Annotated in this window: 55 protein-coding genes and 1 pseudogene (2 of these 56 cut by a window edge); 33 read left to right on the top strand and 23 right to left on the bottom strand. The window is 31.3% G+C overall.

Annotated features, from left to right (window positions below; genetic code table 11):
* Positions 1 to 320 carry the start of a M13 family metallopeptidase gene (locus PBN93_RS07705; RefSeq protein WP_271081841.1) on the bottom strand. The gene continues 1,765 nt to the left of window position 1, outside the view, so 320 of the gene's 2,085 nt are visible here — the first part of the coding sequence; the start codon lies at positions 318 to 320; its stop codon lies off the left edge, out of view.
* A 239-nt stretch (positions 321 to 559) separates the two neighbouring features.
* Here PBN93_RS07705 and PBN93_RS07700 point away from each other — a divergent pair, with 239 nt between their 5' ends.
* The 3 genes from PBN93_RS07700 (at position 560) to PBN93_RS07690 (ending at position 1,856) form a co-directional block, all read left to right on the top strand.
* Positions 560 to 1,003, top strand: a complete 444-nt coding sequence (locus tag PBN93_RS07700) for a molybdenum cofactor biosynthesis protein MoaE (protein WP_271081840.1) — start codon at positions 560 to 562, stop codon at positions 1,001 to 1,003.
* Between the two features lie 2 nt (positions 1,004 to 1,005).
* Positions 1,006 to 1,434: a cyclic pyranopterin monophosphate synthase MoaC gene (gene moaC / locus PBN93_RS07695; protein ID WP_271081839.1), complete on the top strand. Its 429-nt coding sequence runs from the start codon at positions 1,006 to 1,008 to the stop codon at positions 1,432 to 1,434.
* A 119-nt stretch (positions 1,435 to 1,553) separates the two neighbouring features.
* A complete protein-coding gene (locus tag PBN93_RS07690; RefSeq protein WP_077401063.1) occupies positions 1,554 to 1,856 on the top strand; it encodes a hypothetical protein in 303 nt (100 codons plus the stop codon).
* 1 nt (position 1,857) lies between these two features.
* On the opposite strand, the gene PBN93_RS07685 is transcribed toward PBN93_RS07690, so the two are convergent.
* The gene (locus tag PBN93_RS07685; RefSeq protein ID WP_271081838.1) at positions 1,858 to 2,799 is read right to left on the bottom strand and encodes an NAD-dependent epimerase/dehydratase family protein; all 942 of its coding nucleotides are present in this window, start codon (positions 2,797 to 2,799) and stop codon (positions 1,858 to 1,860) included.
* 152 nt (positions 2,800 to 2,951) lie between these two features.
* Here PBN93_RS07685 and PBN93_RS07680 point away from each other — a divergent pair, with 152 nt between their 5' ends.
* A complete protein-coding gene (locus tag PBN93_RS07680) occupies positions 2,952 to 3,455 on the top strand; it encodes a hypothetical protein (protein WP_271081837.1) in 504 nt (167 codons plus the stop codon).
* Positions 3,448 to 3,936, top strand: coding sequence for a nuclear transport factor 2 family protein (locus PBN93_RS07675; RefSeq protein WP_077401055.1), 489 nt, complete (start codon positions 3,448 to 3,450; stop codon positions 3,934 to 3,936). Before PBN93_RS07680 ends, PBN93_RS07675 begins: the two co-directional genes overlap by 8 nt.
* A 71-nt stretch (positions 3,937 to 4,007) precedes the next feature.
* Here PBN93_RS07675 and PBN93_RS07670 read toward each other — a convergent pair whose 3' ends face one another.
* Positions 4,008 to 4,706 (bottom strand): hypothetical protein, encoded by a 699-nt coding sequence (locus PBN93_RS07670; protein ID WP_077401052.1) that lies wholly within the window; start codon positions 4,704 to 4,706, stop codon positions 4,008 to 4,010.
* Positions 4,707 to 5,093: 387 nt separating this feature from the next.
* Positions 5,094 to 6,305, bottom strand: a complete 1,212-nt coding sequence (gene hflX / locus PBN93_RS07665) for a GTPase HflX (protein ID WP_077401049.1) — start codon at positions 6,303 to 6,305, stop codon at positions 5,094 to 5,096.
* A gap of 119 nt (positions 6,306 to 6,424) precedes the next feature.
* On the opposite strand from hflX, the gene PBN93_RS07660 reads away from it, so the two are divergent.
* Entirely contained in the window at positions 6,425 to 7,360 is a 936-nt protein-coding gene (locus tag PBN93_RS07660; RefSeq protein ID WP_077401046.1) for an endonuclease/exonuclease/phosphatase family protein, read from the top strand.
* Positions 7,361 to 7,368: 8 nt separating this feature from the next.
* Here the strand turns inward: PBN93_RS07660 and PBN93_RS07655 are convergent.
* Positions 7,369 to 8,081: pseudogene (locus PBN93_RS07655) on the bottom strand (3'-5' exonuclease).
* Positions 8,082 to 8,205: 124 nt separating this feature from the next.
* On the opposite strand from PBN93_RS07655, the gene PBN93_RS07650 reads away from it, so the two are divergent.
* Complete coding sequence (locus PBN93_RS07650) at positions 8,206 to 8,958, top strand: hypothetical protein (protein ID WP_271081836.1); 753 nt, start codon at positions 8,206 to 8,208, stop codon at positions 8,956 to 8,958.
* Positions 8,959 to 9,020: 62 nt separating this feature from the next.
* Here PBN93_RS07650 and PBN93_RS07645 read toward each other — a convergent pair whose 3' ends face one another.
* The 8 genes from PBN93_RS07645 to hemB all read right to left on the bottom strand — a co-directional run bounded on the left by PBN93_RS07645 (position 9,021) and on the right by hemB (position 16,524).
* The gene (locus PBN93_RS07645; protein WP_077402210.1) at positions 9,021 to 9,491 is read right to left on the bottom strand and encodes a methylated-DNA--[protein]-cysteine S-methyltransferase; all 471 of its coding nucleotides are present in this window, start codon (positions 9,489 to 9,491) and stop codon (positions 9,021 to 9,023) included.
* A complete protein-coding gene (locus PBN93_RS07640) occupies positions 9,491 to 10,654 on the bottom strand; it encodes a CNNM domain-containing protein (RefSeq protein ID WP_077401036.1) in 1,164 nt (387 codons plus the stop codon). Before PBN93_RS07640 ends, PBN93_RS07645 begins: the two co-directional genes overlap by 1 nt.
* 116 nt (positions 10,655 to 10,770) lie before the next feature.
* The gene (locus PBN93_RS07635; protein ID WP_077401033.1) at positions 10,771 to 11,040 is read right to left on the bottom strand and encodes a hypothetical protein; all 270 of its coding nucleotides are present in this window, start codon (positions 11,038 to 11,040) and stop codon (positions 10,771 to 10,773) included.
* Between the two features lie 100 nt (positions 11,041 to 11,140).
* Positions 11,141 to 12,019 (bottom strand): AraC family transcriptional regulator, encoded by an 879-nt coding sequence (locus PBN93_RS07630; protein WP_077401030.1) that lies wholly within the window; start codon positions 12,017 to 12,019, stop codon positions 11,141 to 11,143.
* Between the two features lie 85 nt (positions 12,020 to 12,104).
* Positions 12,105 to 13,016 (bottom strand): sialate O-acetylesterase, encoded by a 912-nt coding sequence (locus PBN93_RS07625; protein WP_077401027.1) that lies wholly within the window; start codon positions 13,014 to 13,016, stop codon positions 12,105 to 12,107.
* A gap of 173 nt (positions 13,017 to 13,189) precedes the next feature.
* On the bottom strand, positions 13,190 to 14,497 hold the full coding sequence (locus tag PBN93_RS07620) for a short-chain dehydrogenase (RefSeq protein WP_077401024.1): 1,308 nt from the start codon (positions 14,495 to 14,497) through the stop codon (positions 13,190 to 13,192).
* 79 nt (positions 14,498 to 14,576) lie between these two features.
* Complete coding sequence (locus tag PBN93_RS07615) at positions 14,577 to 15,326, bottom strand: hypothetical protein (RefSeq protein WP_271081835.1); 750 nt, start codon at positions 15,324 to 15,326, stop codon at positions 14,577 to 14,579.
* Between the two features lie 208 nt (positions 15,327 to 15,534).
* On the bottom strand, positions 15,535 to 16,524 hold the full coding sequence (gene hemB / locus PBN93_RS07610; protein ID WP_077401019.1) for a porphobilinogen synthase: 990 nt from the start codon (positions 16,522 to 16,524) through the stop codon (positions 15,535 to 15,537).
* 72 nt (positions 16,525 to 16,596) lie between these two features.
* On the opposite strand from hemB, the gene PBN93_RS07605 reads away from it, so the two are divergent.
* The 4 genes from PBN93_RS07605 to PBN93_RS07590 all read left to right on the top strand — a co-directional run bounded on the left by PBN93_RS07605 (position 16,597) and on the right by PBN93_RS07590 (position 24,577).
* Positions 16,597 to 19,242 (top strand): DEAD/DEAH box helicase family protein, encoded by a 2,646-nt coding sequence (locus tag PBN93_RS07605; RefSeq protein WP_271081834.1) that lies wholly within the window; start codon positions 16,597 to 16,599, stop codon positions 19,240 to 19,242.
* 105 nt (positions 19,243 to 19,347) lie between these two features.
* Complete coding sequence (locus PBN93_RS07600) at positions 19,348 to 20,229, top strand: ABC transporter ATP-binding protein (protein ID WP_271081833.1); 882 nt, start codon at positions 19,348 to 19,350, stop codon at positions 20,227 to 20,229.
* 2 nt (positions 20,230 to 20,231) lie between these two features.
* Positions 20,232 to 23,837 (top strand): M1 family aminopeptidase, encoded by a 3,606-nt coding sequence (locus PBN93_RS07595; RefSeq protein ID WP_271081832.1) that lies wholly within the window; start codon positions 20,232 to 20,234, stop codon positions 23,835 to 23,837.
* Positions 23,838 to 23,998: 161 nt separating this feature from the next.
* Entirely contained in the window at positions 23,999 to 24,577 is a 579-nt protein-coding gene (locus tag PBN93_RS07590; RefSeq protein ID WP_077401007.1) for a fasciclin domain-containing protein, read from the top strand.
* A gap of 98 nt (positions 24,578 to 24,675) precedes the next feature.
* Here PBN93_RS07590 and hemF read toward each other — a convergent pair whose 3' ends face one another.
* From hemF to hemA, 7 genes are all read right to left on the bottom strand, one after another.
* A complete protein-coding gene (gene hemF, locus PBN93_RS07585; RefSeq protein WP_271081831.1) occupies positions 24,676 to 25,578 on the bottom strand; it encodes an oxygen-dependent coproporphyrinogen oxidase in 903 nt (300 codons plus the stop codon).
* A 1-nt stretch (position 25,579) separates the two neighbouring features.
* Positions 25,580 to 25,927: a 5-carboxymethyl-2-hydroxymuconate Delta-isomerase gene (locus tag PBN93_RS07580; protein WP_077401001.1), complete on the bottom strand. Its 348-nt coding sequence runs from the start codon at positions 25,925 to 25,927 to the stop codon at positions 25,580 to 25,582.
* Positions 25,928 to 25,932: 5 nt separating this feature from the next.
* Complete coding sequence (locus PBN93_RS07575; RefSeq protein ID WP_077400999.1) at positions 25,933 to 26,688, bottom strand: EI24 domain-containing protein; 756 nt, start codon at positions 26,686 to 26,688, stop codon at positions 25,933 to 25,935.
* A 26-nt stretch (positions 26,689 to 26,714) separates the two neighbouring features.
* Complete coding sequence (locus PBN93_RS07570) at positions 26,715 to 27,203, bottom strand: DUF6973 domain-containing protein (RefSeq protein ID WP_077400996.1); 489 nt, start codon at positions 27,201 to 27,203, stop codon at positions 26,715 to 26,717.
* A complete protein-coding gene (gene hemE, locus PBN93_RS07565; protein WP_077400993.1) occupies positions 27,203 to 28,231 on the bottom strand; it encodes a uroporphyrinogen decarboxylase in 1,029 nt (342 codons plus the stop codon). The genes PBN93_RS07570 and hemE overlap by 1 nt, the downstream gene beginning before the upstream one ends.
* A 106-nt stretch (positions 28,232 to 28,337) precedes the next feature.
* Entirely contained in the window at positions 28,338 to 29,915 is a 1,578-nt protein-coding gene (gene hemC, locus PBN93_RS07560; RefSeq protein ID WP_271081830.1) for a hydroxymethylbilane synthase, read from the bottom strand.
* Complete coding sequence (gene hemA / locus PBN93_RS07555) at positions 29,912 to 31,171, bottom strand: glutamyl-tRNA reductase (RefSeq protein WP_077400987.1); 1,260 nt, start codon at positions 31,169 to 31,171, stop codon at positions 29,912 to 29,914. Before hemA ends, hemC begins: the two co-directional genes overlap by 4 nt.
* 206 nt (positions 31,172 to 31,377) lie before the next feature.
* On the opposite strand from hemA, the gene PBN93_RS07550 reads away from it, so the two are divergent.
* The gene (locus PBN93_RS07550; protein WP_077400984.1) at positions 31,378 to 32,268 is read left to right on the top strand and encodes a helix-turn-helix domain-containing protein; all 891 of its coding nucleotides are present in this window, start codon (positions 31,378 to 31,380) and stop codon (positions 32,266 to 32,268) included.
* Position 32,269: 1 nt separating this feature from the next.
* On the opposite strand, the gene PBN93_RS07545 is transcribed toward PBN93_RS07550, so the two are convergent.
* The gene (locus PBN93_RS07545; protein ID WP_271081829.1) at positions 32,270 to 33,115 is read right to left on the bottom strand and encodes an N-acetylmuramoyl-L-alanine amidase-like domain-containing protein; all 846 of its coding nucleotides are present in this window, start codon (positions 33,113 to 33,115) and stop codon (positions 32,270 to 32,272) included.
* A gap of 22 nt (positions 33,116 to 33,137) precedes the next feature.
* Positions 33,138 to 36,647, bottom strand: coding sequence for a TraB/GumN family protein (locus PBN93_RS07540; RefSeq protein WP_271081828.1), 3,510 nt, complete (start codon positions 36,645 to 36,647; stop codon positions 33,138 to 33,140).
* Positions 36,648 to 36,863: 216 nt separating this feature from the next.
* Here PBN93_RS07540 and hemH point away from each other — a divergent pair, with 216 nt between their 5' ends.
* From hemH to PBN93_RS07435, 21 genes are all read left to right on the top strand, one after another.
* Complete coding sequence (gene hemH, locus PBN93_RS07535) at positions 36,864 to 37,895, top strand: ferrochelatase (protein ID WP_271081827.1); 1,032 nt, start codon at positions 36,864 to 36,866, stop codon at positions 37,893 to 37,895.
* Positions 37,896 to 37,915: 20 nt separating this feature from the next.
* On the top strand, positions 37,916 to 38,467 hold the full coding sequence (locus PBN93_RS07530; protein ID WP_075694922.1) for a CopD family protein: 552 nt from the start codon (positions 37,916 to 37,918) through the stop codon (positions 38,465 to 38,467).
* 76 nt (positions 38,468 to 38,543) lie between these two features.
* The gene (locus PBN93_RS07525; RefSeq protein ID WP_271081826.1) at positions 38,544 to 41,678 is read left to right on the top strand and encodes a VPS10 domain-containing protein; all 3,135 of its coding nucleotides are present in this window, start codon (positions 38,544 to 38,546) and stop codon (positions 41,676 to 41,678) included.
* A 27-nt stretch (positions 41,679 to 41,705) separates the two neighbouring features.
* The gene (locus PBN93_RS07520) at positions 41,706 to 43,184 is read left to right on the top strand and encodes a ComEC/Rec2 family competence protein (protein WP_271081825.1); all 1,479 of its coding nucleotides are present in this window, start codon (positions 41,706 to 41,708) and stop codon (positions 43,182 to 43,184) included.
* A gap of 55 nt (positions 43,185 to 43,239) precedes the next feature.
* Complete coding sequence (locus PBN93_RS07515; protein WP_013621108.1) at positions 43,240 to 43,620, top strand: VOC family protein; 381 nt, start codon at positions 43,240 to 43,242, stop codon at positions 43,618 to 43,620.
* 235 nt (positions 43,621 to 43,855) lie between these two features.
* Positions 43,856 to 44,440, top strand: coding sequence for a hypothetical protein (locus PBN93_RS07510; protein ID WP_271081824.1), 585 nt, complete (start codon positions 43,856 to 43,858; stop codon positions 44,438 to 44,440).
* A gap of 166 nt (positions 44,441 to 44,606) precedes the next feature.
* Entirely contained in the window at positions 44,607 to 45,245 is a 639-nt protein-coding gene (locus PBN93_RS07505; RefSeq protein WP_271081823.1) for a hypothetical protein, read from the top strand.
* A 48-nt stretch (positions 45,246 to 45,293) separates the two neighbouring features.
* Positions 45,294 to 45,836, top strand: a complete 543-nt coding sequence (locus tag PBN93_RS07500; protein WP_271081822.1) for a hypothetical protein — start codon at positions 45,294 to 45,296, stop codon at positions 45,834 to 45,836.
* Positions 45,837 to 46,062: 226 nt separating this feature from the next.
* A complete protein-coding gene (locus PBN93_RS07495) occupies positions 46,063 to 46,590 on the top strand; it encodes an STM3941 family protein (protein ID WP_077400956.1) in 528 nt (175 codons plus the stop codon).
* 200 nt (positions 46,591 to 46,790) lie between these two features.
* Positions 46,791 to 47,390, top strand: a complete 600-nt coding sequence (locus tag PBN93_RS07490) for a hypothetical protein (protein ID WP_271081821.1) — start codon at positions 46,791 to 46,793, stop codon at positions 47,388 to 47,390.
* Between the two features lie 151 nt (positions 47,391 to 47,541).
* Complete coding sequence (locus PBN93_RS07485; protein ID WP_271081820.1) at positions 47,542 to 48,018, top strand: hypothetical protein; 477 nt, start codon at positions 47,542 to 47,544, stop codon at positions 48,016 to 48,018.
* A gap of 479 nt (positions 48,019 to 48,497) precedes the next feature.
* Entirely contained in the window at positions 48,498 to 49,301 is an 804-nt protein-coding gene (locus PBN93_RS07480) for a helix-turn-helix domain-containing protein (RefSeq protein WP_271081819.1), read from the top strand.
* A gap of 133 nt (positions 49,302 to 49,434) precedes the next feature.
* On the top strand, positions 49,435 to 50,496 hold the full coding sequence (locus PBN93_RS07475) for a serine hydrolase domain-containing protein (RefSeq protein WP_271081818.1): 1,062 nt from the start codon (positions 49,435 to 49,437) through the stop codon (positions 50,494 to 50,496).
* A 553-nt stretch (positions 50,497 to 51,049) separates the two neighbouring features.
* A complete protein-coding gene (locus PBN93_RS07470; protein WP_271081817.1) occupies positions 51,050 to 51,886 on the top strand; it encodes an SH3 domain-containing protein in 837 nt (278 codons plus the stop codon).
* 172 nt (positions 51,887 to 52,058) lie between these two features.
* Positions 52,059 to 52,580, top strand: coding sequence for a hypothetical protein (locus PBN93_RS07465; RefSeq protein ID WP_271081816.1), 522 nt, complete (start codon positions 52,059 to 52,061; stop codon positions 52,578 to 52,580).
* Between the two features lie 78 nt (positions 52,581 to 52,658).
* The gene (locus PBN93_RS07460; RefSeq protein ID WP_271081815.1) at positions 52,659 to 53,564 is read left to right on the top strand and encodes a hypothetical protein; all 906 of its coding nucleotides are present in this window, start codon (positions 52,659 to 52,661) and stop codon (positions 53,562 to 53,564) included.
* Between the two features lie 84 nt (positions 53,565 to 53,648).
* Positions 53,649 to 54,302, top strand: coding sequence for a hypothetical protein (locus PBN93_RS07455; protein WP_271081814.1), 654 nt, complete (start codon positions 53,649 to 53,651; stop codon positions 54,300 to 54,302).
* 143 nt (positions 54,303 to 54,445) lie between these two features.
* Complete coding sequence (locus tag PBN93_RS07450; protein ID WP_271081813.1) at positions 54,446 to 54,700, top strand: hypothetical protein; 255 nt, start codon at positions 54,446 to 54,448, stop codon at positions 54,698 to 54,700.
* A gap of 85 nt (positions 54,701 to 54,785) precedes the next feature.
* Positions 54,786 to 55,337, top strand: coding sequence for a hypothetical protein (locus tag PBN93_RS07445; protein WP_271081812.1), 552 nt, complete (start codon positions 54,786 to 54,788; stop codon positions 55,335 to 55,337).
* Positions 55,334 to 55,903: a pentapeptide repeat-containing protein gene (locus PBN93_RS07440; RefSeq protein ID WP_077400920.1), complete on the top strand. Its 570-nt coding sequence runs from the start codon at positions 55,334 to 55,336 to the stop codon at positions 55,901 to 55,903. Before PBN93_RS07445 ends, PBN93_RS07440 begins: the two co-directional genes overlap by 4 nt.
* A 65-nt stretch (positions 55,904 to 55,968) precedes the next feature.
* A complete protein-coding gene (locus tag PBN93_RS07435) occupies positions 55,969 to 56,319 on the top strand; it encodes a hypothetical protein (protein WP_077400917.1) in 351 nt (116 codons plus the stop codon).
* A gap of 75 nt (positions 56,320 to 56,394) precedes the next feature.
* Here PBN93_RS07435 and PBN93_RS07430 read toward each other — a convergent pair whose 3' ends face one another.
* Positions 56,395 to 57,671, bottom strand: partial view of a DUF3526 domain-containing protein gene (locus PBN93_RS07430; protein WP_271081811.1) — the 3' portion only. 154 nt of this gene lie beyond the right edge of the window; the window shows 1,277 of its 1,431 coding nt (coding positions 155-1,431); its start codon lies beyond the right edge, outside the window; its stop codon occupies positions 56,395 to 56,397.

Here is a 57,671-nt window from a genome sequence, read left to right as displayed (position 1 = left end):
TTACCACTTTCTTTTGCTTCTGCAATTATTTCTAAAACATCTGCATCTGTAGACTGGCGTAGTACAGAAAAACCACCCCAACTAGATCTGTCATCCGGAATTTCTGTATTTTTCATCCAACTACCATTAACGTAGTTGTAAAAATCTTGTTTAGGATCCACATTGGTATCCATATTCTCTAGTACAATGCCAGGAATTTTTACTACTTCTTTAGTTTCAGTTTCTGTTGCTGCAGTTTCTTTTTTACCATCTTTACAAGAAGTAACCGCTAAAGCACCAACCAAACCTACCATAAGTAGTGATTTGTTAGTAATTTTCATTTTTTTGTTTTTAAGAGTTAATTAGTCTTTAAATGCTAACCAAGTTTGCATCTACACAAAAATAGCAAAAAGATAAAATAAAGTTGTGTTTGATATGTTAATTACATTTTTACAACCCAAACATTAAGGTTAAATAAAAAAATTGGAAATATTTTTAGCAATACATAGCACTAAACAAGTATTAATTATCCCTAAAAAACAGTATTTTTACTGTTTACTGAAGAAACGGTATTAGGCTTATGAAGAATGAAAATATAAAAAATGTGTTTAAAAATGGTGCAATATCTAGTGCTTTTATAGCTGAAGCTATTGCCAAACACCAAAGTAAAACACAAATTGGCGCACATAATATATTTTTAGGCCAAGTAAGGCAAGATAAGATTGATGACAATACTGTAAAAGCAATAGAATACACTGCTTATGAAGAAATGGCTAATCTTAAATTTCACGAAATAAAAGAAACTACTTTTTCTAAGTTTGATATTACTTGTATGCACATTTACCACAGTAAAGGTATTGTAAACATTGGCGAAATATGTTTATTTGTGTTTGTATCTGCTCCGCACAGGCAAGTTGTTTTTGATGCACTTAATTATGTGGTAGAAGAAATTAAAGCACAAGTACCTGTTTTTGGAAAAGAAATTTTTGAAGACAGCTCTTATCAATGGAAAGTAAATAAATAACAATGGTAGATATTACACAAAAAGCAATTACGTTAAGAACTGCAATTGCACAAGCTGTTGTTAAAGTAAGTAAACAGGCTACCATAGATGCTATTAACAACAAAACTGTTCCTAAAGGAGATGTATTTGCGATGAGCAAAGCTGCGGGTTTACTTGGTGTTAAAAAAACACCAGATTTATTACCAGATTGCCACCCTTTACCAATAGAATATACAGACATTAGCTACCAAATTAATGGCTTAGAAATTACCATTATAATTACTGTAAAAACAAACTATAAAACTGGTGTAGAAGTAGAAGCTATGCACGGGGCAAGTATTGTTGCATTAAATATGTATGATATGCTAAAACCTATAGACAAGGGTATAGAAATACACCACATAAGGCTTTTAAAGAAAACTGGGGGCAAATCTGATATTACTAACGCGTAAATTATTACCTACTACAATTTACATGTAATTAACTTTATAGGTTTTGCATTTTTAATATAATAGACTAATTTTAGTAACTCGCATACTGCGTGTATTACAATTCTCTAAATATATTAGTTATGAATAATCTTAAACGGGTAATTGTAGATTTTAAAAAACTTACTCCCGAAGTCTTAAAATTATTGGTAGAGCGTTATCCGGCAGGATATGGCGATAATGATATTATTGTTTTTAAAAACGCAAAAAACGAAACCATTGAAGCTGTAGAAGTATTAACTAACGATACTAAATACCTTGTGAAAATTAGTGCCAAGTTAGAGCATACTATGGAAAATTATGACGAGGACGACTATGAGGATTTTAATGATGATGACCCCACAGCCATCCCAGACATAACTTTAAAAGCTGATGACGAAGAATAGTTTAATTTGCTAAATTCTTCAACATTGTTTCTGTGGTTTTCTCTAAGTCAAATTCTGCTTTCCAACCCCAATCTTTTTCTGCTGTAGAAGCATCAATACTTTGTGGCCAAGAATCTGCAATTTCTTGTCTAAAATCTACATTATAATCAATTATAAATTCTGGTATTTGTTTTTGTATACTAGCTGCAATTTCTGTTGGTGTAAAACTCATTGCCGCTAAGTTATATGATGAGCGCTCTTTTATATTTTCTGCTTCAGTTTCCATAATAGATACAGTAGCTCTAATAGCATCATCCATAAACATCATTGGTAGTTTTGTATTTTCAGACAAAAAGCAAGTATAAGCCTTGCTCTCTAGTGCTTTATGGTAAATTTCTACGGCATAATCTGTAGTACCACCACCTGGCTGGGTTTTCCAACTAATTAAACCTGGGTAACGTAAACTACGCACATCTACCCCATATTTATTAAAATAATAACTACACCAACGCTCACCAGATTGTTTACTAATACCGTAAACCGTACTTGGTTCCATTATAGTATTTTGTGGTGTGTTTTCCTTAGGAGTATTTGGTCCAAAAACAGCAATGCTAGATGGCCAAAATATTTTATTTATTTTTTTGTCTTTTGCTAAATTTAATACGTTAAAAAGAGATCCCATATTTAAATCCCAAGCACGCATAGGAAATTTTTCTGCAGTAGCACTTAGCATTGCAGCCATTAAATATACTTCCTCTATCTCATAATGCATCACAACATTTTCTATAGCTTTATAATCGGTTGCATCTAAAAGCTCAAAAGGCCCACTAGACATAAGATCCTCACCGCCTTCTCTAATATCACTAGCAACTACATTATCTTTACCATGTTTTTCTCTTAAAGCTAAAGTAAGCTCTGTACCTATTTGCCCACAGGCACCTATAATTAAGATAGATTTTTGCACAATAATTGGTGTTCTAAAGTTAGGCTACAAAGATATATTTATTAAATTAACTTTAGTGGTAATTACATATTTACTACTTATTTAACTAAATTTATAAATGAATTGAAAGTGAACAAACTTCTTATCTTATTCTTTTTTTATACTTTCGTCTTATGAAGAGATTTTTCCTTTTTTTAATTGTAATTTTTAGTCTAGTTTCTTGCACAAATACCAAGAAAGAAGTCGTAAAAGAAGAGCAAATTATAGATGAAATTACTTTTAACGCTAAAAAACTGCCAAAAAAGATAAAACTAGATTCAAAAGTAGTTCCGGTTTTAGAAAATTGGCAAGAGTATAAAGATTTTAATACAGCTATAGATGGTTTGTACAAAGCAGAGAATGATGAAGATTTACGTTTAACCTTAGACCAAATTATAGAGGCTCAAAAAAAGTTAGAAAAATCTGTTTATCCTGAAGAATTTAACAAACCACATATTAAAAGCAGACAAACTGTAGTTAAAACCTACACCTTAAAAACTAAGGCTGCAATAGAATATAGTTTAAATGTATTAGAGCCAGCATCTGAGCTAATTAATGCATATAATAGTTTTAGAAACCAGTTTAATATTATTGCAAACAATACATTAGACACTAATTTAATTTTAGAAAATGAATAAGATTTTTCTTTTACTATGCCTGTTAGTTGCATCATTGCAAGTAACTGCACAAAAAGCAGAAATTAATACTGTTGTAGATGCTTGGCATAAGGCTGCCGCAGATGCTAATTTTGATACTTACTTTGGCTTAATGACAAAAGACGGCATTTTTATTGGAACAGACGCAACTGAAAATTGGCAAAACAAAGATTTTAGAGCTTTTGCTAAACCGTATTTTGACAAAGGAAAGGCGTGGAGTTTTACGGCTCTAGAACGCAATATATACATAGATACATCTAAAAAAATTGCTTGGTTTGATGAGTTACTAGATACCCAAATGGAAATTTGCCGTGGTTCTGGTGTTCTTAAAAAAGTAAAAGGAAAATGGAAAATAGCGCATTATGTTTTATCTATTGCTATACCAAATGATAATGTTAGTAAGGTGGTTGAACTTAAAAAAGATAAAGACCTAGAGCTAAAAAAGCAATTAAAACAAAAATAAAAGCTATAAAAATATAAGACAATAAAAAAGGAGTGCTGTTAGCACTCCTTTTTTATTCTATAATGGTACTATTATTTTTTAGGCGCCTCTACATCTGCCTTTCTTGCCTCAATAGCTTGCTTGCTTAAACTAGCCAAGTTAAAGTTAGGCGCAATTGCTAATGCTTGATTAATTAATGCCAAAGCAACATCTGGCTTAGACTGGTCATTGTTATACTCAATTAATGCTTTTAAATGTAAAAAAGCTGCTTTAATAGGTACTTCATAAGGTTGTTGTCTTTCATAAAAAGCATATTTCATATCATCTTTAGCGTTAGCCAAACCATACTCAATATTAACTAAAGCACCTGCCTTGTCTCCTGTTTGTATTTTTAAATCTGCTAACTCATACGCTAAAAAAGTATTAGGTGTTCTTTTGTTTAAAATTTCAAACTGGGCTATAGCTCTTTTTACATCTCCTAACGCTTTTAAGGCTAAAGCTCTTACTTGTACAGCAAGGTTAGAGTCACTGTCTTTTGTATCTACACCAATTACGCGCAATGCTTGCATATTTTGGTTACTGTTTACGTATAAAAATGCCAAAGTATCTTTACGTGCCTCACTAGGCTCCAAAACATTTAGGTGCGTAATAGCGTTAATTATACCTTGCGTATCTCCTTGAGACTTCATTTGTTTGTAAAACGCTTTGTAGTGCGTTAGTAAGTCGCTCTTATTTTGTGCCCCCATACTTACCGTAAAAAGCAACACAACTGCAATAATTATCTGTTTCATTCTCATATTTTTAGTGCGTCAAAACTATAAAAATTATTCAAGTAAACACTAAAAAAACATACAAGGAAGGTTATAATACAAAAAAAGCCCTCTAAAGAGGGCTTATAGGTTAAATTTGATAATAAGATTTGGGATCTTTTTATATCATTTTTATGAAAAAGGCCAGATTTGGGAAAAAAGGCGTTTTATATCGTTTGTGTAATTTTTAAATTTTAGATTTTTTACAATCCTTATTTCTTAATTACAGTGTAAAGATATGGCGAACCTTAAAAGTCTGGCAATTTATGTTGTGAACTTGCTCTATTCTGTTGTATAAAAAATAAGCGGTTCATTTTCTTCGATAAAGTGCGCTTTTCTAGATAAATAGTAATTTATTTACGCTAACATTTAGTACTCGTCTAAATGCTCTGGGTATAAAAAGTTGTTGTAAGGAAAACGCGTTACATGTATGTCTCTAACCTCATCATAAACCCTTTTTCTAAACGTATCTAAATTTTCATTATTTAATGCAGATATAAACAAAGCCCTATCGCCTACTTTCTGCATCCACGTTTTTTTCCACTCTTCTAATGTAAAATGTATTTTGGTTTTTTCGGTTACCAAATCATCATCATCTATAGTCTCATGCGTAAACTGATCTATTTTATTAAAAACAATAATAGTTTTTTTATCATCAGCCTTAATTTCCTCTAATATTTTATGTACCGATGCAATGTGGTCCTCAAAATTAGGGTGAGATATATCTACAATATGCAATAACAAATCTGCCTCTCTAACTTCATCCAAAGTACTTTTAAAACTTTCTACAAGTTGCGTTGGTAATTTTCTAATAAACCCAACAGTATCACTTAATAAAAAAGGTAAATTTCCTAATACAACCTTACGCACAGTAGTATCTAAAGTTGCAAATAATTTGTCTTCTGCAAAAACTTCACTTTTACTTACCACGTTCATTAAGGTAGACTTGCCCACGTTTGTATACCCAACCAGGGCAACCCTAACTAAAGCACCACGGTTACCACGTTGGGTTTCCATTTGCCTATCTATTTTAGAAAGTTTCTTTTTAAGTAACGTAATACGGTCACGTACAATACGCCTATCTGTTTCTATTTCTGTTTCACCAGGACCGCGCATACCAATACCACCTTTTTGACGCTCTAAGTGTGTCCACAAACCTGTTAATCTTGGTAAAAGATACTCATACTGTGCTAACTCTACCTGAGTTCTAGAATAACTAGTTTGGGCACGTTGCGCAAAAATATCTAAGATAAGTGTTGTTCTATCTACTATTTTACATTTTAAATGGCGCTCTATATTACGCTGCTGGCCAGGTGTTAGCTCATCATCAAAAATAACAGAACCTATTTTATGCTCCTCTACGTACTGTGCAACCTCATCCATTTTACCACTACCTATATATGTTTTAGGGTTGGGCTTATCTATTTTTTGTACAAAACGCTTATAAACTTCTCCTCCGGCAGTGTAGGTTAAAAACTCTAGTTCATCTAAATATTCTTTTACCTTTTGCTCTGTTTGTGTGCTACTTATAACTCCTATAAGTACCGCTCTTTCATATTCTACGACTTTCTTCTCTAGCATATGTTTAATTTATAATGCAAATCTAATCAATACTTGCTAAGCTATTTTTGTATTTTAGCATCTAATATTAAAAAGTAAACACTTTTTTTACTACTTTAAAATAATAAAATAAGATTAATTTGGTAACAATTGCCTTTTACAATTTAGAAAATCTGTTTGATACTATTGATGACCCCACAACTTTAGATGATGACTTTACTCCTAAAGGAGAAAAAAGGTGGACAAATAATAGGTACAAAAAAAAGGTTTTTAAACTCACTAAAACCATTTCTGAAATAGGAACTCACAATACAGATGAGCCTCCTGTACTTGTTGGAATTGCAGAGGTAGAAAATGAAAATGTAGTTAAAGATCTTGTAGGTAATAGTAATTTAGAAAATATAAATTATGAGTATGTGCATTATGATTCTCCTGATGAACGCGGCATAGACACTGCACTTATTTATAACAAAGATTATTTTACGGTATTATATTCTGAGCCTATACATGTACATATTATTAATACCAATGGCGAGGTAGATAATACTAGAGACATACTTTATGTACACGGCATATTAAATGACGAAGAAGTACACGTTTTTGTAAATCATTGGCCCTCTAAAAGAGAAGGAAAAATTTCTACAGATTACAAAAGAATTGAAGCTGCCAAGGTATTAATTAGCTACATGGCTAAAATTGAAGAAAAATATCCTAACCCTAACTATATTATTATGGGCGATTTTAATGATAGTCCTAAGTCTGATAGTATAAAAACTTTAATGGATACAAATAAGTTTTACAACCCTAGTGAACATTTATTAACTTTTGAGAAAGGAAGTGCCAGCTACAAGAGAAAATGGAGCTTATTTGACCAGATTATTATTTCCCATAGTTTTTTAAATTATGAAAAAGGTACACATAGCTTTTTAGAGGCTAATATTTTTGATGAGCACTTTTTAACTGAGTTTGATGGCAAGTTTAAAGGCACACCGTTTAGAACATATGTTGGCCGTAAATACGTTGGTGGTTACAGTGATCATTTTCCTGTTTTTATACAGCTTAAGTACAATAAGTAACCACCGGTTTACACTCGTTTAATTTCATTTTCTACCAGTAACTCCTCATTGCGTAGCCTAAGAAAAACTTGAGCTATAGCAATAACATCTAACTCGCAATATTTTATAATACGGTCTATATCATTATCAACATAAAAAACATCTCTAACCATACTACCATCTATATCTTCTTTAGGAGATGGAACTCCAAGTACATTAGTCATTAATTTTAAGGATGTATAGTGTTTAAAATCGCCAAACTTCCAAAGCTCCATAGTATCTATATGTGGTACTTCCCAAGGTTTTTTGCCAAATAAATTTAGTTTTGGTGGCAGGTCTATACGGTTAATAACCATACGGCGAGCAATGTACGGAAAATCAAACTCCTTACCGTTATGAGCGCAAAGCACGTATTTAGGTGATGCAAAATGTGTAGTTAATAGGTTTTTAAATTCTTTAAGCAGTACTTCTTCTACTCCAAAAAGGTTGTTACTCTAAAATTACGTACATCTCCTTTAGTGTTAAAATATCCTACAGAAATACAAACTATTTTCCCAAATTCTGCCCAAATACCTGCCTTATCATAAAATTCTTCAGGCGTAAATTCATCTTGTCTTTTATAGGCTGTTTTTTGTGCCCAAAGTTCTTTTTTTTCATCGGTCATTTGGCTATAGTTCTCATACTCAGGCACAGTTTCTATATCTAAGAAAAGCACATGTTCCAAACTAATTTTATGAAGCATATTAATGGTTTAGAGTTTAAAAGAAAACTGAATATAAGTATAAATTACCATTTAACGAAATACAGCATACCTAGCCAATAGAATCTTACAAATACAGTTAAGTACCTAAACAATATATATACTTATGAGATTAAAATTATTACCATTAGCCTTAATTGCAATTACACTTTTTTCTTGTTCTAGTAGTGACGATAGTGATGACACCAACAATGTAGATGATGCAGAAACCTCTGAAGAACAAAACACTAACTGTAATGAAGTTAAAAATTATGTTTTTGTAGAAAAAGATGGACTTGTAAGCGTAGAGTTTGAGAATGCTGTGTTTACGGAGAATTGGATCCAAAAAAATGACGGTAATAATATTTCTGGCAAAGGATATATGGTTTGGGAAGGAGACCAATACTTTGGAAAACCAGGAGAAGGTTTGGCTACGTATAGCATTAAAATTAATAAACCAGGTACGTATAAATTTTTATGGAAGTCTGCTGTTAAAAAAGGTAACTCTGGATCTGAGCATAACGACACTTGGTTGCGCTTTGCAGATGCTAGCGATTTTTTTGGTGAAAAAGAAGGTAGTATAATTTACCCTAATGACACAGGAAAAACACCTAACCCAAAAGGATCTTCTAAGGATGGTTGGTTTAAAATATACAGAAGTGGTAATGATTTAGATTTTAAATGGCAAGCAAATACATCAGACAACGATAGTCATCCTGTATTTGTAAAATTTGATAAAGCTGGCACTTACACTATGGAAATATCTGCTAGGTCTTCTGGACACGCTATAGATAAATTTGTTTTATTTGATGACAGTGTAAAACAAGCTGATGCAATTGCAGATGAAACAGAATTAAGTGAAATTACTTGTAAAAACTAAATCGTTTTTATTACTTAAAAAACAAAAATCCGATTTATAATTAAATCGGATTTTTTTATACTTTAAAACAAAGTTGTTTGTGTAACCGGACTTTCATGCTCTAGCAACCATTTTTTACGATGTAAGCCTCCTGCATAGCCTGTTAAAGAGCCATCACTACCAATTACTCTGTGGCAAGGTACCATAATCCATAGCGGATTTTTACCGTTTGCTGCAGCTACAGCCCTTATGGCCTTTGGGTCTCCTAACACTTTAGACAACTGTAAATAAGAGCAAGTTTTACCAAACGGTATTTGTAATAAGGCGTTCCAAACTTTTTTTTGAAAATCTGTGCCTTCCGGATTTAACTCAACACTAAATGTTGTACGTTCTCCTCTAAAATACTCTTGTAGTTGATAAACAGCATCTTCCAGCACTTCAGGAATTACTTCCGTTATTTTGCCATTATCAAATACAGAAATTACAGAAAGTCCGTTTATATCACCTTGTAATTTAGCAATGCCTAACGGAGTCTTTATGTAAGCTGTTTCTATCATTTAATATCTTCCGGAGTATCTGTTTTTGTTTCAGAAGTATCTATTTTACCATCTTCTTCTACAATTAACCCTAACTTTTTTGCTCTATTCTCCCAGTTTTTACGGGCTAAAGATTGTAAATCTGCAATATGGTCGCTCTCATCCATAATTTCCATTCCTAGTAAGGTTTCTATAACATCTTCCATAGTTACCAAACCACTAACAGATCCGTATTCATCTACAACCAAAGCTACGTGTTCCCTTTTCTTTATAAAGGTTTCAAATAGTTGCGGAATTGGTGTATTACGTTCTGTTGCTAAAATTTCTCTTTTTATGCTAGACAGAGGAGAATCTCCGTTTTTATTAATAACTTCTTCTAATATGTTATCTTTTAAAACAAAACCAGTTATATTATCTAAAGACCCGCTATACACAGGAATTCTAGAGAAACGCATTTTTGGGTTAGCCTTATAAAACTCGCCTATAGTTGCTGTTTCTGCTGCAGATTTTAAAACCGTACGTGGCGTCATAATATGCTTCGCTAAAATTTCATCAAACTCTAATAAATTACGTATAATTTTAGACTCAGACTCCTGAAAAACGCCTTCTTCATGAGCAATGTCTGCCATAGTTGTAAAATCTTCTCTACTTAAAACGCTACCATGATGTTCTTTACTGCCTACTAGCTTAGTAAATACTTGTAGTAACCATAAAAGCCCGGTCCATTTTAAAATTAGAACCATAATATTTAAAGCTTTTGTTGTAAAGTTAGATAGCTGTTTCCAGTATGTAGCACCAATAGTTTTAGGTATAATTTCTGAGGCAACTAATATTAAAATAGTCATAATGGTTGATACTACTCCTACCATTAAATCTTCTGTAAAAGTTACACCAAAAATACTGGTTGTAGCTGTACCATACATTTCTGCATAAGCAACTTTTGCCTGTACACCCACTAAAATTGCACCAACTGTATGCGCTATAGTGTTTAAGGTTAAAATTGCAATTAAAGGCTTGTCTACATCCTTTTTTAAGTTTTCTAAACCTTCTGCATAACTTTTTCCTTCTTTCTTTTTTACATTAATAAAAGTAGGAGTTACACTAAGTAACACTGCCTCTAGTATAGAGCAGAGAAATGAAAAGAATACCGAAATAAACGCGTAAAATAATAAAAGACCCATAGTATATGATTAGATTACGAAAATAGCAAAAAGTTAGCAGTTCTGTATAAATAAAAACTACTACCAGATATTACCACCTTGCATTATAACAAATACTAAAAAAATTAAAGAATAATTTAAACCTTAAGCTTAGGCTTAACAAAATAGCGCTCTCTTTTTTTTGTTTTATATATGGTTAATGTGGCCATAACACTCCAAATTAAATTAGAAACAAATGATGGTATAGCATTATAATAATAACAGTTTATTGCTATTAATACTGCTCCAAAAAGGTTTAAGTACTTTGCATAGTTAACGTACTTATTATTTTCTATAAGTGTAATCCCATAAGCAAGGATTAAAAAGCCAGAACCTGACCAACCTAATACATCAATTAACAATTTCATTTTTACTAATTTGTTTCATTTATTGGGGTTAAATTATGAAGCAAATTTGCGCTAACAGGCGTTAGGTATTATGATACAAATACGGCTAAAAATGGTAATTTTACGCCAGTAGTATTTTTTTTCTAAATTCAGTTGGGGTAAAGCCTTGATGTTTTTTAAAATATTTTACAAAATTTGTAGGTTCTTCAAAACCAAGTGTATAACCAATTTCTTTTACGCTATCTAAAGTATGTACTAATAAACGCTTAGCTTCTAATATTACCCTAGCATCTATCATTTGCTTGGGTGTAATGTCCATTACTTTTAAAGTTGCTGCACTTAAGCGCTTTTGCGTAACATTTAACTGCTCTGTGTATTTAGCTACAGATTTTTGCCTCATAAAATTTTTATCCAGCAAGTCTCTAAATTTAATAACACAATCTAAATCTGGTCCCTTATTTATAAAAGCAATATTTTGATTTTGTCGCTCTCTTTCTGATAATAGTAATATATTTTGAAGATAATTCCTAAGTATATCAGATTGGTAATTGTCTTTAACCGTGTTTAATTCTTGTTCTATAAATTGAAAAATACTATTGTAAATATGCGTATGCTGTTTTACTTGTATGGTAGATATGGAATATAAATCATTAAAAAGCATATTGCCTCTTAAAAACTTGGTATCTTCATCTGTTTTACAAAAAAAGTTATCTGTAAACAGCAAAACCTCTCCTTCTACAGCAACATTTTCATCAAAACATTGTACACTATTTTTATCTACAAATAAAATTGAGTTTGGTTTAATATCTATAGGATTAAAATCTACCATATGTCTGGGATTTCCTTTTTTAAACCATATAATTTGATAAAAATCTGCTCTGTGAGGAACTATTAAATCATCAAAAAAATTGTTGTACAAGTCTGCAAGATTTACCAACTCAAACTCTTGGGGCAATCCTTCTTTAAAACCATGTTTTTGAATTTCTGATGATGTAGACATCTATTTACAACTTAAAAACCAAAAGTATGGTATTTTATGTTAGTATTAAAGCGTAACTAACGTTGTAATATAATGTGTTTGCTTTTTACTTATACTTAAGCTCTAGTATTTTTAGAGCGTATCTTTTTCCTAATTCTCTAACTCCTTCAGAATTAAAATGTACGCTATCTGTGCGGACTTCACAACCTTTAGAAGAAATAATATGAGCTGTTGGCACTACACTTGGCAATGTATTAACTATAGGGTTCATACTTTCACACTTACCACCTTGTTGCTCATGTACCATTTCACCAGCAAGCAAAGGTACTTCTTCTTCTTTTAAAGACAAATCTGCCAGCATATTGTTGTAAACTGTACGCACATATGTTGGCCATTTTTTATCCCCAGTATTGCTTTCACCCTGGTGTAAAAGAATGCCTTTTATAACACCTTGTTTTTGTGCCTGCTTTGCCAATTGTATTAAATGGTTATAAGGATTACCACTGTAGGCGTTAATTTTATCTGTAAACCAATCTTCCTTATATGTATTAAGATAATTACTGTAAATGTCTTTATCAAACAATCTAATATCAGATCCGCCAACGGCTACATTTACAACTCCAACAGTAATACTGTCTGGTAAATTATTAGCCATTGTTTTTCCAAAATAATCTGCAGGAGACAAACCTGCGTAACACTGACTTAAAGGAGCTACAGCCGTATACCATTCCCCTTTTTTTCTTTTAAGATTATCACAATCTAAAGACTGTAATACTTTAAAACGGCTGTTCTCCAATAAATCTTGATCTTCTATAGTTGCAGAACCTTCCATATTAGACTGTCCAAAACATATGTAAATATGAAAATTTGGATTAAAATCTATTGTATTAGACTCTGTAGTGTGTGTTGTATTTTTAGTGTTAAAAGTAGTTGAAGTAGATGATGCTGGTAAAAATACTTTATAAAAAGTAAACATAAATGCAGTTAAAGCAATGTACTTTATAAATGTAAATTTCATTGTTTCAATATTTTAAACAGCAATAACTTCAATTATTAGTCAACAACGAATGTAAAAACTTTAAGATTTAAACAATTAGTAAATTATGCGAAATATTAATACTTTCATGAAATAGTAATGCGCAACACAGGTTCTAAAACCGGTATTGCGCATTATTCTACTAAACAAATTACTTAGTCTAACAAACCTTTTGTTTGGTCCCAAAGACTTTCTCCCTGCTTTAAAAGCTCGTCTTTTGTTTTTTCCAAATTTTCGGAGCTTGTATACTTATTGTATTCTTCTGTAAAGCTTTTAAATTTTTCTAAAGTTTCAAAAATTTCTTTAGTATGTGGCACATTTTGTTCTTCCATAAGCCTTTGCCAATCTACTTTGGCTAAAATAGATAACATGTATTTTGTGGCAATTTTACTTAAAAAATACTTATCATAAAAACCGTTTAATACTTTTCCGGGCTCCCTATTTTGTACATATATTATAGATTCTGCTAAACGCTCTTTTTCATCTGCAGAAAGTAATTTACTAGCCTGCAACCTCTTTAAAGCTGCTATTGCTTTGTCATTTTTTTCTTTTTTTAGATATAAGTAAGACTCTATAGACCAAATTACCTCATTATCTAATCCTATTTTTTTTGAGTCATTTAAAAACATTTCAAAATCTTCAAGCGCACGTTCTTCATCTATATCACGATCCATCATTAACCTATCAAAACCTCTAAATAAATGATTTAAAGAATGAAAACCAATATGAGTTTGTTCGTTATTTAAGTTTCCCCACTGAAACATTGCTCTTGTAAGAGGTAGGTTTACGTCTTTATTAGCATTAAGCCAATTTATGTTTGATGATATTTCATCCTCCGACAAATAGTACAGTCCTTTTTCAAAAAACAAAAAGCCTCGGTAGTATTGCAAAAGAGCTTTAATTTCAGAATCTGGCAATAATTCTGGGTTGGTTTTAGAACACTCGTATAAAGACACCTCTTTACCAATGTCTCTACTTAAAACTACAATTGCACTTAAAACAGAGTGTTCTATATTCTGAACATAATTTTTTTGCTCTCCTGCCAACAAATTTTGTTTTGGTGTTTCTGGAGCTGCGTTTGCTCTACTAAAAACCTCTAACAAAGTAGGAAACTCATCTTCATCCGTTTCCATTATAAATTTCTCCATCTTTTTATAATCTCTATAAATAGATATATAATCTAAAACACTTAGACTTTCAGAATCTTTAGCGTCATAATTAGAAACCTTATTAAAAATTCTATCTAAGTCGGACTTAAATTTGGAGTACTCAGGACTAATATTACTTTCTGCTGCTGAAGCCCTAATTAAAATTTTAGCAAATTTATAGGTCAAAACTTTATCAGAATCTATACTTTTAACTAGTGTTTGTTTGTCTATAGCTAACAGTTCTTCATCTGTTTTATCTCCACCAAAACAACTATTAAACAGTATTACAATTAATAGTAGTAATATTTTTTTCATAAATCAATTTTAAGGTTGATACAGTAAGATGTAAAATTAAAACAAGAGTTACTCTAATTACACCCTATTTACAGGGTTATTAAAGATTACCTTCTTTTAATTTATCAGACAGCTGACTTAAACCTAACACATTACTTATTTCTCCGTTTTTAACCACAAATAAATCTTCACATAACAGCTCACAATTCTGCTTGTTTGTTAATATCATATATGCATGAATGTCCATAAATTGATTGATATGTTGGGTATCCAACAAATAAGAACATACATAAATAAGCCCTTTTCTTGGAATAGAAACCAAGAGTTCATTAGAGTTTAGCATTTTGTGTGCCTCTAACATATGTTTTCTACTCAATATTTTTTCACTCGAAAACGGGGTAATTCTGGTTGATAAAATTTCGTAATCGCTTTTTTCATCAGTAAAATCCCAATACATAAAAGGCAATTCTAAATTATCTAAATTGGCTAAACTATGTTTATCAAGCTTTTTATAATCTTCTTCTGTTTTGTTACTTGTTTTTATATGAAAAACATCTATTTCTCCGTTTGTCCCCTCTTTGTCTTTATCCATCATCACAAAAGTCTGCACCGTAGGAGCATAAATATCTTCCGATTCATAAAAAACCGAAACTAACTCATTTGCTAAGTCTAGTTCTTTTGTTTTTTTAGAAACCAAATACGGATAAACCATGCTATAATCCATTTCTAATTTATCAGTAATAACTTCTTTTACAACGGTCGTGGCTTGTGTATTAGCTGTGGGCTTTTTACGTAAATTTTTGGGTTCTGCAGGGCCAAGTCCTAAAATATTTCTCAAAAACTGTATCATATATATATTGTATTAGTACATTAAATAAGAGTATTAAACAGGACTAAACTATATATTTTTGTAGGACTATTATAATGTGTACCTATTTCCGAAAGGTTTTAACCTTTATTCGTAATAGTAAATTAAATATTTTAATGTATTACAAAAAAAGCCTACTAAAAAGTGTATTGTACTTTTTAGTAAGCTTTTAAAATTTGTATTTATAAAATTACCCTAAAATACGAATTGCATCTTTAGCAAAGTAACTGGCAATAATATTTGCACCTGCTCTTTTAATTGCTGTTAGTTGCTCCATAACAACAGCGTCATGGTTTAACCAGCCTTTTTCTGCTGCTGCTTTAACCATAGCATACTCGCCACTTACTTGGTAAACTGCCACTGGCACATCTACCTCGTTTTTAATTTCGCGTACTATATCTAAATAGCAAAGTCCTGGTTTTACCATTACAATGTCTGCCCCTTCATCAATATCCATTTCCGTTTCTCGTATAGCTTCAAAACGGTTGGCATAATCCATTTGGTATGTTTTTTTATCCTTAGGAACATTTTGCATATCTACAGGTGCAGAGTCTAAAGCATCTCTAAATGGTCCGTAAAAAGCAGAGGCATACTTTGCACTGTAGCTCATAATACCTGTGTTGTAAAAACCATCATCTTCTAAAGCTTCGCGTATGCTTAAAATACGGCCATCCATCATATCACTTGGTGCAACAAAATCTGCTCCTGCTTCTGCATGAGACACGCTCATTTCTGTAAGTACCTCAACAGACTCATCATTTAAAACCAACCCATTTTCTATAATACCATCATGGCCGTAAGAAGAATAAGGATCTAAAGCAACATCTGTCATAACCAACATATCTGGACAAACGTTTTTTACTGTTTTAACAGCGCGTTGCATTAATCCGTCTGGATTTACGGCTTCTGTACCTTTATTATCTTTTAAATTATCGGGCACTTTAGCAAAAAGTAAAACCGACTTTAAGCCCATTTTCCATAACTCCTTTACCTCATTCTCTAACAAATCTAAACTATACCTAAAATAATTTGGCATAGACGGTATTTCTTGCTTAACACCTTTACCTTCTACCACAAAAAGTGGTACTAAAAAATCGTCTGGAGAAATAATGGTTTCACGAACCAAAGAACGGATTGCCTCGTTACTACGCAATCTTCTGTTTCTAATAATTGGATACATAATTATTGTTTACTTTAGTGGTGTCAAAGTTACTTAATATCAACCAAAAATATAGAAACCAAGAGCCTTCATTTGAGTACTATTAACAACATTTTACAATTTAAGTTTACTTGGCGTACCTATCAGCAAAAATTCTTAGACAATTTTGATACGCATATTAACGACAAGCACCTACACGTTGTAGCACCACCTGGATCTGGAAAAACAATTTTAGGCATAGAAATGCTTAAAAGAGTTAACCAAACTACTTTGGTATTATCTCCTTCTTTAACCATTAGAAACCAGTGGAGAGACAGGATGCTCACCTTTTTTTTAGAAGATAAAAGTTATACAAACTACTCTTTAAACATAAAAAAACCAAAGCAAATTACCTTTACTACCTACCAGGCTTTGCACGCTTTACATAAAGATTTTAACAAGCTAGATAATTCTAAAACTCTGGTTAACTTTATAAAGACAAACAACATAAAAACTATTGTTTTAGATGAGGCTCACCATTTAAAAAATGAATGGTGGAAATGCTTGTTTGAAATAAAAAAGGCAGATGATATTACTGTAATATCATTAACCGCAACACCACCTTACGATAGCGAAGCTAAAGAGGTGAAAAAATATTTTGATTTATGCGGACCAATAGATGATGAAATTGTGGTTCCAGATTTGGTTAAAAACGAAGATTTATGTCCGCACCAGGATTATGTACATTTTTCTAAACCAGACAAAGAACAAATAAAACACATTGTTACCTACCGTGAAAACATATTAAACTTTATAAATACCCTTGTAGATGATACTGAGTTTACCAACATATTACAACAACATCCGTTTTACAAAAACACCGAAGAAGAGTTAGAAAATATTTATAATAAACCACTGTATTACTCATCTATTTTAATTTTTTTAAATGCCGCTAAAATTCTAGTTCCATTGGAAAAAACAACTGTTTTGGGCTTTAAAGATGATAAAATTGAGTTTCCAAACTTAAACTACAACTGGCTACAAGTATTATTACAAGAAATACTTGTTACAGAAAGAGAGTTGCTTTTACCTTTTGAAGAAAAATTGCACGCCATTGAAAGAGATTTACGTAAAATTGGTGCTTTTAGTAAAATGCGAGTAGATTTTGTTGGTGTTGAAGATTTGTACAGAACATTAGCCAATAGTCCCAGTAAATTAAAAAGTATAAATGCTATTATTGCTGCCGAAAGTGATAATTTAAAAGACAATTTAAGAGCTGTTATTTTAACAGATTTTATACGAAAAGAATTTTTGTATTTTGATGGCTCTAAAGTTGATGAGTTAAATAAATTAGGTGTTGTTTCTATTTTTCAATACTTACGCACGCAAGGCAAACTTAAAGAGCAACTGGGTATTTTAACTGGCTCTATTGTTATTTTACATAAAAATGCCCTTATCAATTTAAAAAAAATAGTAGGTAACACAGAGTTTACCATAAAACCATTAGAGGTTGATGAGGATTTTGTGATTATAACATCGTTTGCCAAGGGTAAAAACACTATAGTATCTGCAGTTACAGCACTTTTTGAAAACGGAACCGTAAAAATACTAATTGGTACAAAAGCTTTACTTGGAGAGGGTTGGGATGCTCCTGCAATTAACACCTTAGTGTTAGCTTCTTATGTAGGGTCCTTTGTATCGTCTAACCAAATGCGTGGCAGAGCCATTAGAACACAAGCTGGCAACAAAAATAAAACTAGCAATATTTGGCATTTGGCTTGTTTAGATCCTACAGATCCCGAAGGTGGTAAAGATTTAGAAAAACTAACCCGAAGATTTAATGCATTTATGGGTGTTGCTTTAAAAGGAGAGCCCTACATTGTTAATGGCTTAGATAGGTTAGGTTTGCCTTTGCAATACACACCAGAATTAGATATTAAAAAATTAAACAAAGAGACTTTTGCTATTGCAACCCAAAGAGATTTAATTTCTAAAAGATGGCAAAAAGCCATTGGTAAAGGAGAGGTTTTTATTAGAGAACTAAACATTTTATACCCTTACAAAGAACCATATACCAAACAAAAAAAATTACGCAGTGTAAACGCCAGTAAATTTCTTTTTTTAGAAGTACTAGTTGGTACTTTTGCCTTAATACCAGAGTTTATTTTAAAAAATGTTGGCATACTCTTAAGCAAGGGCGTAATGCAGTTTATATCGTTATTTTTTGGAGCTGTTTTTTTAGGTTTTGTACCTAAAGCATATAAAGCGCTTAAGCTCTACTTTTTGTTTGGAAATATGGAGCGTAAAACACAGAAAATAGCACAAGCAGTATTACACTCTTTAGCAGCATTACATAAAATAACAACACCATTAGACAACATAAAACTAGAAACCGACCGCTATAGCAATGGTGTTTTTGCATTTTACATAACAGGTGTAACTACTAATGAGAGCTCTGTATTTATTACTGCACTAGAAGAAATTATTGCTCCAGTAGAAAATCCAAAATACTTAATAGACAATAGTTCTTGGTTAAAAAGAAAGTGGAATTTACGTACCTATTACGTTGTACCTACCATTTTTTGTAAACGTAAAGCAGAAGCTAAAAGATTTCATTTTTATTGGGAAGAATTTGTTGGTAAATCTTCTTTAATTTACACCAGAACAAAGTACGGTAGGCAACAGCTAATTAAAGCAAGGCTAGCACATATTGTTTATCAGTTTAAAGATGCATCTAAAAAAGCAATTACTTGGAGATAATTGTTAAAACAGTAAGACATTTCTTAAAATAACTATATAAAAGTGTAACAAGTTAACAAATATAGTTACTAACCTAGCAACATCACTAAAAATAAAAAATTACATATGCTATCTATTAAAGACCTAAACAAAACGTATCCTAATGGAACAAAAGCGTTAAACAATGTAAATTTAGAAATTAGCAAAGGTATGTTTGGCCTTTTAGGACCAAATGGCGCTGGTAAATCTAGTTTAATGAGAACCATAGCTACCTTACAATTAGCAGATAGCGGCAGTATAGAATTTAATGGTATTGATGTTTTTAATAAGCCCGAAGAATTACGTAAAGTTTTGGGTTACTTACCTCAAGATTTTGGGGTTTACCCAAAAGTTTCTGCAGAGATGATGCTAAACCATATTGCAAAAATAAAAGGTATACAAAATAGTGGTGAGCGTAAAGCATACGTAGCAGATTTGCTAAACAAAGTAAACTTATACAAGTTTAGAAAAAGAAATTTAGGAGATTACTCTGGTGGTATGCGCCAACGATTTGGTATTGCACAGGCACTTATTGGCAATCCAAAATTAATAATTGTAGATGAGCCTACTGCTGGTTTAGACCCGCTAGAGCGTAATCGCTTTCATAACCTATTAAGTGAGTTAGGAGAAGAGGCTGTTGTTATTTTATCTACACATATTGTAGATGATGTTATTAACCTTTGTACAAATATGGCTGTTTTTAATGAAGGGCAAGTGCTTGTACAAGGTCATCCTATGGAGCTTACAAACTCTTTAAATGGCAAGGTGTTTAGAAAAAGTATTAAGAAAGAAGAAATTGCTACTTACGAAGAAAATTACACTGTTTTATCGTCTTATTTACGTGGTGGAAATCTAAACATAAATGTATATGCAGACGGTAACCCTGGAGAAGGTTTTGAAGTTATAAGTAACACTTTAGAGGACTTTTACTTTTACAGTATTAACCAAAAGGCTAAACAAACTGTGTAATTATGAAAGAGATATTTTTATTTGAACTAAAGTACAGGTTACGCAGACCAGTAACTTACATTTACATTTTTCTACTGTTTATAATTCCGCTATTAATTTCCGTTTTTGAGGATTCTGGAACAGCACAATTTACAAATAGCCCTAACGCAATTGCTGGTGTTTTAGGTAGTCTAAGCATTCTTGGCTTGTTTTTCTATGCAGCAATTATGGGTGTACCAGTATACAGAGATGAAGAGCATAAGACGGCACAAACATATTTTTCGTTTCCAATAACAGAAAAAAATTACATTATAGGCCGCTTTTTAGGTAGTTTTACCATTGTTACTGTTATGAACATTGGTGCTGTACTTGGTGCTATGATTGGCTTTACTATTGGAGCGTTATTAAACAGACCAGATTATGGAACATATACTAGTTTTGATTTTACAGCTTATTTTCTTCCGTTTATATTTTTCCTAACACTTAATTCGCTTTTTATTGGCGCATTATTTTTTAGCTTAATGACATTTTTTAAAAGAATGTCTATTTTATATTTAGGCGGAATTGTAATCTTTATTTTAACTAATGTAGCCGGCACTTTATTGGCAAATTTAGACAGCCAATGGCTAAGCATTTACTTAGACCCATTTGGAGCACAAGCGTATAGATTTATAAAAAAATATTGGTCTATTAACGAAGTTAACACCCTATACTTACCTTTGTACGGCGAGTTTTTACTAAACCGCCTTATGTGGTTTGTTATTAGTATTGGAATTTTTGCTTTTACAGTATTTAAATTCTCATACCCTAGCTTTTTAATTCCTAAGAAAGCTAAAAAATTAAAAGAAGACACTACAACTCCACAGAGTTCTGTGGCAATAGAAAACATAAAACAAGTATTTACTAAAAAAGCAAATTGGGGAAATTTATGGTCTTTAAGTAAAATTGAATTTTTATCAATTGTTAAAGAGAATGCGTTTAGAATTCTTATTTTAATTGGTATTATTTTCTCTGTATTTATAGCTACACAATCTACTCAAACATACGGCACACCATCATTACCAATAACTCGTTTTATGGTGCAAGAGTTAAGCTCCGGATTGTTGGTTTTTTCTATTATTATATTAGTTATTTATGCTGGTGAGGCAGTGCACAGGACAAGAAACAATAAAACATTTGAATTTTATGATGCTTTGCCTGTTACCAACACTACACTTTATATTTCTAAAATTATAGCATTAGTAGGCGTTGCTGTTGTACTTACCATAGTTACAATAATAGTTGGTATGCTATACCAAACCTATAACGGATATTTTAACTATGAAGTAGGTTTGTATTTAGTCTTTAATTTTGCTAACATATTTCCTGCATATATTACAACCGTTCTACTGGCATTTTTTATACATATATTAGCAAACAATAAATTTTTAGGGCACTTTTTAGTTATTGTGATTTCTTTGGGTTTACCCATTCTAATTACATTAGTTTTTAAAGTAAATAACCCATTATTTATATATGGCGGTTTACCTAGTAGTTTTTTAAGTGATTTAAATGGATTTGGCCATTATTTAATTGGTGGGTTCTGGTTAAATCTATACTGGATTTTATTTAGCTGTATTTTAGCTGTAGTTGGTTATGCCTTCTGGAATAGAGGATTTTACTCCAATTTTAAAGAAAGACTACGTTTAGCTGCTAGTCGTTTTAAAGGAAAAACCATAATTGCTTTTGTAGCATTTATTATTGGTTTTATTGCTGTTGGTGCATATAGCTACTACAACTTACAAGTACTAAATACTATAGGAAGTGCAGATCATAGCAATAAAATTGTAGCAGATGCTGAAAAAAATTACGCAAAATACCTAAACAAACCGCATATACAAGTTGTAGACCTTAAGGCTAAAATAGATATTTATCCAGAAGAAAGAGACGTTTATGCAGAAGGTAATTTTACTGCAGTAAATAATTTTGACACCCCAATAGATACACTCTTAATGGAAGTAAAATTTGGTGTTGCAGATACTAAAATAACTAAAGTTGTTTATAACGGAAAAGAACTACAACCCTTTTTAAAAGATAGTGTTTACAGACTATTTATATACAAGTTACCAAAGCCTTTACAACCAAAAGACACTGCTTCTTTAATTATTAATACTAGGGCAATAACAAAAGGTTTTGCCAACGGATTAGAGACAAATGTATTAAATAACGGTACATTTTTTAGAGATGATATTTTTCCTTCTTTTCATTATGAAATTGCTTTAAATGATAATGGTACTCGTAAAAAGTACGACTTAGAAGAAATGGACTACTTATTTCCTCCTAGAACCGATAGTACTGCTCTAAAAAAGAGTTTGTTTAATGAAGATGCAAACTACATGAATTTTGAAGCTACTGTGAGCACCTCTAAAGGGCAAACTGCTATTGCTCCCGGTAATCTTATTAAAAAGTGGGATAAAGACAATAGAAGCTACTTTACTTATAAATTAGATGAAAAAACAGATTACTTTTTCAACTTTGCATCTGCTGCTTATGATGTTGAAAAAGATTACTGGACAGCACCAAGTGGTAAAAAAGTTGCTATAGAAATTTATCATTCTCCAAAACACAAAAGAAATTTAAAACACTTTATAAACGGTATAAAAGTATCATTAGACTATAACTCTAAAAACTTTTATGAGTATCCGTACTCGGTTATTAGAATTGTGGAGTTTCCTGCATACTCAACTTTTGCGCAATCTTTTGCCACAACAATACCCTACTCTGAAGATTTTGGTTTTGTTGCCGATTTTTCAAAAGCTGAAGATTTTAACTATGCGTTTAGGGTAACATCTCATGAGGTTGCACACCAATGGTGGGGACATATTGTTAGTCCTAGTAAAACATCTGGATCTAATATTATTTCTGAAACTCTTGCAGAGTACGTGTCTTTAATGACAATGAAAAACGAATATGGAGAAAACGGAATAAAATCGTTCTTAAAAAACTCTTTAGATTCTTATTTAAGTGCACGCCAGTTTAGTTTTAAACCGGAACGCTCATTAATCAATGTAGAAACTGGTCAGCATATTTGGTACCGCAAAGGCTCTATGGTAATGTATGAATTACAAGATGTTATTGGTGAAAACAAAATTAATGGCGCTTTAAAGCAATTTTTAAATGAATACAAGTATTTTAATAAAGGCGTGTACCCTACATCCGATAATTTATATGATGCATTGTATGCTGTTGCTCCAGACTCTTTAAAATACAAAGTTACAGATGGCTTTAAAGAAATTGTTTTGTATGAAAACAAAGTAACAGAAGCTAAAACTAAAAAGCTAGATAACGGAAAATGGGAAACTACTTTTACTGTAAACTCTTCTAAAATTTATTATGATGATAAAGGAAAAGAAAGAGAAACTGATACTAAAAAGAACTTAGTAGATGTTGGCCTTTTTGGACCTGATATTAAAAATGAAGAGAATGTAACTCTAAAAGATCCTTATTATTTTGAATTGAAATGGTTGGCACCAGGAGACAATACATTCACAATTGTTACAGATAAAAAACCTGAAAAAGCGGGAATAGATCCTTATAACAAATTAATAGATCGTAAGTCTGACGATAACTTAAAAGAGGTTTTAGAATAAACTACAACCAAATACTTATATAAACAAAACGCTCCTTTTGGGGCGTTTTTTTGTTTTTTAGAATAAAAAATACATCAATATAAAAAAAGACAACTTTTTTAAAACCCTCTTTTAGTTTTTGCCGTAGGTAAGGTCGTAATCACATATTAAAACACACAAAAATGAAATTATCTAAATTATTAAAATCGACTTCACTAGCTATTATTCTTTTAATTGGAGCAAACACATTTGCACAAGATAAAATGATGAAAGCTGAAACAAAAATGGTTGGTGGCGCAGAAATGTACCCATCAAAAGATATTGTATCTAACGCTGTAAACTCTAAAGACCACACCACACTTGTTGCTGCCGTAAAAGCTGCAGATTTAGTAGAAACGTTACAAGGAGAAGGTCCTTTTACAGTATTTGCACCAACAAATATGGCTTTTGAAAAATTGCCAAAAGGAACTGTAGAAACGCTATTAATGCCAGAAAACAAAGCAACATTACAAAAGGTACTTACTTACCACGTAGTTGCTGGTAAACATTCTGCTGCAGATATAATGAAAGCAATAAAAATGGGTAAAGGAAAAGCAGAATTTACTACTGTTGCTGGTGAAAAACTAACAGCAATGGTTACTAAAGGAAAAGTACAATTAAAAGATGTAGCTGGTAATGTTTCTACAGTTACAATTGCAGATGTAAACCAGTCTAACGGCGTTATACACGTAGTAGATACGGTTGTTTTACCAATGAAATAGTTTTTTATTAGTTTGATTGATTGTTCCCCAAATGTAAAAAGGTGTCTAATATAATTTTAGACACCTTTTTTATTTTAATACGCTTATAAAGCTTTACACTACACCCACTCTTTAGGTGTTTTTAAAACCTGAAGCAATTTTTCTTCCTCACTACCTTCCTCTGGGGTATGGTCATAAACCCATTGTACGTGGGGAGGCAAACTCATTAAAATACTCTCTATACGGCCGTTAGTTTTTAATCCAAACAACGTTCCCTTATCGTGCACCAAATTAAATTCTACATAACGGCCACGTCTAATCTCTTGCCAATCTCTTTGCTCCTTAGTGTAAGCCAACTCTTTTCTTTTTTCTACAATAGGCACATAACACGTTAAAAAGCTATTACCAACCTCTGATACATAATTGTACCAATCTTGCATAGACATACTTTCTGTAGCTTTACAATAGTCAAAAAACAAACCACCAATACCACGCGCTTCATCTCTATGAGCGTTCCAAAAATACTCATCACAACGTGCTTTGTATTTAGCGTAAAACTCTGGGTTGTGTTTATCGCAAGCGGTTTTACATACGTTATGAAAATGAGTAGCATCTTCATTAAACAAGTAATAAGGCGTTAAATCTTGTCCGCCACCAAACCATTGATCCACAATATTACCGTCTGTATCATACATTTCAAAATAGCGCCAATTAGCGTGTACAGTAGGCACCATTGGATTTTTAGGATGCAACACCAAACTTAAACCACAGGCAAAAAAGTTAGCATCTTCTACACCAAAATACTTTTGCATACTTTCTGGTAACTTTCCGTGTACTCCAGATATATTAACTCCGCCTTTTTCAAAAACAGCACCGTTTTCTATAACTCTGGTTCTGCCACCACCACCTTCTGGACGTTTCCAAATGTCTTGCTTAAATTTAGCAACACCATCTACAGCTTCTAACTTAGCGGTTATAGTATCCTGTAATTCTTGTATATAGTTATAAAACTTGTCCTTCATTTTAAATCATTGATTTATTGCAATATGTTTCCTTTTCAAAATCCCTTATGTTAATAGCTATAAAAGAGATTTCTGGGAAAAACCGACTTAATTTACGTGTTATTTGTTCTGATAAATTTGCTTTTTGCTCTTTAGTTCTGCCTTCCATAATATTAGCAAAAACGTGAATAAAAGGTTCTTGTTTACCTCCCACCAAATAATGCTCTGCAAAAGGATTTAAACGTACTTTTATATCTGCCTCATCAAACAAATTAGTCGCTACAGCTACTGCGTGTACTGATTGTAAAACCTCCGTTGGATTTTGCAATTTTAAAACATCACTAGAACAATCTATAACAAAGTGTGGCATATAAATTATTTTTTAACAACTAAGGTTTCGTTCTTTAAAATTTCTACTGTTTTTACTGTTGCTGCTGTTACCGACAGTGGTAAAACAAGAATTATACCTACTAATGGCACAAATAAAAACAGCATAAAAACAATACCGTTACCTATAGCTAAACCTCTATTATTTTTAACAAAAGCTATACTTTCTTTATAATTAAAATGGCGTTCTAGGGTATAATCTATATTACCAAAACCAGCATAATAGGCTTGCATTAAAAACAACAATATGGTTGAAGCTACACCAATAACTGGTATAAAACCAAGTAATAGAATTGGTATGGTAAATAAAATTTCTTTTGCCAAATTTCTCACGTTTATGCGTATACCTCTCCATAGTTGCTCACTAAAAGATGTGTTTGTATGGCTATGTGCCGGTACACCTGTTAAATGTGCCTCTATTTTTTCTGATACCGGACTCATAAACGGTGCAGACAATGCCATTACAATGTGTTTGTATAACAATAACCCTATTACAACAATAACTGTTGCACCTATAAAGTTAGAAACTGTTGTAAAAGTCTCTTTGCCCCAATCCCAAATCCAAATTTGTGCTATAAAACCACCAATACTACCAGACAACCAAATAGCCAACAAAACAATTATTGCCGCCGTTAACACGCTAATTAGTACAGGAACAAGAAAATATTTCCAAAGTTTAAGCTTAGAAATTAAAGCAAAAGTACCAGCATAGGCTTTTATTCCTTTCAAGATATTTTTGAGCATTTGTTATATTTTAAAATTCTTAAAAACTAAGATACAATATAAACCATATTAGCAGGATATAGTTTTATGTCTTTTGCATTTGCAATTTTTTCGGCTACCTTACTTTTTTCTAAAATAAAGTTTATTAATTCCGATTCCTTTTTGTCTGCATAATTAAAAAAATAAAGTCTGCCTACCGCATTATTTTGCAAGTCCATTAATTCATCTAACTCATTGTTATTGGTGACTTTTTCATACAAATCGGTTACTTTTTGAGCCCAAAACACACTTTTTTGCTTACTTTTTGTGCGTTTTAGCGTGTAAGTACACAATAGAGCATTCCACACTGCGTGTCTAAATGCATTGCCTTTATTGCTTTTACCGTGGCCATCTGGATAGTACGTATTGCAAAAAGCAAATGTTTGTTTTGTTGCCTTTATACTAGGAACCAATAATAATGGATGCCTTAAAAACAGTAAAGACAGTTTAAAAAACTGTCTTATACTTAAACTTTTTATTCTGTTCCAGATTTTCACTAGTTAGCTTTATACTCTTTTACAGCATCTATAAATGCTTTTGCATTTTCTAGCGGTATGTTTGGTAAAATACCGTGACCAAGGTTTACTATGTACTTATCTTTACCAAATTCATTAATCATTTGGTGCACCATTTTTTTAATATCTTCTGGTGGAGACAAGAGCCTAGATGGATCAAAATTACCTTGTAGTGTAATATTACCTCCTGTTAAATAACGTGCATTACGTGCAGAGCAAGTCCAGTCTACACCTAAAGCAGATGCACCAGACTTAGCCATATCTCCCAATGCAAACCAACATCCCTTACCAAAGGCAATAACAGGAGCTTCATCTTTTAAAGCATCTATAATTTGCTGTATATACTGCCAAGAAAACTCTTTATAATCTGTTGGTGACAACATACCTCCCCAAGAGTCAAACACCTGAACTGCATTAACTCCTGCCTTAACTTTCTCTTTTAAGTAAGCAATGGTAGTGTCTGTTATCTTTTGTAATAATTGGTGCGCTGCAACCGGGTTTGTAAAACAAAATTCCTTTGCCTTATCAAACGTTTTACTACCTTGCCCTTGTACGCAGTAACATAAAATTGTCCAAGGAGAACCAGCAAAACCTATTAAAGGAATATCATCATTTAACTTCTCTTTTGTCATTTTAATAGCATCCATAACATAACCAAGCGTGCTGTTTATGTCTGGCACAATAACAGAGTCTAAATCTTTAGAAGTACGAATAGGGTTTGGTAAATACGGACCAAAATTTGGCTTCATTTCTACCTCAATATTCATTGCCTGCGGAATAACTAAAATATCAGAAAATAAAATAGCAGCATCCATACCATATCTGCGTATAGGTTGTACTGTTATTTCTGATGCCAATTCTGGTGTTTGGCAGCGTGTAAAGAAATCGTATTTTTTTTTGATTTCCATAAACTCTGGCAAGTATCTACCAGCCTGACGCATCATCCAAACCGGTGGTCTGTTTACAGTTTCTCCTTTTAAGGCTCTTAAAAATAAATCGTTTTTTATCATATCCTATCCCTAACCTTCTTCAAATAAGAAGGAATTTGTTTAACTTAAACTCAACTTTATAACAAACAAAAGCTAAAAACCAATAACCAACAGCCTAGGTTAAAAGTTAGCTATAATGCTCATTTACTAAATCTATAACACTTTCTACTGTTGGTAGTTTTGCTACTCTAACATCTGAAAAATGTTTTCTTGCTTCTGCAGCCGTTGTATCTCCAATACAAAAGGCAATTGCATTGGCTTTATTTTCTTTTAAAAAGCTTTCTATACCAGACGGACTATAAAACAATACAGCCTCTACGCTACTTGGCACCTTTTTGGCATCAAACTTTGTTTGGTAAGCCTCAACTTCATTAATTTTAATATTGTTTTTCTCTAAAATAGAAGGCATATCATCTAACCTTAAATTACCAGAAAAATAGGTTATTTCTTTTACCGCTAAGTTAGCTACTAAATATTCTGCTAGTTCTTTTGCACTTTTTTCAAAATGCGCAACCGGACCAATATTGTTTTTTATAAAACGTCTGGTTTTACGACCTACACAGTAAATATTATTAAATTTTAGTTCTGACCCTGCGTAATTTGCAAGCACAGATTCTACTGCATTTTTACTAGTAAAAACTACATTTTCAATCTCTTTTTTAAATACTCTTGGTGGTATTCTGTTAGAACTAATTTTTATAAAGTCACTACTTTCTACAGCAATACCATTTGCTAACCTATCTTTTTGGTCATTAGTTAACAATTTGGTAGAAAAAACAGTGGTTTCTTTATTAGCACTGTGTAAACCTTCCATAATATACTTACCACCACGTTCTAAAACGTGTTCTGCAGCTTCTACAGCCAAGTTATTATGATCGCCTAACTTTACAAGTCTGTCTACCTCTATTTTCTTAGTTCCATCTGGACTTAGTAATACAGCTCTAAAAATTACTTGTTCGCTTTTTATGTATGCCAAAGCACCAATTGGAGCAGTACAACCACCTTCTAACCTATTTAAAAAAGTACGTTCTATTGTTGTACAAATTTCAGTTTCTCTGTGGTTTATTTCATCACAAATGGCTAAAATTTCTTCCTCATCTTCTTTTGCTGTAACCATTATTGCACCTTGTCCTGGCGCAGGAATCATCCAATCTAAATTTACTGCCTCTTCTGGCCTTAAATTTAAACGACCAATACCAGCAGCAGCAAATATAACTCCGTTCCACGTATCAGAATCCTCTAACTTTTGTAAACGTGAATTTACATTACCACGTATATCCTCAATCTTATGTGTAGGGTAACGGTTTAACCACTGTGCTTTACGGCGTAAACTACTTGTAGCAATAATACCATCACGAGCGCCTAAAAACTCTTCGTTATTTTTATAAACCAAAGTGTCTTTAACATTACCACGTTCTAAAACAGCTGCTTGTACAATACCTTTAGGCAAAACAGTTGGCACATCTTTTAAAGAGTGTACAGCAATATCTATTTCTCCTTTAAGCATAGCTACGTCTAAGGTTCTAGTAAAAATACCAGTTATACCTAGCTCATACAAAGGCTTATCTAACTGTAAATCTCCAGTAGATTTAACAGCTACTATTTTGGTTTTAAATCCTAGGGTTTCTAATTCAGATTTTACTCTGTTTGCTTGGTACAATGCAAGTTCACTATCTCTGGTACCAATGCGTATTATTTTGCTCATTTTGTTGTATTCACTTCTAATTGAAAAACTTTCTGTATTAAGTCTAAACTATTGTTAGCGTCTGTATTTTCATCTTTTAAGTGATTGGCAAACTGCTTTGTAATTTTCTGTATAATACGGTCTGTTATAATATCTGCCTCTTCTAAGTTAAAGTTAGCAGCCTTTTTGCTATGAAAATCTAGCTCTTCTTCTTTAATAGTATTTAGCTTTTGCTTTAACGCCTTAATTACCGGAGCAAACTTTCGGGTCTCTAACCACTTAATAAACTCGGTTTTTATTTCATCGTTAATTGCTTCTGCCTGTGGTATAAATTGTTTTCTTTTTTCTAAAGTTTCATCTGTCATTTGAGATAAATGATCTAAATGAATTAAAGAAACATTGTCTAATTCCTCTACATTATCTGCCACATTTTTAGGTATAGAAAGATCTAAAATTAAAAGCGGCTTTTTTGTATAAATTAACTCTTTAGAAATGGTTGGTTGTGCAGCACCAGTGGCAACTATTAATACATCTGTATTTCTAATTTCTGCCTGTAAATCTCCATAATCTTTAACCACCAAATTAAACTTACCAGCAACTTTTTCTGCCTTGTCTTTGGTTCTATTAATTAAAGTAATGTGTGAGTTTTGTGTGTGCTTTATTAAGTTTTCACACGTATTACGCCCTATTTTACCGGTTCCAAAAAGTAAAATATTCTTTTCTGAAATGTTAGGTACGTTTTTAATAATGTATTGTACAGATGCAAAAGCTACAGATGTTGCTCCGCTAGATATTTCTGTTTCGTTTTTAATACGCTTACTTGCCTGTATAACCGCATTACACAAACGCTCTATAAAAGGGTTTGCTAAATTATGCTTTTTAGAACGAACAAAACTTTGCTTAAGCTGACTTATAATTTCAAAATCGCCTAGAATTTGACTATCTAAACCAGTACCAACTTTAAACAAATGACTAATAGCGTCGTTGTTTTTGTATACATATGCTACCTCCTGAAACTCTTCTACAGTACCCATTGCATTGTCACACAACAATTTTATTAATTGAAATGGGTGCTTTGCAAAACCGTGTAATTCTGTTCTGTTACATGTAGAGGTTACCAACAAACCATCTATACCTTCTTCTGCCGCCTCTACTAGCAATGCATTCATTGCTTTTTCATCTAAACTAAATTTGCCTCTTACTACTGCATCTGCCTTTTCATAATTAAGACCTATGGTGTAAAAGGAACTATGTTTAGAAATATGATAATTCTTCATTGGGAATTTTTCAAATCGGTTACAAAAATAAATCTAGCATTAGAATAAAAATAACGCTAGAAGAACAATAAGTATCGATTACCGCTTTTTAACCTCTTATTTACACAAAAAAGGAGCTAAATACTTATATTTGTTACTATAAGAATGAATAGCTCTTTTCTATTTAGAAAGTTTCTAAATAGAATGAAACTGTAACAAAATTTAAAATGGAAGTAAAAAATACCGCTCAAGGTTCATTTGAAGAAGTACTAATTGAAGATGGTTTTTACGTACTTAAAATACAAAACGATAGTATTGAAAATCAAAAAGTTGAACGTGAAATAGACAGTTCTTTCATACAGTTTCATTATTGTTTAAAAGGCAATGGAAAGTTTATTTTTAATGAGAGCAGCTATGCCTTAGAGGTTTCTGAAGAAAACTCGCTTTTGCTATACAATACACAAAAAGATTTGCCACTAAACCTAGAGTTAAGCCCAAATTCTTGGATGGTATCTGTAGTAATGACAATTCGTAAATTTCATTCACTATTTTCTAAAGAAGCAGATTACATTCCGTTTTTAAGTTCAGATTTTCAGGATAAAAAATACTACTCTCAAGAAAATGTGAGTCCGGCTACAGCCATAGTTCTAAGTCAGATTATGAACTACAACCTGCACTCTTCTATAAAAAGCTTGTACATAAAAGGTAAAGTTTATGAACTTATTGCTCTTTATTTTAACAAAAGTGAAGATGCAGATATTGAGCAATGCCCTTTTTTGGTAGATGAAGATAACGTTAAACGTATACGTAAGGCCAAAGAAATTATAATTGCTAGAATGGCAGAACCACCTACACTAGCAGAACTATCTGATGAAATTGGTTTGTCTTTAAAAAAGTTAAAAGAAGGTTTTAAACAAATTTATGGCGACTCTGTATACAGTTTTTTGTTTGAGCACAAAATGGATTACGCACGTAAAATGTTAGAAACTGGTCAACATAATGTTAACGAAGTGGGATTAAAAGTAGGTTACAGTACTGCCAGCCATTTTATAGCAGCTTTTAAAAAGAAATATGGTACAACACCTAAAAAGTATTTAATGTCTTTAACTAACGGCTAATTTAAATGGGTCTTGCAACCATAATACCAATATTACTTTTTATCTTTTTAAGATAATCTACTAGTGGTAACTTAGTAACCTCAACCTGCATAGACCCCGTAGAGGCGTGCAACATATGTATACGTCCATCTTCTGCACGTATAGCAATACCTGTATGCGTTACATCTAAACCATTAATAGAGGTTGCTAGCGCAATAATATCACCCGTTTTTATTAGGTGTTCATTAGCAGCAATATCTTCTTGTGCTAATACACAAAATTCATTTTGGTTTAATGCTTCTTCGGTTTTTAATATGGTATTGTAATTACCGTCATTTTTTAAAAAAGGATACAAATCCCTGTGTGTACCCATAAAGTTAATTTCCTTTTTAACAATTTTACCACCAATTTGGTTGGTAATATTTTTTACCAAACCTTTGGTTTCATTATTAAAAATCCACTCGGTAAAATAATGCAACCTAGAGCCATAACCATCTAAATTACCATCTCTATACCTAATTTTTTGTAAGGTGTTTGTAAACGCAGTAAAATTTAGACTATCTGCTCTAGAAATTAACCCAAAAGCAAGCACGTTTTCTACAAAAGTGGTACAATCTAAACCGTGCAAGTTAACCACCAAAGACTCTTTTTCTCCTATTTCTAATGTTTTAGCAACATAAGGTGTTTTTAAAAAGGTTTTACCTATAGCCACTAAAGAATCTCCAAAGTTACTGGCATTACTTATTAATTTAACCTGCTTAATTTTAGTTTTAAATGCAACGCTATCTTTGGGACTGCAAGTAATTTGCTGCGCAAAAGAAATTGCACAACAAAAAAATAGAAACATTAAAAACAATTGTTTTTTCATATAAAGTAAATGTAACTAAAGTTTAGTAATTGTAATATCCAAAATTTCTGTTATACGCATTAGGTCTATAAACAGCAGCACGCTTTCTATCTTTTAAAATAAACTCTTCTGTAACCATATCTATAACCTCTTGCTCACTAAATACATCTTCTATATTTTTTCCGTTATTTTGATAAAATGGATGCACACCAATTTTATTAGTTTTAGGATAAACTAATAAGTATATTTTTTCAGTTTTATCATAACTTGTTTTCTGAGAAAACTTATAGTAATAACCAACGTATGTATTTCCTTTGTAGTTTATATCTTTTTTAGAGATAAATTCTACAGTAAACTTATTTCTATTATACTTATTGCGCTGGTAAATTAGACTTTCCCCTAAACTTTGTTGACTGTAATAATCCTTAGGAAATATCTGCAATTTTTTAGCCACTTTAAGTTTATCAAATAATAATTTTCTGCTCTCTGGATTAGCAGCCAAAGAATCTAAAATACCATTTGGTATAGGAGAGTTAGACCTAGCTAGTAAAGCTGTATACGTTGTTTTAACAGCCGCATCATTACTTAGTAAAAGTTTGGTATAAAACCATTGCACTTCTTTTTCTTTTCTAAAAGGGAAAAGCAATATTGTATAATCTTCTAATGTGTTGTAAGAAGTATTTCTAGAACCAAATACTCTAGCAACACCATTAGTATTATCTTTACCTAAATGCCTTTTAAGCTGAATTTTAGCATCATTTAAAATTTGCTTTTTATATTTTTTATAAGTAGAAATTTTTATGTGCGAATGTAGTTGCAAACGTGCCAAAATTGAAAATATTGGTGCCTTGTACTCCTCAATGGCACTATACTCTAAAATTTTAGGAAACAGTTGTTTTGCCAAAGGAAGACTATCTAAATATGGTTTAAATATGGTGTTAATTTCATAACTATTACTCACCAATGGTAAATCTTTAGACATTAAATCTAACAATGTTTTTACAGATGCCTCACTATTTTTAGCGGCTACAGCTTGTAAAATTTTGGTTTGTGCATTAGAGTTGTTATAGGAATCTTCATAAAAAGAAGTAAAAAATGGTATTACTCTATTACTTTTAAGTTTTCCCATTTGTTGTATTAAATGCGATTGTATTTTCTTTTGACTGTCATTAAAATTAAACTCAGTTACGTAATACTCTAAAGAATCTAAATGTTTAGGTTCAAAATTTATAAACCGATACCCATTAAGTGCAATACTATCATTTTTACGCAGCGCTTTAAAAAATAAAGGTGTTTTATCTTCTAAAAAAGATTTACCAATAACGGTATCTACTGGCGTAAAATTATTTATAAAAGTAGTAATGTAAGTACTAGATTTTTGAGTAGTATCTATAACCGATTTTATCTCATACAACAAACCATCTTTAGCTATATTTCTAACAAAAATACCTCTTGTACTAGCTGTATCAGTTAAAACTAAATTTAACTGCTCATACCCTTCTGGAGTTTTAGATTGTTGCTCTTTGTGTATTACAAAACTCTTTTTTTGATACATTTTTTTTCTTAATGTCCAAAGAGAGTCTACACTTGGCAACATTAAAAAGTCATGTGCTTTATTTACAGCAACACTAATTATTTCACCGTTGTTATTTTGGTAAATATTTGTTTTGGTATACGGGTTGTACTCTTTTGGTTTTTTTCTACCATTGTTAAAACTATAATTATTAACAGAAAAATTAGGTGGCTTAACTGTAGATTTTGTGGTAAAATATAAAGCAGTGTCTTTAACAAAAGTAAAATCTTTATTGTACGTTGGACTCTTTAACTCTAAAGAATTAAAATAGGTGTTTGCAACGGCAGAATCTTTACTAACTGCACCTAGCAAATAATAGTTTATGCCGTTTACAACAGATTTTAAAAATAATTTTTTACCAGAAACAGAATCCAAAACTGCGCTAGAAACTAGTGCTCTGTTTTTAGGAGCTTTGTAGTTAGCCTTTATTTTTAATTGTTGATAAAAGCGTTTTTGTATTTGTTTAAGCTCAAACGTATCTTCTTCAATAAAGCGTAAATCGTTTTGTGTTACTTTTTTAAGAAAAAAGTAGTCTTCTGTAGCATCATCTACACCTTGTACCAAGCGGTCTCCAAACCTATATTTATTTGGAAAAATGTAATTAGATGGCATTTCTACAGAAAAATCATTAAATCCAGAGGTAACCTTAACCCTTTTTAAAGGATGCTTTTTTAGCTTTATAGTATTAAAAATAGTGTCTGAAAACTGTTGTACATATGTACCCTCACCACCCATTTTAAAAATAATTATTTCTAAAGGTGTAATGTAAATTTGATAGCGTTGGTGATCACCATTTTTAAGTAAGTTTTTAATTTCAAAAAACGGAACACCGTTTTTCTCTAACTTATTTTTCTCTAAAATTTTACCCGGTATATTCTCAAAAAGTAATTCATCAATTTTATTAAAATCAAACGTTCTATCATCTTTTAAATAGGAGAAAGTAGGTATACGGGTTATCATTACATAGCTTCCATTTGCAAGGTCTGGTACAATATAGCTTGTAACATTACTATCTGTAACCGGGTACATTTTATTAGGTAGCATAACCGTAAAAGCATCATCATCTGGAGCCTGCTCTTGGTAATTATTTTCCCTAAACCTTTTTACTATTTTTTCTTTTAGCTGCTTGCCTTTAAAGCCAGATTTAGAGGTTAACGGTTTTACGGTATAACCTTTACTACGTAATAAAGAGATTACACCATTATCTCCAGGTAAATGAGCCGCACCAATACCCGTAAAAACCTTATTAGTCTTTAATAATGTATCTAACTTATTAACCATATTTTGGTTACGTATATACAGCATATTTTTTAAATAATGATTGGTGTATATACCAGAATCTAAAGAATCTATTAAATTTATATTTCGCTCTCTATATGCATCTTGCAATAAAAAATCCATACCCTTTTGTTGCATTTTTTTTAGCAACCAATCGTCTGGTTTGTCTTTCATTGCATTTAAATTAGCCCTGCCTACCAAAATTGCAGACTCTTGCAAATCTTCTAAAGCAACAATTTGTTTATTAAACTTTTGTCCGGCTTGGTATATAAACATATCTAAATATGTTTCCTCTTCAAAATCTTGAGCAAAAGAATTGGTTCTGTACAACAAGCCATTTAAAATACGGTCTTCAAAAGCTAAATAAGACCCTACTTCTTCCGTTTCTGGGTTATTCATTATAAAAGAACTCGCATAAAAACCCTTGGGCACATAATTGTAACGTACTGCCGTTTCTGTAATATCTTCTTCTAACCAGGTAGCTGGGTCCGACTCCAATGCTACAACATCACTTTTTAATAACGATTCGTAAAAAACATCATCTAACCTAAAAGCCACCTTTTTACTCACGTGCATTGTTCCGTATAAATAAGAAGTTTGTTTTAATCCGTTACCAGATATCTCCCAAAGCAAACTATTTTTTTCTTGGGCAGTGCCAAAACACAAAAAAAACAGTAAAACAGAACTAATAAGAATGCGCATAAACAGTATTTTTATGAAATAACAACGTAAAATTTAATTGTAAGTTGCATTAAATATAGTTATCCTAAAAAAATTAGACACTAATTAACGTTACATTATGAAGATAGTAAACTTTTAAAAATGATTGTAGCTATTAAAGAATAAGTATAAATTATAACCAAAAGTGTTAAAATTGAGCAACAAGCCTTATTTTTGCATTTATAAAAAGATACAGTTGTGAAAGGAGTTTTATTAGTAAATTTAGGATCACCAGATAGTCCAACCCCTAAAGATGTTAAGCCATATTTAGATGAGTTTTTAATGGATGAAAGGGTTATAGATGTACCTAATTGGTTACGTAATATTATTGTACGTGGTATTATTTTACGTACCAGACCTAAAAAATCTGCTGAAGCATATAAAAAAATATGGTGGGAAGAAGGTTCTCCGCTTGTTGTAATTTCAGAACGTTTTACAGCTAAAGTAAAAGAGCAAACAAAAATGCCTGTTGCTTTGGGTATGCGTTACGGTAGTATGACCATTAAAAACGGATTGCAAGAGCTTAAAGATAAGGGCGTAGATGAAGTTTTATTAGTTCCTCTATACCCACAGTACGCAATGTCTTCTTTTGAAACCGTTGTGGTTAAAACAATGGAAGAAAAAGAGCAGCATTTTCCAGAAATGAAAATAACTACGCTACAAGCTTTTTATAAGAATGAAGATTATTTAAAAGTACTATCTAACAGTATAGCAAAGAGCCTAGAAGGTTTTAATTATGATCATATATTGTTCTCTTACCACGGTATTCCAGAACGTCACATAAAAAAATCAGATCCAACTAAGTTTCATTGTAAAATAGATGGTTCTTGCTGCGCTACCAACTCTGTAGCTCACAATACATGTTACCGTCACCAATGTTATGAAACTACAAAAAGAGTTACTGCTCTTTTAGGCATACCAGAAGATATAATTAGTGTATCATTCCAATCTCGTTTACCAAACGACCCTTGGTTAAAACCGTATACAGATTTTGAGTTTGAGCGTTTTCCTAAAGAAGGCAAAAAGAATTTAGCAGTAATTACACCTGCATTTGTGGCAGACTGTTTAGAGACTTTAGAAGAGATTGCTATGGAAGGTAAAGAGCAATTTACAGAAGCTGGCGGTGTAGAATACAAACACATACCTTGTTTAAATACAGATGAAAACTGGGTATCTGTAATGGCAGACTGGGTAAATAATTGGGAAAAAGATGGTAGTTTACCAAGCTAAAAACCAATAATAACATACTAATGGAAGAATATTACCTGTATATAAAATCGCTTCACTTAATTTTTGTAATTACGTGGTTTGCTGGTTTATTTTATATACCAAGGTTATTTATTTACCATATTGAAGCCAGTTTTAAACCTTCACCAGACAAAGAAATATTAACAACACAGTTTAAATTAATGACTAAGCGGTTGTGGTATATTATTACCTGGCCATCTGCAATTTTAGCTGTGTTATTTGCTGTATTACTACTTATAATTAACCCTTCGTTTTTACAACTGCCTTGGATGCACGTAAAACTTGGGTTTGTATTTTTATTGATTTTATACCACTTAAAAAATCATCAAATAGTTAACCAATTACAAAAAAACCAAATAAAGTACAGCTCTAAATTTATGCGTATTTGGAACGAGGCTTCTACGCTCATTTTATTTTCTGTGGTATTTTTAGTAATAGTAAGAAACGCTATTAACTGGGTTTACGGTGTGCTTGGTATTTTTACCTTGGCTCTACTTTTAATGCTAGGTATAAAACTATATAAGAGCATTAGAAGTAAAAATCCAAACGCCTAAATCTCTCTACTTTTTAATTTCCTTGGTTTATAGTTTTTCCCTATTTTTAGAGAGACTAATTACAACCAAGAACATTATGAAACTCAATCACTTAAAAAACAGCACATTTTTGTTGCTGCTTTTATGCATTTCTCAGATTTCTTTTGCCCAAAAAAGAAAACAAAAATCTACAACAGAACAATATCCAGAAGCTTTATATAGCAGTATGCAATACCGCTTAATTGGCCCATTTAGAGGTGGTAGATCTGCGGCAGTAACTGGTGTACCTAATAAACCAAACTTGTTTTATTTTGGTGCCACAGGTGGTGGTGTTTGGAAAACCGAAGATGGTGGCAGAAGCTGGGGCAATATTTCTGATGGCTTTTTTGGCGGTAGTATTGGCGCTATAGAAGTTGCACAAAGTGATCCTAATATTATATACGTAGGTGGTGGCGAAAAAACTTTACGTGGCAATGTTTCTTCAGGTTATGGCATATGGAAAACTGAAGATGGTGGTAAAACTTGGACTTCTGCTGGCTTAAGCAAAAGCAGACACATACCGCGTATAAAAATTCACCCTAAAAACCCTAACATTATTTATGCAGCAGTTTTAGGCAACATATATAAACCTACAGAAGAACGTGGTGTTTACAAAAGTACAGATGGCGGTAAAACGTGGCGCAAAACCCTATTTGTTAATAGCAGTGCAGGCGCTGTAGATTTAACGTTAGACCCAAATAACCCACGTGTTTTATATGCATCTACCTGGCGTGCAAAAAGAACACCTTATAGTTTAAGCAGTGGCGGAGATGGTTCTGCTTTATGGAAAAGTACAGATAGTGGAGAAACTTGGGCAGAAATCTCTAAAAATGATGGTTTCCCAAAAGACACCTTGGGTATTATTGGAGTTACTGTTTCTCCTAAAAACTCGGAACGTGTATGGGCAATTGTAGAAAACAAAGAAAAAGGTGGCTTGTACCGTAGTGATGATGGTGGTAAAAAATGGACGCAAGTAAATGCTGAACGTAAATTACGCCAACGTGCTTGGTACTATACACGCTTGTATGCAGACACAGAAGATGTAAACACTGTTTATGTACTAAATGTACAATACCACAAATCTACAAATGGCGGTAAAACATTTAGCACTTTTAATGCACCACACGGAGACCACCATGATTTATGGATAGCTCCAGAAAACCCAAAAAGAATGATAATTGGTGATGATGGTGGCGCGCAAATTACCTATGATGGTGGCGCTACTTGGAGCACGTACAACAACCAACCTACGGCACAGTTTTACAGAGTTACAACAGACAATGCTTTTCCGTACAGAATTTACGCAGCACAGCAAGACAATTCTACCATACGTATAAACCACAGAAGTGACGGGCGTTCTATTAGTGATAATGATTGGGAAGAAACCGCAGGCGGCGAGTCTGCACATATTGCGGTAGACCCAACCAATAACGATATTGTTTATGGTGGTAGTTATGGCGGATTTTTAACTAGAAAAAACCATAAAACAGGTACAACAAGAGCTATAAACGTATGGCCAGACAACCCAATGGGTTATGGTGCAGATGGGATGAAATATCGTTTCCAATGGAACTTTCCTATATTATTTAGCAAACACAACCCTAAAAAACTATACACATTTTCTAACCACGTACACGTTACAGAAAATGAAGGTCAGTCTTGGAAATTATTAAGTGATGATTTAACTCGTAATGATCCTAGCAAACTAGTTTCTAGTGGCGGACCAATTACACAAGACAATACCAGTGTAGAATACTACTGTACCATTTTTGCCGCTAATGAGAGTCCGCTTAAAGAAGGTTTGCTTTGGGTTGGTAGTGATGATGGCTTAATACACGTATCTAAAAACGGAGGTGAAACTTGGGAGAATGTTACACCTAAAAATATGCCAGAATGGTCTATGGTAAACAGTATAGAGCCTTCTGCTTTTAATGAAGGTACGTGCTATGTAGCTGCTACAAAATACAAGTTGGGCGACTTTGCACCTTACTTATACAAGACTACAGATTACGGACAAACCTGGACAAAAATAACAAACGGTATAAACAATGAGCACTTTACACGTGTAGTGCGCGAAGATCCTAAACAAAAAGGGTTGTTATACGCTGGTACAGAAACAGGTATGTATATTTCTTTTAACGATGGTGCTAGCTGGAAACCTTTTCAGTTAAACCTACCAATTGTACCTATAACAGATTTAACAATTAAAAACAACAATTTAATTGTTGCTACGCAAGGTAGAAGTTTATGGATTTTAGATGATTTGTCTGTATTGCATCAGTTAGATGAAAATACAAAAAATGCAACATCTATATTATACAAACCAAAAGACACTTATAGAACAAAAGGTGGTAGCAGTAGCAGACCATCTAAATTAGCAGGAAGCAACCACCCAAACGGTGTAATTACGCATTTTTATATTAACAAACTAGAAGAAAACGATAACGTTAAACTAATCTATTTTAATAAAAAAGGAGATACTTTAGCTACGTTTAGCAATAAGGCCAAAGAAAAAAACAAGAAATTAAAAGTTAAAACAGGAGGCAACACTTTTGTGTGGGACACGCGCGGAAAGGGAGCCGTGAAACTTAAAGGTATGATATTTTGGTGGGCTAGTTTTAGTGGTCCAAAAGCAGTACCTGGAGAGTACAAGGTACAATTGGTGGTTAATGGCGCTACACAAACCAAAGACTTTACCATTGTGCCAGACCCAAGAGCAGAAGCTAGCATTGCAGATATGCAAAAGCAGTACAATTTTATAACTGAAGTAAATGCTACGGTAAATAAAGCACATACGTCTATTAAAAAAATGCGAAAAATTACAGCACAACTATCTGCTTTTGAAAAACAATATAAAGATACTGAAGCAACAAAAGAACTGGTAGAAAAAGCCAAAACAATGCGAGAAAAGCTAGAGAATATAGAAAAAGAGCTGTACCAAACTAAAAACAGAAGTAATCAAGATCCGCTTAACTTTCCTATAAAACTCACAAATAAATTAGCGCATATAAATAGTTTAATTGGCTTGGATGACTTTGCGCCAACAGACCAAGATATTGCTGTTAAAAATGAACTAACAGCAAAAATTAATACACAACTAACTGCTTTTAATAAGGTGTTAGATGATGAAATAACCGCTTTTAATACTGCCTTTAACAGCTTAAAGTTAAATTATTTGTTTGTTGAAGAGTAGGCATATGTAACCCTAAATAATGTTCTAATGACACATCTATCAGAAGACGCGTACAACATAGGATCCTATAAAAGAAAATATGCGTTTGCAGAATACCCTTCTGTAAAAATTTACAAATCTTCTGATGGTAGGTCTTGGGGCAATCATCTTTTATTTGGTGATTATATAAAAATTTTAGATACCAAAATTGTAAATAATAGGGTATTTTCCAGAAGCAGAAATACCAATGGTTGGGTAAAAGTAGATGAACTTAGAAAAGAAAGGTTATTAGAGGTTAACTTTGTAGATATTGGCCAAGGAGACGGTTGCCATATTGTTACTCCAAACGATAAACACATACTTATAGATGCCGGAAAAACCGATAATATGAACCGGTATCTATCATGGCGTTTTAATTTGTATGACCGTAAATCTCCCTTATCTTTTCCGTTCACAACAATTATTAGTCATTCTGATGCTGACCACTACCAAGGTTTTGGGTATGTTTTTGACAATGATAAAATAAAAATAGACACCATTTACCATAATGGTTTAGTAGAACGCCCTGGTGCTAACAGATTAGGCTCTAAAAAAGATGGCTATTATACAAATGTAATAACAACTACGGCGCAAATGCTGCACTTAATTACAGACGCTAAAAACAGAAAAGGTGCAGGGTCTACCTATTGTAAAACACTGTACAAAGTATTAAAACATAACCCTAATGTTAGTTTTAAAGCGTTAGACATTAGCGCTAATTATTTGCCCAATTATAATAAAGAAAGCACTGTAGATAATACTAAAAACTCCATAAAAATATTAGGGCCAATTACTAAAAAAATTGAGGGTAAAGATGCACTAAAAAGTATTAACAATTTAGGAAAAGATAAAAACGGACACTCTGTTATTTTAAAGTACGAGTTTGGTAAGTCTAAAATTCTTTTAGGAGGAGATGTTAACACAGAGTTTGGCCAAATACTACAAGATTATTACAAAAATAATGCTCAGTTACATGAATTACAAGTAGATGTAGCCAAGGCTTGCCACCATGGCAGCAATCATTTTCATTATGGCTTTATACAAGCAATAAATTCTAGTGCCACAGTAATATCTTCTGGTGATGATGAAAGTTATGCTCATCCAAGGCCAGATACTATTGGTGCGTTAGGCAAATGTGGTTATGGAGAAAAACCACTTATTTTCTCTACCGAATTAGCTAGATCTACAAAAGAAATAACGTATATTAAACTACAAGGTATTTCTAAAATGTTTGAAGACTTAAAAATTATAAAAAAGAACTATAAAGACGAAACCGAAGAAGCGCAAAAAAAGAAGTTTTTAAAAAGTATAAAAAAAATTAATAAAGAAATAAACTCGTTTTTAACCAAATACGGAATGATTAACCTTAGAACAGATGGTGAGCGTATGATAATTGCCCAAAAACTAGAGCGTAATGCGGGCCATAGCAAATGGGACATACACAAACTAAAGTATTCTAAAACTACAAAAAGGTTTGAGCAAGAATAGTATTTTTACGTGTTAAACCTTATTTAAAAACAAGCCTTATTTAAACCAAAAAACAATGAACCTAAACCAGGTAACTGTACCCTCTTTAGATTTAACAAAGTCTATACCGTTTTATGAAAAATTAGGGCTAAAACTAATTGTAAAAGCATTACCGCATTACGCAAGGTTTGTGTGTCCAGATGGCAACTCAACTTTTTCTGTTCACCAGACAAAAGAATTGCCAAAAGGAGAAGGTATTTATGTTTATTTTGAATGCAAAAACCTTGACGAGCAAGTGAACGCTATACAACAAAACGGAATTAATTTTGACCTACTACCAACAGACCAAAGTTGGATGTGGAGAGAAGCCAGGCTAAAAGATGTAGATGGAAACCAACTGATATTATTTTATGCTGGTGAAAACAGACTAAACCCACCTTGGAGAATAGAAAACTAAATTATAATTTATACAAGCCTCTTTTTAGAGGCTTTTTTTGTGTTATGTAATTATTTAATTAAAAAAATAGAAATTACGTATTTCTGTAATTGTAGTACAAAAAATGTTTTTATATTGTAAGAAAAATAGTAGCCAAAAATGCAAAAACGTGCGTTTATACCACCAATATGGCCGAACAAACGCAATAAATTGCGTTTATTAACTAGTTGTGTGCAATATAAAAACCAGAACGAAATTGAACGAAATTGATAAATATTTAGAACCTTTAGAGTCTTTAAAAGAACAAAAAATAGAAGACAAATACGAATTAGACAGTTGGAAAGCAAACGCTATAAATATCATTGTCAGAATTTATGGCAATGACAGTAAACAAGAGGCACAAATAAATAATGTAAAATATAGTTCTTTTGGAGGAATTTCTGTTGGCGGACCAAATGGTATGTACCATTCTCCTAGTTCTAATAATATTTCAAGTTGTAAAAAACAATGTAATCAACTTGTCGACGGAATTATTAATGACCTAAAATCATTCGGATTACCAAAACTAAATGAATCAAAAGATGACAGCAAAGGAATTAATATAGCGATTAATCAAACCCAATCTGTAAAACAAAAAGTCAGTCTAAATATTATTCTTGATGCAATTCAAGATGAACTTACAGGAAAACAACTTAAAGAATTGCAAAATATTATTGAGAATGAGGACAAGCCAGATAATAAAAAGAAAAAAATTGTAGAAAAAATAAAAAGTTTCGGAGCTGATGTAGCAACTAATATAATTGCTGGAATATTGACAAATCCTGCGATATATGGAGGATAAAAATACTGCACACAACAATGTATAACCGCAATTACGGCGGATTCGACTACGTCCGAATCCACTCGGAATTGCTAACGTCTGTGCTAAACCGAAAAGTCTACGTATATTAACCCGTAACTGACGGTTATACCTACCGTTCTGGTACATATGCCAAAAAAATGAAAAAATGAAAAATACACTTAAATTGTCCTTCGTAATAACCCTAACTCTATTAATTAATGGATGTGGGAAAGTTGAAAAAAAAGAACAAGAGTCAATTAAAAAAGAAACTGCCATAGTTCAAAGCGAATTTGGAAAATGGAAAACAAAAAATGATAGTCTTGGTGTTGAACTGAATACTGAAAAGTTCAATAATTGGAATGATTTAGTTGAACGAGCTGGAAAGATTGTTTGTAATGACAGTATTCCAAAAATAACGTTAAATACAAATAATGAAATTAGAACCATCTATTTTCATAATCCTTGTTGGAAAGGTGATTCCTATAGAATTGTCAAATCAAAAAATGTTATTGAAATTCATAATGACACAATTTTTAAACATAAAAAAGGAAGTTTTCCTTTAGATAGTTTAGAAAGTGTTTTAAAAATGGATATTAACAATAATGGAATAAATCCTATGTTGAGTGAAAATTCAAAAAAACTAGTGATTTTTATTTCTTATGACAAGAAAAATGAATTTAACAAACTGCTTGAAAATTTAGATAAATTAACCGAACAATATTATGGAATAACAAATAATACGGATATTAAAATATGGTTAACTGATAAAGAGTTTTTGATACCACCACCAACATTCAAAAAATAAATTGAAATTAACTAAAAAATACGCACCACAACAACGTTGTACACAATTATGAAAAAAATATCAATCCTAATTATTTTAGTAACATTGTTTTCTTCTTGTAAAGAAAAAAAAGACGCTAAAATAGATAGTTTAGAAATAGTCGATGAGTTTATTTCACGGATTCATACCTCTAGTATGGAAAGTGACTTATACCAAATTCTAGGCAAGACTTCTTTAGAAAAACATAATACGGATTTTGAAAATATTGATTGGAAAAGCAACTATTGGAAAGAGTTTAAATCTGAAACTTTTAATATGACAGACTTAGAAGTTCTCAACAGATATGAACAAAGGTATTTGTCCATTAGTACGGCTCCTAATACCGAAGATTCGTTTCAATTTGTTGTTGGATTTGGTACTCATTTCGAAAGGGATGACCCAAATAATCCTTATAGAAAGATTAAACTTTATATGACGGAAACTGAAAACGAACAAATTCCTAAGGAACTAATTGGTTTATTCTTAAAAAAGGACTTTGATGGAGTTAAATCTAAATTGAAAAACTTTTATCTAATGGACGAAATAGAGGATTTATACAGAAACAAAAAATAACGTGGTACAACAAACCCTAAACGTAATGCGGGCTTTATGGCAAAACCGAAAGGTCCGTGTATATTTATAATGTCGCTAAATCTTATGGATTTGGCTTATAAAAAGAGAAAATTAAAAACAAAAATTTAAAAATTCGGCTTGTGTTTCATCCGAAAAATTAGCGCTTATTTTCAGCACTACTTTTCATATACAAGACCGTTGTAAGTAATTAAACCAAAAAAAGAAAATGGAAGAAAAAATAATAGAAATAAGTAAATTTAAAATAATTGGATTAATTGGACTATCTCTAATCTTCGTGTTTTTAGGAATATGGATTGCATATTATGCGCCAATTGTTAATCTTGAGATACTAAATAATAATATTTTTCGAAAATCAATTGGATTTCTTTCCATAATCTTCTTTGGAGGAATGGGAATATTAATTGCAAAAAAACTCTTTGAAAATAAATACGGAATAAAAATTAATGATGAGGGAATATATGACAACTCAACTTCCATAAACTCTGGACTTATAAAATGGGAGAATATTGAAAGTATTGAAAAAAGCAAAGTCATAAATCAAAATTTTATACGAGTTATTGTAAATAACCCGAATGATTTTATCGACAGACAAAAAAATGTCCTAACAAGGAAAAACGTTGAGACTAATTTTAAAAAGTTTGGTTCACCTATTCAAATATCAACAAATGGATTGAAAATTAAATTTGAGGAATTATATGAAATAATGACATCTGAATTGAATAAAAGAAAATAACTACTTACAACAATGTTTAACCGCAATTACGGCGGATTCGACTACGTCCGAATCCACTCGGAATTGCTAACGCCAGTGCTAAACCGAATATTAACGCATATTAACCCGTAACTGACGGTTATACGAGACCGTTGTACACAATTATGACAAAATCAATCTACATATTTATCTTTCTTTTGATTTTAAGTTCCTGCTCAAATTTGAAAGAAAAAAAACCTTTGGCTGAATTATTTTCAGAAGATTTTAAAAGTTTCGAAATTGATGACAAGATTGGAATTATAGATTTAGATTCAGTTTCAAATTTTGCGGAATTGAGACAAAAAATGGGCAAATTGACCTGTGAGGGAAAATCGTCAGGTTTAAGATTTAAATCAAATGATACTATTTATCATTTAACTGGATTTGCTGACTGCCCAACTTCTGGAGAAATTGGATGTTACTTCAGGCGGAATTTATTGTTTGTTAGAAATGATTCTTTGGTAATTAAATATGGAAAAAACAAAAAAACCGAACCAATAGAATTCCTAAAAACGGAACTGAATAAGATAATATCTAAAAAGTATAACTTTCAGTATAACGAAAACAAACTAAAACCAGCTTTAATTTATTTTTACGTTGAAGATAAATATCCAATTGAAACAACAAAAAGAGCTCTAAAAGAAATTGTTAGACAGTTTAAAGAAATTAATTCACAAAACGGTTCTGACTATTTTAAATATAACATTCTTTTTGAGGGATTTGACATTACAAATATTCCACCGCCACCGCCACCAAAACAGAATGAATTTGATAACGAATAAAAATAAAAACGATTTACCAACAATATATAACCGCAAATACGCGGATTCGACTACGTAGGAATCTACTCAGATTTGCTAACGTCTGTGATAAGCCGAAAAACAATAACTTTTAAACCATAACGGACGGTTATACCTACCGTTGCCCACAATTATGAAAAACGTACTTTCAATATTATTAGTAGGATTATTAGCAATTTCTTGCGGTGTGAAAAAATCATCCAAAACGCAATTGGAATTTGAAAACGGTTGGTACTTTGTTACGGAATCAAAATCGGAATCTAAAATTGTTAGAAATAATTTTGGAGTAGATTTTATAACAGTGGAACCCAACCCAATAATTAAAGCTTCTGAATATTCGAAAATCGGAATAGCTAGGCCGAATTGGGGCGGAAAAGAAATGACCATAATTGAATTGGTTTATGACGGAATTGCAAAAGAAAAATGGGCAAATGCAACTGAAAGAATGTCAAAAACTAATGAAAAAGTAGTGTTTATTTACAATGATAAATTTATCTCGACTGCTTCGGCATTCAGAAGAATGGATAATGGATATGCGAGCGTGTGGAATGAAAATTTTAATGAAAAAATGCTGACTGAAATTATAACCGATTTAAAAAAACAAAAATAACTGTGGGCAACAATATTTAACCGCAATTACGGCGGTTTCAACTACATCCTCATCTACTCAGATTTGCTAACGTTTGTGCTAAACCAAAAATTAATTGCTAATTTGCACGCCTAAAACCCTATACAAGACTTATATCTGCAAGCAAAATTGATATTATTTTGATGTACACAATTTCTTCTATAACAATATTTATCTCATTATTTTTAGCGTTCTACTTATTCACGGTTAAAACTAAGATTAAAGTTAGTAATTATCTTTTTTCAATATTTTTAATTCTGACTGCTATAGATACCAGCGGAATTATATTTGACAAGCTAGCATCAAAGCCATATAACCTTATTATTTTTAGAAGTACATTTTCTTTTTTACAAATACCTACTTTATACTTATATATAAAATCTGTTTGCTATTCTGATTTTAAGTTAAAACCAAAACATTTAGTACACTGTATTCCTTTTGCAATTGGAAACTTACTATATATGCCCAGATTTTACCTAGTTGAAACTGCAGATAAAATAAGTTTTTTAAAACAGCATAAATATATGTTTGAAATACAACTCAATCATATAATTTTTCATATGCAATTTGTATGCTACATTATTGCTATTTTTATGTTGCTAAGAAAAATTAAAAAAATCTACTTAGAAAACTACTCTGGAGTTAGTGTTAAAACATACGATTGGTTATTTCAATTTATAGCCACATTATCTTTTTTATACACCATAGCATTATTAAAAAACATTATTAAATTTTCTCAATTTTCTGCCATCTCAAGCCATTTTAAAATAGGAATACACCTCATCTTATTTCTTTTAATTTGTTGGTATTTATATAAGGCTTTAAATAATCCAGAGCTTTTTAAACAAATAAATTCTACTTTAAAGCCCATAAAAGAAAGTATTCTGCCAGAGGGATTGAATAATGAAATTGCGCAGTATGAACAAGAGAATATTGAGAAACTAAAAAACCATATGAAAAACCACAGACCATTTCTTAATCCTTCTTTAACCATTCAAAATGTTTCAGATGATATAGGAATTCCTGTTAAAGAGCTTTCTATTTTAATAAATCATAAACTAAACCAACATTTTTATGATTTTGTAAATTCTTACAGGATAAATTATGCTAAGAATTTATTGAGTGACGCCACGCAAAAAAAGCGTACAGTTCTAGAAATTTTATACGATTCTGGTTTTAATTCCAAATCATCCTTCAATACTGCATTCAAAAAAGAAACTGGAACAACACCAACATCTTATCGTAAAATGTTTACAATAAGCTAATTGTAGATAATCGGTCGTTTTAAAAAAAAGATTCGAACCAAAATAAAGTAAAAAATGCGTTCGAATCTTTTTAATCGGTCGCATAGGTTTAAATGCTTTGTCAAATTTGTCTCATAATTTAAAATTAAGAGATATGAATAAACATTTAAACATTTTAGCAGTAGTATTAATTAGTACGTTTTCTTTTGGGCAAAACTTAACCAAAAAAATCGATTCAATAATAAAAGATAATTACCAAAAACACCCTGAAGTAAGTATTAGCGTAGGTTATATATATAACGGCCAAGAAGATTATATAAGTTATGGAAAAATAAGCAAAGAAAATTCTATAGATGTTGACAAAAACACGGTGTTTGAGATTGCGTCTGTAACAAAAGCCATAACAGGAAATTTAATAGCTCAAGCAGCAAATGAAGGAAAAATTAAACTAAACGACTATATAGAAAATTATCTCCCAAAAGATTATGTTTTGCAAAAACAACTGAGACGCAAAATAACGGTATCAGATTTAGCTTCTCATCAATCAGGATTAGATGATATTGATTGGAAAGAGTTATTCAGTAAAAACCCTCAAAATCCACTAAAAGATGTAACCAGAGCAACTTTTATTGATATTTTTAATAATTGTAGTGCCTTGCCTGATTATGGCACATATCGTTACCATACTATTGGCTTTATATTATTGGGTGAAATATTAGAAAACACATACAAAAAGAGTTATGATGAAATTGTACGTGAGAAGTTAATAAACCCAATAAAAATGAAAAACACTTTAACAAATGAGTTTGATATTAAAAATATAGCAACGGGTTATAATAGTAATGGAGTTAAGCAAAATCTAATGTCTTGGAATTCAAGTGCTGCTGCAGGTTTACTTAAATCTTCTGCCACAGATATGGTTAAGTATTTAAAAGAAATATTAAATGAAAACTCTGATATAGCCAAGGCAAGTATATTGACAGAAAAAATATTTTACAAAGCAAAAAAAGGACCCAGAAAAATAGGTTTAGGAATTAATATTTATAGTGACGAAAACAACACTTTTTTTCGAAAAACAGGAGATACTATGGGGCAATCTTCTATTATCTGTTACAATAGAAAGAACAACTGGGGGGTAATTATTCTAATTAATCAACAAAACTCCAAAATGAGACAAGAATTGTGGAATAAAATTTATGAGACTATCTTAAAATAAGGTGCCAATAAAACCAAAAAGTAACACGGTATAAAAAACTTAGAGCAGCATAATATTGTTTTAAAGGAGTGCTTATATCCGCATAATAACCAAATGTAAAATCTCTTGTTAAACTATTAAAGATAAATAAAACATTAACGGATAAATAGATATTAAATGTGTTTCTTAATAAGAACGTTTGTAAGATAAAAGTCAATTTTTGAAATAAATAGTAAATTTTTAATAGAATAAGTAACTAAGGTTAACAAATAGTTTATTGCTTGTTTCTGCCTACTTCTGAATCCGGAAGGCATTGAGACCCGCACACTTCCTATGAGTGATTTATTTGTTAACTTTAGTGCTTTAACTATGCTAATAACCATACACAAAACCATTCGCAAAATTACAAAGCCTACAAACAATACTAATCTCAGGCCTTACTCCCTCACTCTCCTATCTGTTAATTTTTTAACACCGAATATAAATTGAAAAACCACGAATATACATTGGTGGTTACTTTAGTATTAAATAATCTTAATATTTAGACTGTTAAAAATTTGAAAAGATTACAGTTATGATTAAGAGTACTCACATATTAAGCATAGTGTTCTTATTTGTTTGTTTTTCTTGTAAAAAAGCCATTAGCCCACAAAAGGACCAAACTAGTAATGAAAAAAAAATATTAGCAAACGATGAAGCTTCTATAATTAGTGCTGCCAAAACAGCAACAAAAAACACTGTAGATTTAGACATAATATCTTCAAAAGGAGTATCTATTATGAGTAAACATATAGTTACATTTGATTTTGGTGATGATAATTTTTTAGATGCACTAGTGTTCTGGGGGTTTAAAAATAACTCAGACAATTCATTTTATAAATCAAAAATTTTATTCTTAAGAAATAATGGAAAAGAACTAATAGCTACAGATTCTTTAACTTCTACAAGCAAATACATAATACCTTCACAAAGCAAAACCTTTTACTCTAATAGAGGTGATGGTATTATAATTGAAAAATACTCTTCTGATGCTTACGGAAAACTATCAGATACTATTAGCAGTAGAGGAATAGTTATTTATCTTAAAAATTCATTAAAACTTGATTATATATCAACCAACGATATCAAGTTCAACTTTACAAGAACAAACCATTGGAAATACGTATCAGCAAAAAAAGGTCTTTATTGCAGAGATCAACCTGGAAAAAAAGGAAAAGTAATTCATACATTAAGTTACGGAGAAGCTGTTAACGTTATCCGAAGAACAAATAAAAAATTAACAATTTATAATGAGGATATAAATGAATACATTACTGGAAACTGGGTGTCTATAAAATTAAATACAAACAGTACATATGCTACTGAAGGTTATGTTTTTAATGGTTATTTAACAGACGATAATCCTAATTAAAACACAGTAATTAATTAAAGTTATTGCTAATATATTAAGGCTTAAGTATAAAGATCTGTCTATTTTTAGATTTGTGTTTTTAAAAATAAGACGTTTAGACTAAGTGTAAAATTAAATAGTTATCATTTTCTATTAGCTACTTTAAATAGCCAAAGCCCTTGCCATACATCATATGAAAAAAATTACACTTTTTATATTACTAATTTCATTTCTTGGCTTTGGTCAAAGAAAAAGAAAAGTAATTGACAGTATTCACTTAAAAAGATTGTGTGTAGAATATCCTGGAATTACTTATATACCAAAAATTTTGGATGAATTTAAAAGGTCTGAATACGTATTTACAGGAAAAGTTATAGAAATTATACGAAAAGAAACACTTCAACCATCAGACTTAGATGAAAACGGACCTACTGACTTACGTCCTATCCAAAATTACTGGTATGTTTTTGAGGTAACGGAATTATTTAAAGGAAAAAAGAAAGACCAAATTAAAATATTTGCAAGAATTTATAGTAGTATATCTCCATTATTAATGCTGGATAAAGAGTACCTTATTTATGCAAAAAAAGTAACAGAAAGAGAAGAAAGATTTTTACACCAATCTTATCCATATATTTATTGCGGAGACAGGTCTTGCCATATAAAGTATGCAAAAAATGATGTTATTGAATTAAGAAAGTTAAGTAAAAAGTAATGCATATTTATACACTATATTTTATACACAAGACCCTAAAAAGTTAATTTAAGTTAGAACAATTTAAAAGCTAAAAATATGAATTTTAGAAAACACAAATCAAAACTATGTTTAATAGTTCTTTTATTTGCTTTATACTCTTGCAATAATAAAACTGAAGAACAACAACTTCAAATTAATAATTTACAAAGACAATTAACAGCTAAAGACTCTATTATTAATGTTATATCTGAGGATTTAGACAAATCGAACCATAAAATTGAAAATAATAACGCTGAAATTTTAACTTTAGAAAACCAAATTAACGCAGAAACTCTAATTAGTTTTACTGGTGATTATACTCCAATTATAAATACCAAAAACTTTATAAAATTTGCTTTTAAATCTCATGACCTTGATCATATAAATATTATGACAAGTATATGGAGCAGTCAAGCGTTGGTAAATAGAAAAATTCTTGGAAAAGTAAACCCCACCCTAGATCAGTTTTCTGTTGTAAATCATATCTGGAGTAGTATAGATAGGAGTCCAGAGAACTTAGAGAAACTTATAACGCCTAAAGAAAAACAAGTACTTTATTCATTATTTAAAAACAACAATTTATACAAAGACTCAGGTGCGTCGTCAATAGTAAAAGCCTTATTAACTGCTTATACTGAAATAGAAAATAATGAATCTATAAGGTATGAAAACGACTTAACCAACAAAATGTATTCTCAAGACCCAGACGCAGATAACTATTGGGATGTATATGAAGAAATTGAGAATACAATTAATAATTTTGCCAGCGAAGAAGTTAAAGATATTTTGTCTGATGAAAATTACTCTTCTAAAAAAGACCAAGGCAGTAAATTAAGCAACAGAGTGTTTTTTGTTTATTCATTTTGGATAAGAAGGTATAAAGAAAAGAATCAAACACTAGTTTATAATTTACTAAAAGAACTTCACCAAAACGTATCTAAGGAAAGCTCTAATCCTTTTTAAAATATTCCATTGTATTTGTGTCCTAAATTAGGCGCTTAACCTCTTTACTAACCATATACGAATAGGTTAGCAAATATTAAAAAAATGAAAAAAAGAAGATTAAACATACTTACATTATTTCTATTATGTAGCTTTTGTTCGTATAGCCAAAATATAGTAGACCTATTTTATATATTACCTGAAGAATATACAATTCTAGGTAAACAAGAACGAAAATCTTTAGTGAAAAATAAAAAAATATCGGATGGTGAGATGAATCAAAATATCTTTATTGATAAAAAAAATGGTTATTTATCAATAAAGACTTCTTTCGATTCCAATATTAATACAGAAATTAGATTTGAAATGTGTTACTGGAATTTTGAAAATAAAAAACTGATTGCTATCTCTACTTATGGTGGAAATACAAGAACATATAGTTATGGTCAAAGTGATTTTAAATTTTTTATCTATGATAATGACCTAAAAATTTCAGACAAACCTATATTCAAAGAGTATTATCCAAATTTAGAGGTAACAAAAAGGTTAATAATTACTGATTTTTATTCTAAAATGACTCGTAAACAAATTTTAGAATACGAATCTCTCCATCCTTCACTTACTTTTTCATTACCTAGAAAAGGGAAAAATATAGAAATCAAATATGAAAATCAAAAATCAGAAAGTGATTCTGGACCATTCTTTGATACACCTACAAAAATTTTAAAATGGAATGGAGATGGAACATTTAGCGAATAACGTTTGCTAATACCGTATGTAATTTATTTCTAGTGCTCCCCTCCTTTAGAATCCCGAAGCGTAGGGACTTGCGGATTTTCTGCATATTATTTATTTGTTAACTTTAGTGCTTAAACTATATAAATACGTTAACACACATAAATATGAGTGAAAAACTTAACAAAATTAAATTAGAAATTGATAACTACGCAAAAGATTCTAATTTAACTGAATTACAAATAGTTGAAAAATTAGAAAAACATTACTTTAATAAAAAAGTAAACGATAATTTAAAACTCTATAAAAAACGAAAGAAAAAAGTAAGTGAAATTACAAAAGACCTGAAAATATCTCCCCGAAAATTTTATGCAATTTTAGAAAAAAAGAAAATAGCGCATAAAAAATATAAAAAAGACTAAAGCAACAAGAGCAAAAGTATTCCTAAAAATTCTTGGTTTTAGTGTATTGCAATGCAAAAAAGTTTTAAAATGTGAGTAACAATATATGAAATCAGAAAACGCATCTGTTTTTTATCAATCTAAAAAAGAAAAAGTTATACGAATACTTGTGTTTACTATTCTTCTGCTCTTTTTTATAGGATTATCAACACTCTCTTTAACAATGTTTATGAGTTTTTTTGATGGCAAAACTATAACTGATATAAAATCTATATTTTTCTTAATATTTATGTCTATTATATTGCTTTCTCCTGTAGTAATTTCAATTTATTTACTGCTAATGATTTACAATCAGTTTAAACAAAATAAAGTAATATGTACAATTAACAATAACAATATTTACGTTTCTGACTACGCCATCTGGATAAGAAAACCAACAACCATTCTTGCCAATACAAAAATTCCACTCTCTGATATTAAAAGTGTAGAAACCAAAAAAGTACTTTTTAAAACCATTATAAAGTTAAATTTTACTCTAGATAAATACAATATGCTTAAAGGAAAAATAAACTCCTCTTTAAATAGAATATCTGCTAAAGACAAAGAGTTTTTTAAAAGTAGAATTGAAGCTTTACTTAATTACAACCAGAACATATGAATGCCCTTGTTTTAGACAAAACGTTTACCAAAGAAGACTACAAAACAAACAGGTTGGCTCTTGCAGAGTATGATAACTGTACTTTTGTAGAGTGTAATTTTACAGAAGCATACTTGTCTGATAATAATTTTATAGAATGCACATTTATAGAGTGTAACTTTACCAACGCAAAAACTAAAAACACTTCTTTTAACAACGCTACATTTAACAATTGCAAGTTGCTAGGTGTACAGTTTACTAGCTGTAATCCGTTTTTATTGTCTTTTACTTTTAATGATTGTAATTTACAGCTGGCATCGTTTTACAAGTTAATAATAAAAAAAACACTTTTTAATAACTGTAATTTAGAACAGGCAGATTTTTCTAAAGCAACATTAAATGAGGCCATTTTTAGCAATTGTAATTTAAAAAATACAGCTTTTAATACTACTGTTTTACATAAAACAGACTTTACAACGGCTTATAACTTTGTTATAGACCCAGAAAATAATGCCATAAAAGGAGCTAAATTTTCTAAAGATAGTTTGTTTGGCTTACTCACAAAATATAAAATTAGTGTTAGCTAAATTTCACATAACAGTTTTATTTGTAACTTGTTAAACATAAAACCATTAAAAAGTTACTTATAAATTTGGAGACTAATTGCTTAGAATGCGGAAAAAAACTTGTTGGTAGAGCAGATAAAAAATTCTGTGAAGACTATTGCCGTAATGCTTACAACAACAAAATAAATAAAGACAGTAAAAACCTAATTAGAAACATAAACAATAGGCTGCGTAAAAACTACCGTATTTTAGATAGTTTTACACTTACAGAAGGAAAAACTAAAACTACGCGTACAAGGCTTATAGACAAAGGTTTTGACTTTGAGTTTATTACCAACACCTATACCACCAAAAAAGGAACTACCTATTTTTTTGTGTATGATCTTGGTTATTTACCCTTAGATAATGATTTTTATATGATTGTGAAACGCGAGTAGCTCTACTCCTTTTTAAATAAAAAAATAGGTGTGCACTAAAATACACACCTATTTAAAGCAATACCACGTACGTTATTAAAAAATTATAGTTCCTTTTTTAATCTTTTTAACAAACACTTGCTTACCTATAAAAATAAATATCACTGAAAAAATAAGTAATACAACTACTTTTAATAAAACCGAACTATTTATTGGTGGCTCGTATGTAAAACTAGGAAGTTTTTTATAATCGTTAGTTGTAAAATTCTTATTACCATACAACATAGGCTTAAAAAAGTTACGCCATTCTTTAGAAAACAAAGCAACCTGATTTCTATAACTCTGGTAATGAGTTGTAGAGGTATGCGCCAAATTATTAAAGCTTTGCTGCATAAGTATGGCTGGTGAACTATATTGCCACAACCTTACCCAATTTTGCTGTTTTGTTAGCTGATCTTCATAAGAGCTAATTAAAGGCTTTAACTCCTCTTCTACCAACTCTTGAGATGCTATATATTTATGCCAAAAAGAATAATTACTATTCCCGTCTTTAGATGCATACTCAGGATGATCTCTTAAAAAATTATCCAATATTTTATCTTGTTTGCTAGATAATTCTTCTTTTAACTCTCTAACCTCAGTAATCATTTTAGTTCTAGATGGTATTGGGTAAAATGAGTTCGCCAATTGCCCAACTACCGCCGGAATAATTAAAATTACAAAAACCCAAATTGCTAATAAACTTACTGCATTTTTAGCCGAATTATTAACCACTAGATTAACTAATAAAACAATAGTAAACCAAAAAAGTATATAAGCACACACTAAACTTATTAGCTGTAAAAATGCTGAGAAATTAGTTTTAAAGTCAAACCCAAAAAACAATAACGTAATTGTAATAACAGCAAGAGTTATTAAGGTTAACCAAAAAAATCTAAGCGCTGTTTTTTGTACTATCCATTGGTAAATAGATATTGGCTGAGATGCCAATAATTTTAAAGAGCCATATTCTTTTTCTTCAGATAATATATTATAACTAAACGCAATAATTATTAACGGCAATATATAAATAATTACAAAAGACAAATCAAAAGAACCAAAAAGTAATTGTATTGGATTTGCAAGCTCAGAGTAATCTAAACTAAAACTATCTCCATACGCACTAGGTTTAATAAAATGCGTAAAAAGATCGCTCTGCCCTGTAGAAATAAATGTTAAGGGTGCTACAGGAATTGCTGCAACCCTAGGATAGTTATAAGCTACATTCATTGGAGCATTAGGCATTCTCCTTGGGTTAACACTTACCTGCAGACCACTTTCTATAGAGTCTAACACCAATGCCATTGCAGCGTCGTTAGTATTTGACTCTAGCA

This window comes from Cellulophaga omnivescoria, from assembly GCF_027915275.1.
GTDB classification, from domain to species: Bacteria; Bacteroidota; Bacteroidia; order Flavobacteriales; family Flavobacteriaceae; genus Cellulophaga; species Cellulophaga omnivescoria.
The sequence above is the reverse complement of the archived record's forward strand: the minus strand, read 5'-3'. Positions and strand labels throughout refer to the sequence as shown.

Bases quoted from the DNA above. Each gene is read 5' to 3' on its own strand.
- PBN93_RS07485 (WP_271081820.1), top strand. From the start codon at position 47,542: ATGAAAAACGTACTTTCAATATTATTAGTAGGATTATTAGCAATTTCT.
- PBN93_RS07505 (WP_271081823.1), top strand. From the start codon at position 44,607: ATGAAAAATACACTTAAATTGTCCTTCGTAATAACCCTAACTCTATTA.
- PBN93_RS07590 (WP_077401007.1), top strand. From the start codon at position 23,999: ATGAAATTATCTAAATTATTAAAATCGACTTCACTAGCTATTATTCTT.
- hflX (WP_077401049.1), bottom strand. From the start codon at position 6,305: ATGCTAGAGAAGAAAGTCGTAGAATATGAAAGAGCGGTACTTATAGGA.
- PBN93_RS07690 (WP_077401063.1), top strand. From the start codon at position 1,554: ATGAATAATCTTAAACGGGTAATTGTAGATTTTAAAAAACTTACTCCC.
- PBN93_RS07640 (WP_077401036.1), bottom strand. From the start codon at position 10,654: ATGGGTCTTTTATTATTTTACGCGTTTATTTCGGTATTCTTTTCATTT.
- PBN93_RS07455 (WP_271081814.1), top strand. From the start codon at position 53,649: ATGAAAAAAAGAAGATTAAACATACTTACATTATTTCTATTATGTAGC.
- PBN93_RS07670 (WP_077401052.1), bottom strand. From the start codon at position 4,706: ATGAAACAGATAATTATTGCAGTTGTGTTGCTTTTTACGGTAAGTATG.
- PBN93_RS07595 (WP_271081832.1), top strand. From the start codon at position 20,232: ATGAAAGAGATATTTTTATTTGAACTAAAGTACAGGTTACGCAGACCA.
- PBN93_RS07625 (WP_077401027.1), bottom strand. From the start codon at position 13,016: ATGAAATTTACATTTATAAAGTACATTGCTTTAACTGCATTTATGTTT.
- PBN93_RS07600 (WP_271081833.1), top strand. From the start codon at position 19,348: ATGCTATCTATTAAAGACCTAAACAAAACGTATCCTAATGGAACAAAA.
- PBN93_RS07480 (WP_271081819.1), top strand. From the start codon at position 48,498: ATGCCCAGATTTTACCTAGTTGAAACTGCAGATAAAATAAGTTTTTTA.
- hemF (WP_271081831.1), bottom strand. From the start codon at position 25,578: ATGAAGGACAAGTTTTATAACTATATACAAGAATTACAGGATACTATA.
- PBN93_RS07675 (WP_077401055.1), top strand. From the start codon at position 3,448: ATGAATAAGATTTTTCTTTTACTATGCCTGTTAGTTGCATCATTGCAA.
- hemC (WP_271081830.1), bottom strand. From the start codon at position 29,915: ATGAGCAAAATAATACGCATTGGTACCAGAGATAGTGAACTTGCATTG.
- PBN93_RS07470 (WP_271081817.1), top strand. From the start codon at position 51,050: ATGATTAAGAGTACTCACATATTAAGCATAGTGTTCTTATTTGTTTGT.
- hemA (WP_077400987.1), bottom strand. From the start codon at position 31,171: ATGAAGAATTATCATATTTCTAAACATAGTTCCTTTTACACCATAGGT.
- PBN93_RS07540 (WP_271081828.1), bottom strand. From the start codon at position 36,647: ATGCGCATTCTTATTAGTTCTGTTTTACTGTTTTTTTTGTGTTTTGGC.
- PBN93_RS07445 (WP_271081812.1), top strand. From the start codon at position 54,786: ATGAAATCAGAAAACGCATCTGTTTTTTATCAATCTAAAAAAGAAAAA.
- PBN93_RS07475 (WP_271081818.1), top strand. From the start codon at position 49,435: ATGAATAAACATTTAAACATTTTAGCAGTAGTATTAATTAGTACGTTT.
- PBN93_RS07580 (WP_077401001.1), bottom strand. From the start codon at position 25,927: ATGCCACACTTTGTTATAGATTGTTCTAGTGATGTTTTAAAATTGCAA.
- PBN93_RS07680 (WP_271081837.1), top strand. From the start codon at position 2,952: ATGAAGAGATTTTTCCTTTTTTTAATTGTAATTTTTAGTCTAGTTTCT.
- PBN93_RS07575 (WP_077400999.1), bottom strand. From the start codon at position 26,688: ATGCTCAAAAATATCTTGAAAGGAATAAAAGCCTATGCTGGTACTTTT.
- moaC (WP_271081839.1), top strand. From the start codon at position 1,006: ATGGTAGATATTACACAAAAAGCAATTACGTTAAGAACTGCAATTGCA.
- PBN93_RS07450 (WP_271081813.1), top strand. From the start codon at position 54,446: ATGAGTGAAAAACTTAACAAAATTAAATTAGAAATTGATAACTACGCA.
- hemE (WP_077400993.1), bottom strand. From the start codon at position 28,231: ATGATAAAAAACGATTTATTTTTAAGAGCCTTAAAAGGAGAAACTGTA.
- PBN93_RS07460 (WP_271081815.1), top strand. From the start codon at position 52,659: ATGAATTTTAGAAAACACAAATCAAAACTATGTTTAATAGTTCTTTTA.
- PBN93_RS07630 (WP_077401030.1), bottom strand. From the start codon at position 12,019: ATGTCTACATCATCAGAAATTCAAAAACATGGTTTTAAAGAAGGATTG.
- PBN93_RS07635 (WP_077401033.1), bottom strand. From the start codon at position 11,040: ATGAAATTGTTAATTGATGTATTAGGTTGGTCAGGTTCTGGCTTTTTA.
- PBN93_RS07525 (WP_271081826.1), top strand. From the start codon at position 38,544: ATGAAACTCAATCACTTAAAAAACAGCACATTTTTGTTGCTGCTTTTA.
- PBN93_RS07700 (WP_271081840.1), top strand. From the start codon at position 560: ATGAAGAATGAAAATATAAAAAATGTGTTTAAAAATGGTGCAATATCT.
- PBN93_RS07465 (WP_271081816.1), top strand. From the start codon at position 52,059: ATGAAAAAAATTACACTTTTTATATTACTAATTTCATTTCTTGGCTTT.
- PBN93_RS07550 (WP_077400984.1), top strand. From the start codon at position 31,378: ATGGAAGTAAAAAATACCGCTCAAGGTTCATTTGAAGAAGTACTAATT.
- hemB (WP_077401019.1), bottom strand. From the start codon at position 16,524: ATGTATCCAATTATTAGAAACAGAAGATTGCGTAGTAACGAGGCAATC.
- PBN93_RS07615 (WP_271081835.1), bottom strand. From the start codon at position 15,326: ATGATACAGTTTTTGAGAAATATTTTAGGACTTGGCCCTGCAGAACCC.
- PBN93_RS07515 (WP_013621108.1), top strand. From the start codon at position 43,240: ATGAACCTAAACCAGGTAACTGTACCCTCTTTAGATTTAACAAAGTCT.
- PBN93_RS07650 (WP_271081836.1), top strand. From the start codon at position 8,206: ATGAGATTAAAATTATTACCATTAGCCTTAATTGCAATTACACTTTTT.
- PBN93_RS07545 (WP_271081829.1), bottom strand. From the start codon at position 33,115: ATGAAAAAACAATTGTTTTTAATGTTTCTATTTTTTTGTTGTGCAATT.
- PBN93_RS07520 (WP_271081825.1), top strand. From the start codon at position 41,706: ATGACACATCTATCAGAAGACGCGTACAACATAGGATCCTATAAAAGA.
- PBN93_RS07495 (WP_077400956.1), top strand. From the start codon at position 46,063: ATGGAAGAAAAAATAATAGAAATAAGTAAATTTAAAATAATTGGATTA.
- PBN93_RS07620 (WP_077401024.1), bottom strand. From the start codon at position 14,497: ATGAAAAAAATATTACTACTATTAATTGTAATACTGTTTAATAGTTGT.
- PBN93_RS07440 (WP_077400920.1), top strand. From the start codon at position 55,334: ATGAATGCCCTTGTTTTAGACAAAACGTTTACCAAAGAAGACTACAAA.
- PBN93_RS07530 (WP_075694922.1), top strand. From the start codon at position 37,916: ATGGAAGAATATTACCTGTATATAAAATCGCTTCACTTAATTTTTGTA.
- PBN93_RS07500 (WP_271081822.1), top strand. From the start codon at position 45,294: ATGAAAAAAATATCAATCCTAATTATTTTAGTAACATTGTTTTCTTCT.